The sequence below is a fragment of the Pseudanabaena sp. UWO310 genome (genome assembly GCF_006861605.1).
Lineage (GTDB): Bacteria > Cyanobacteriota > Cyanobacteriia > Pseudanabaenales > Pseudanabaenaceae > Pseudanabaena.
Window position 1 is genome coordinate 57,672 of sequence record NZ_SELU01000004.1, and the last position, 57,671, is coordinate 115,342.

General features: G+C 43.3%; 48 protein-coding genes and 1 tRNA gene (2 of these 49 cut by a window edge). 17 read left to right on the top strand and 32 right to left on the bottom strand.

Going from position 1 to position 57,671, the window contains the following annotated elements; genetic code table 11:
• The 8 genes from PseudUWO310_RS02545 to PseudUWO310_RS02580 form a co-directional block, all read right to left on the bottom strand.
• Window positions 1-3,520, bottom strand: the 5' portion of a protein-coding gene (locus PseudUWO310_RS02545) for a PAS domain S-box protein (protein ID WP_142598738.1). It extends 584 nt beyond the left edge of the window; the window shows 3,520 of its 4,104 coding nt (coding positions 1-3,520); its start codon is at window positions 3,518-3,520; its stop codon lies off the left edge, out of view.
• 59 nt (window positions 3,521-3,579) lie between these two features.
• Window positions 3,580-4,002, bottom strand: coding sequence for a response regulator (locus tag PseudUWO310_RS02550; protein WP_142598739.1), 423 nt, complete (start codon window positions 4,000-4,002; stop codon window positions 3,580-3,582).
• A complete protein-coding gene (locus PseudUWO310_RS02555; protein ID WP_142598741.1) occupies window positions 3,989-5,134 on the bottom strand; it encodes a hybrid sensor histidine kinase/response regulator in 1,146 nt (381 codons plus the stop codon). The genes PseudUWO310_RS02550 and PseudUWO310_RS02555 overlap by 14 nt, the downstream gene beginning before the upstream one ends.
• A 73-nt stretch (window positions 5,135-5,207) precedes the next feature.
• Window positions 5,208-5,690 carry a response regulator gene (locus PseudUWO310_RS02560; protein WP_142598743.1) on the bottom strand — a complete coding sequence of 161 codons (483 nt, stop codon included), beginning with the start codon at window positions 5,688-5,690 and terminating at the stop codon, window positions 5,208-5,210.
• A gap of 4 nt (window positions 5,691-5,694) precedes the next feature.
• Window positions 5,695-7,788: a PAS domain S-box protein gene (locus tag PseudUWO310_RS02565; protein ID WP_142598745.1), complete on the bottom strand. Its 2,094-nt coding sequence runs from the start codon at window positions 7,786-7,788 to the stop codon at window positions 5,695-5,697.
• Window positions 7,789-7,836: 48 nt separating this feature from the next.
• The gene (locus PseudUWO310_RS02570) at window positions 7,837-9,105 is read right to left on the bottom strand and encodes a hypothetical protein (protein WP_142598747.1); all 1,269 of its coding nucleotides are present in this window, start codon (window positions 9,103-9,105) and stop codon (window positions 7,837-7,839) included.
• A 123-nt stretch (window positions 9,106-9,228) separates the two neighbouring features.
• Complete coding sequence (locus PseudUWO310_RS02575) at window positions 9,229-9,849, bottom strand: hypothetical protein (protein ID WP_142598749.1); 621 nt, start codon at window positions 9,847-9,849, stop codon at window positions 9,229-9,231.
• Window positions 9,850-9,867: 18 nt separating this feature from the next.
• A complete protein-coding gene (locus PseudUWO310_RS02580; RefSeq protein ID WP_142598750.1) occupies window positions 9,868-11,850 on the bottom strand; it encodes an MASE1 domain-containing protein in 1,983 nt (660 codons plus the stop codon).
• Between the two features lie 597 nt (window positions 11,851-12,447).
• Here PseudUWO310_RS02580 and PseudUWO310_RS02585 point away from each other — a divergent pair.
• On the top strand, window positions 12,448-12,828 hold the full coding sequence (locus tag PseudUWO310_RS02585) for a hypothetical protein (RefSeq protein ID WP_142598752.1): 381 nt from the start codon (window positions 12,448-12,450) through the stop codon (window positions 12,826-12,828).
• 336 nt (window positions 12,829-13,164) lie between these two features.
• On the opposite strand, the gene PseudUWO310_RS02590 is transcribed toward PseudUWO310_RS02585, so the two are convergent.
• Window positions 13,165-14,676, bottom strand: coding sequence for an isochorismate synthase MenF (locus tag PseudUWO310_RS02590; protein WP_142598754.1), 1,512 nt, complete (start codon window positions 14,674-14,676; stop codon window positions 13,165-13,167).
• A 237-nt stretch (window positions 14,677-14,913) separates the two neighbouring features.
• On the opposite strand from PseudUWO310_RS02590, the gene PseudUWO310_RS02595 reads away from it, so the two are divergent.
• From PseudUWO310_RS02595 to PseudUWO310_RS02610, 4 genes are all read left to right on the top strand, one after another.
• Window positions 14,914-16,500 (top strand): type I restriction-modification system subunit M, encoded by a 1,587-nt coding sequence (locus PseudUWO310_RS02595; RefSeq protein ID WP_142598756.1) that lies wholly within the window; start codon window positions 14,914-14,916, stop codon window positions 16,498-16,500.
• 9 nt (window positions 16,501-16,509) lie between these two features.
• A complete protein-coding gene (locus tag PseudUWO310_RS02600) occupies window positions 16,510-17,529 on the top strand; it encodes a YhcG family protein (protein ID WP_142598759.1) in 1,020 nt (339 codons plus the stop codon).
• The gene (locus tag PseudUWO310_RS02605; protein ID WP_142598761.1) at window positions 17,530-18,774 is read left to right on the top strand and encodes a restriction endonuclease subunit S; all 1,245 of its coding nucleotides are present in this window, start codon (window positions 17,530-17,532) and stop codon (window positions 18,772-18,774) included.
• A 101-nt stretch (window positions 18,775-18,875) separates the two neighbouring features.
• Window positions 18,876-19,166 carry a hypothetical protein gene (locus PseudUWO310_RS02610; protein WP_142598763.1) on the top strand — a complete coding sequence of 97 codons (291 nt, stop codon included), beginning with the start codon at window positions 18,876-18,878 and terminating at the stop codon, window positions 19,164-19,166.
• Here PseudUWO310_RS02610 and PseudUWO310_RS02615 read toward each other — a convergent pair.
• Window positions 19,129-19,371, bottom strand: a complete 243-nt coding sequence (locus PseudUWO310_RS02615; RefSeq protein ID WP_142598765.1) for a type II toxin-antitoxin system HicB family antitoxin — start codon at window positions 19,369-19,371, stop codon at window positions 19,129-19,131. The genes PseudUWO310_RS02610 and PseudUWO310_RS02615 overlap by 38 nt on opposite strands.
• Before the next feature lie 74 nt (window positions 19,372-19,445).
• Between PseudUWO310_RS02615 and PseudUWO310_RS02620 the strand changes: the two genes are divergently transcribed.
• Window positions 19,446-22,349: a type I restriction endonuclease subunit R gene (locus PseudUWO310_RS02620; RefSeq protein ID WP_142598767.1), complete on the top strand. Its 2,904-nt coding sequence runs from the start codon at window positions 19,446-19,448 to the stop codon at window positions 22,347-22,349.
• Window positions 22,350-22,413: 64 nt separating this feature from the next.
• On the opposite strand, the gene PseudUWO310_RS02625 is transcribed toward PseudUWO310_RS02620, so the two are convergent.
• The gene (locus PseudUWO310_RS02625; RefSeq protein ID WP_142598769.1) at window positions 22,414-22,596 is read right to left on the bottom strand and encodes a hypothetical protein; all 183 of its coding nucleotides are present in this window, start codon (window positions 22,594-22,596) and stop codon (window positions 22,414-22,416) included.
• A tRNA-Ile gene (locus PseudUWO310_RS02630) sits at window positions 22,570-22,641 on the bottom strand. The genes PseudUWO310_RS02625 and PseudUWO310_RS02630 overlap by 27 nt, the downstream gene beginning before the upstream one ends.
• A gap of 185 nt (window positions 22,642-22,826) precedes the next feature.
• On the opposite strand from PseudUWO310_RS02630, the gene PseudUWO310_RS02635 reads away from it, so the two are divergent.
• Window positions 22,827-23,474, top strand: coding sequence for a hypothetical protein (locus PseudUWO310_RS02635; protein WP_190315882.1), 648 nt, complete (start codon window positions 22,827-22,829; stop codon window positions 23,472-23,474).
• A gap of 424 nt (window positions 23,475-23,898) precedes the next feature.
• Here PseudUWO310_RS02635 and PseudUWO310_RS02640 read toward each other — a convergent pair whose 3' ends face one another.
• The 3 genes from PseudUWO310_RS02640 to map all read right to left on the bottom strand — a co-directional run bounded on the left by PseudUWO310_RS02640 (window position 23,899) and on the right by map (window position 26,887).
• Window positions 23,899-25,059: a LysM peptidoglycan-binding domain-containing protein gene (locus PseudUWO310_RS02640; RefSeq protein ID WP_142598773.1), complete on the bottom strand. Its 1,161-nt coding sequence runs from the start codon at window positions 25,057-25,059 to the stop codon at window positions 23,899-23,901.
• A 172-nt stretch (window positions 25,060-25,231) separates the two neighbouring features.
• Window positions 25,232-25,909, bottom strand: coding sequence for an SDR family oxidoreductase (locus tag PseudUWO310_RS02645; protein ID WP_142598775.1), 678 nt, complete (start codon window positions 25,907-25,909; stop codon window positions 25,232-25,234).
• A gap of 132 nt (window positions 25,910-26,041) precedes the next feature.
• Entirely contained in the window at window positions 26,042-26,887 is an 846-nt protein-coding gene (gene map, locus PseudUWO310_RS02650; RefSeq protein ID WP_142598777.1) for a type I methionyl aminopeptidase, read from the bottom strand.
• 113 nt (window positions 26,888-27,000) lie between these two features.
• Between map and PseudUWO310_RS02655 the strand changes: the two genes are divergently transcribed.
• The gene (locus tag PseudUWO310_RS02655) at window positions 27,001-28,437 is read left to right on the top strand and encodes a type IV pilus twitching motility protein PilT (RefSeq protein ID WP_009625159.1); all 1,437 of its coding nucleotides are present in this window, start codon (window positions 27,001-27,003) and stop codon (window positions 28,435-28,437) included.
• A gap of 356 nt (window positions 28,438-28,793) precedes the next feature.
• On the opposite strand, the gene PseudUWO310_RS02660 is transcribed toward PseudUWO310_RS02655, so the two are convergent.
• From PseudUWO310_RS02660 to PseudUWO310_RS22700, 4 genes are all read right to left on the bottom strand, one after another.
• Window positions 28,794-29,216 (bottom strand): hypothetical protein, encoded by a 423-nt coding sequence (locus PseudUWO310_RS02660; protein ID WP_142598779.1) that lies wholly within the window; start codon window positions 29,214-29,216, stop codon window positions 28,794-28,796.
• 240 nt (window positions 29,217-29,456) lie between these two features.
• Window positions 29,457-29,906, bottom strand: coding sequence for a hypothetical protein (locus PseudUWO310_RS02665; protein WP_142598781.1), 450 nt, complete (start codon window positions 29,904-29,906; stop codon window positions 29,457-29,459).
• 513 nt (window positions 29,907-30,419) lie between these two features.
• Window positions 30,420-31,370: an NAD-dependent epimerase/dehydratase family protein gene (locus tag PseudUWO310_RS02670; protein WP_190315883.1), complete on the bottom strand. Its 951-nt coding sequence runs from the start codon at window positions 31,368-31,370 to the stop codon at window positions 30,420-30,422.
• Window positions 31,371-31,627: 257 nt separating this feature from the next.
• Window positions 31,628-32,206 carry a hypothetical protein gene (locus tag PseudUWO310_RS22700; RefSeq protein ID WP_190315884.1) on the bottom strand — a complete coding sequence of 193 codons (579 nt, stop codon included), beginning with the start codon at window positions 32,204-32,206 and terminating at the stop codon, window positions 31,628-31,630.
• Window positions 32,207-32,791: 585 nt separating this feature from the next.
• Here PseudUWO310_RS22700 and PseudUWO310_RS02680 point away from each other — a divergent pair.
• Window positions 32,792-33,670: an Npun_R2479 family HD domain-containing metalloprotein gene (locus PseudUWO310_RS02680; protein ID WP_142598783.1), complete on the top strand. Its 879-nt coding sequence runs from the start codon at window positions 32,792-32,794 to the stop codon at window positions 33,668-33,670.
• A gap of 233 nt (window positions 33,671-33,903) precedes the next feature.
• Here the strand turns inward: PseudUWO310_RS02680 and PseudUWO310_RS02685 are convergent, their stop codons facing one another.
• On the bottom strand, window positions 33,904-34,449 hold the full coding sequence (locus PseudUWO310_RS02685) for a Dps family protein (protein ID WP_142598785.1): 546 nt from the start codon (window positions 34,447-34,449) through the stop codon (window positions 33,904-33,906).
• A 227-nt stretch (window positions 34,450-34,676) separates the two neighbouring features.
• Here PseudUWO310_RS02685 and PseudUWO310_RS02690 point away from each other — a divergent pair, with 227 nt between their 5' ends.
• The 3 genes from PseudUWO310_RS02690 to thrC all read left to right on the top strand — a co-directional run bounded on the left by PseudUWO310_RS02690 (window position 34,677) and on the right by thrC (window position 37,208).
• The gene (locus PseudUWO310_RS02690) at window positions 34,677-34,931 is read left to right on the top strand and encodes an Asr1405/Asl0597 family protein (RefSeq protein WP_142598787.1); all 255 of its coding nucleotides are present in this window, start codon (window positions 34,677-34,679) and stop codon (window positions 34,929-34,931) included.
• Window positions 34,932-34,976: 45 nt separating this feature from the next.
• The gene (locus PseudUWO310_RS02695; RefSeq protein WP_142598789.1) at window positions 34,977-35,579 is read left to right on the top strand and encodes a (2Fe-2S) ferredoxin domain-containing protein; all 603 of its coding nucleotides are present in this window, start codon (window positions 34,977-34,979) and stop codon (window positions 35,577-35,579) included.
• Window positions 35,580-36,107: 528 nt separating this feature from the next.
• Window positions 36,108-37,208, top strand: a complete 1,101-nt coding sequence (gene thrC / locus PseudUWO310_RS02700) for a threonine synthase (RefSeq protein ID WP_009627944.1) — start codon at window positions 36,108-36,110, stop codon at window positions 37,206-37,208.
• A 169-nt stretch (window positions 37,209-37,377) separates the two neighbouring features.
• Here thrC and PseudUWO310_RS02705 read toward each other — a convergent pair whose 3' ends face one another.
• The 3 genes from PseudUWO310_RS02705 to hisD form a co-directional block, all read right to left on the bottom strand.
• The gene (locus tag PseudUWO310_RS02705) at window positions 37,378-37,923 is read right to left on the bottom strand and encodes a phage tail protein (protein WP_142598791.1); all 546 of its coding nucleotides are present in this window, start codon (window positions 37,921-37,923) and stop codon (window positions 37,378-37,380) included.
• Between the two features lie 150 nt (window positions 37,924-38,073).
• Window positions 38,074-38,616 (bottom strand): phage tail protein, encoded by a 543-nt coding sequence (locus tag PseudUWO310_RS02710; protein ID WP_142598793.1) that lies wholly within the window; start codon window positions 38,614-38,616, stop codon window positions 38,074-38,076.
• A gap of 1,336 nt (window positions 38,617-39,952) precedes the next feature.
• Entirely contained in the window at window positions 39,953-41,251 is a 1,299-nt protein-coding gene (gene hisD / locus PseudUWO310_RS02715; RefSeq protein WP_142598795.1) for a histidinol dehydrogenase, read from the bottom strand.
• A gap of 496 nt (window positions 41,252-41,747) precedes the next feature.
• Here hisD and cobD point away from each other — a divergent pair, with 496 nt between their 5' ends.
• Window positions 41,748-42,830, top strand: coding sequence for a threonine-phosphate decarboxylase CobD (gene cobD / locus PseudUWO310_RS02720; RefSeq protein ID WP_142598797.1), 1,083 nt, complete (start codon window positions 41,748-41,750; stop codon window positions 42,828-42,830).
• A 210-nt stretch (window positions 42,831-43,040) separates the two neighbouring features.
• On the opposite strand, the gene PseudUWO310_RS02725 is transcribed toward cobD, so the two are convergent.
• The 5 genes from PseudUWO310_RS02725 to PseudUWO310_RS02745 form a co-directional block, all read right to left on the bottom strand.
• Window positions 43,041-43,955, bottom strand: a complete 915-nt coding sequence (locus PseudUWO310_RS02725; protein ID WP_142598799.1) for a DUF6585 family protein — start codon at window positions 43,953-43,955, stop codon at window positions 43,041-43,043.
• A 208-nt stretch (window positions 43,956-44,163) separates the two neighbouring features.
• Window positions 44,164-45,579 carry a precorrin-3B C(17)-methyltransferase gene (gene cobJ / locus PseudUWO310_RS02730; protein ID WP_142598801.1) on the bottom strand — a complete coding sequence of 472 codons (1,416 nt, stop codon included), beginning with the start codon at window positions 45,577-45,579 and terminating at the stop codon, window positions 44,164-44,166.
• Between the two features lie 174 nt (window positions 45,580-45,753).
• The gene (gene cobI / locus PseudUWO310_RS02735; RefSeq protein WP_142598803.1) at window positions 45,754-46,479 is read right to left on the bottom strand and encodes a precorrin-2 C(20)-methyltransferase; all 726 of its coding nucleotides are present in this window, start codon (window positions 46,477-46,479) and stop codon (window positions 45,754-45,756) included.
• Entirely contained in the window at window positions 46,476-47,105 is a 630-nt protein-coding gene (locus tag PseudUWO310_RS02740) for a precorrin-8X methylmutase (RefSeq protein ID WP_009627952.1), read from the bottom strand. Before PseudUWO310_RS02740 ends, cobI begins: the two co-directional genes overlap by 4 nt.
• Before the next feature lie 538 nt (window positions 47,106-47,643).
• Window positions 47,644-48,375 (bottom strand): SIMPL domain-containing protein, encoded by a 732-nt coding sequence (locus tag PseudUWO310_RS02745; protein WP_142598805.1) that lies wholly within the window; start codon window positions 48,373-48,375, stop codon window positions 47,644-47,646.
• 1,254 nt (window positions 48,376-49,629) lie between these two features.
• On the opposite strand from PseudUWO310_RS02745, the gene PseudUWO310_RS02750 reads away from it, so the two are divergent.
• Complete coding sequence (locus PseudUWO310_RS02750; protein ID WP_142598807.1) at window positions 49,630-51,615, top strand: FAD-dependent oxidoreductase; 1,986 nt, start codon at window positions 49,630-49,632, stop codon at window positions 51,613-51,615.
• A gap of 167 nt (window positions 51,616-51,782) precedes the next feature.
• Here PseudUWO310_RS02750 and PseudUWO310_RS02755 read toward each other — a convergent pair whose 3' ends face one another.
• Window positions 51,783-52,097, bottom strand: a complete 315-nt coding sequence (locus tag PseudUWO310_RS02755; RefSeq protein WP_009626727.1) for a DUF3082 domain-containing protein — start codon at window positions 52,095-52,097, stop codon at window positions 51,783-51,785.
• A 493-nt stretch (window positions 52,098-52,590) separates the two neighbouring features.
• Between PseudUWO310_RS02755 and cbiD the strand changes: the two genes are divergently transcribed.
• Window positions 52,591-53,637 (top strand): cobalt-precorrin-5B (C(1))-methyltransferase CbiD, encoded by a 1,047-nt coding sequence (gene cbiD / locus PseudUWO310_RS02760; protein WP_142598809.1) that lies wholly within the window; start codon window positions 52,591-52,593, stop codon window positions 53,635-53,637.
• A gap of 152 nt (window positions 53,638-53,789) precedes the next feature.
• Complete coding sequence (gene cobM / locus PseudUWO310_RS02765; RefSeq protein WP_142598812.1) at window positions 53,790-54,551, top strand: precorrin-4 C(11)-methyltransferase; 762 nt, start codon at window positions 53,790-53,792, stop codon at window positions 54,549-54,551.
• A gap of 24 nt (window positions 54,552-54,575) precedes the next feature.
• Here the strand turns inward: cobM and PseudUWO310_RS02770 are convergent, their stop codons facing one another.
• From PseudUWO310_RS02770 to trxA, 3 genes are all read right to left on the bottom strand, one after another.
• Entirely contained in the window at window positions 54,576-55,421 is an 846-nt protein-coding gene (locus tag PseudUWO310_RS02770; protein WP_142598814.1) for a hypothetical protein, read from the bottom strand.
• A gap of 163 nt (window positions 55,422-55,584) precedes the next feature.
• On the bottom strand, window positions 55,585-56,133 hold the full coding sequence (gene pyrR, locus PseudUWO310_RS02775) for a bifunctional pyr operon transcriptional regulator/uracil phosphoribosyltransferase PyrR (RefSeq protein ID WP_009629240.1): 549 nt from the start codon (window positions 56,131-56,133) through the stop codon (window positions 55,585-55,587).
• A 221-nt stretch (window positions 56,134-56,354) separates the two neighbouring features.
• Entirely contained in the window at window positions 56,355-56,690 is a 336-nt protein-coding gene (trxA, locus tag PseudUWO310_RS02780; protein WP_142598816.1) for a thioredoxin, read from the bottom strand.
• 571 nt (window positions 56,691-57,261) lie between these two features.
• Between trxA and PseudUWO310_RS02785 the strand changes: the two genes are divergently transcribed.
• Window positions 57,262-57,671, top strand: partial view of an AmpG family muropeptide MFS transporter gene (locus PseudUWO310_RS02785; protein ID WP_142598818.1) — the 5' portion only. The gene runs 952 nt beyond the window's last position; the window shows 410 of its 1,362 coding nt (coding positions 1-410); it begins with the start codon at window positions 57,262-57,264; its stop codon lies beyond the right edge, outside the window.

Sequence of the window (57,671 nt, forward strand, 5' to 3'; positions counted from 1 at the left end):
CTACCACCCGTTTGACTAGGGCGAGCCCCAAACCCGTGCCCTGATATTGCCGATTGAGGGCGCTATCGATTTGAATGAATGGTTGAAATAGTTTTTTAATGTTTTCGGACGAGATGCCTATACCCGTATCAATTACAGATATTTGGAGGAAGCTTTGGGGAGATTCTTGAGGAGCGTTAATCTTGTCCTTCCTTGTGACCTCAAGGGTGAGACTGCCTCCGTCGGGAGTGAACTTGACCGCATTGTTGAGCAGATTGATTAAGACTTGGCGAATACGTCGTTCATCTACGAGGAGGTCAGGCAGATGCGGAGGCATTTGGATCTCTACCTGAATGGATTTTCTTAATGCTTGTTGTTTAATAAAGGCAAGGCTCGCGTGAAATAGGTTAGCGACATTGCAGGGGGCGATATCTAAGGTAACCTGTCCCGATTCAATTTTAGAAACATCAAGAATGTCATTAATTAACTCTAATAGATGGATCCCACTGCGTTCGATTAGTTGAACGGCCCTAGTTTGCTCGCTATTGATCTTGCCGAAAATTTCATCCTGAAGAGATTCGGACATACCCAAAATCGCGTTAAGTGGGGTTCTTAGCTCATGGCTCATATTGGCAAGGAATTCATCCTTGAGTTTCGTGGCGTGGGATAGCTCTTCATTGGTTCTGACTAGAAGCTCTTCTGCTTGTTTGCGATCGCTAATATCGTAATTAATACCAATCATTCGCTGAACTTGCCCTTGCTCATCTCGCTGGGCAAGGGCATAGGCTTGGATATGTCTAATGCTGCCGTCTTTGCGCAGCAATCGAAACTCCATATCAAAATCTCGTTCGCCTCTGACAGCCTGTTGGATTCGAGCGATACTGGCTTCTAAATCATCGGGATGAAGGCTATCGGCCCAGTCTTTAAAAGAACCAGAAAAGTCTGAGGTGCTGACACCATAAAGCTCGTGCATCCGTGCATCCCAGATTAAGCGATCGCTGGATAGATCCCATTCCCAGATCCCAATCTGAGCTGATTTAATGGCTAGCTCCAAGCGATACGACATGCTTTGGAGTTCCGATTCGGCGAGTTTGAGGCAGCTAATATCTTGGATGCTAGACCAGACAAGGATCTCTCCTTTTTGATAAATGAGCAATCCATTTAAAATTACGGGAACTAAATGCCCATCTCGATGAATATATTCCTTCTCATAGGGACCATAGCGCCCTTCTTGATAGATTTTTTGCAATTGTTCCGCTTCGAGATCGGCATATTTCGGTGGGGTGATATCCCAGTAGGAGAGTTGCAGAATCTCCTCGACACTATATCCTAAGATGGCAGCAAAAGCTTTGTTAACATAGATGAGCTTGCCATCTGTGTTACAGCTAGCGAGTCCAATGGGAAACTCCTCGATCAGTTGGCGGTTAAAGGCTTCGCTTTCTGCGAGGGCTTGCTCAGCAAGTTTGCGATCGGTAATATCTTGATAAATGCCTAAAACCCCAATCACTTCATTCTGCAAATTCCGTAAAGGCACTTTATTGGTCTCAACCCAAGCAACTTCTCCATCTGCCTTATATTGGGTCTCAATGATATTGAGTTTGGGTATGCCTGAGTCGATGACTTGGCGATCGTCATCGATAAATTTCTTGGCTTCGGTCTGACTCCAAGGCAGATCGAACTCGGTCTTACCGATAATTTCGCTAGATGATGCGAGTCCCGCACTATTGGCAAAGTTTTGGTTGCAGCCTAAGTAAACAGACTGACAATCTTTCCAAAATACAAATAGAGGGAAAGTATTGAGTACGGTTTGGAGAAATATTTGGGATTCATGTAATGCTTTATCCGCTTTTTTGCGCTCGGTTACATCCCTAAAAATACCCCTTGTGGCGATCGCTTCCCCATTCTCCCACTGACAATTTACATTTCCCTCGACGTTGATGACTCTACCATCCTTCGCCAAGAATCTAGTTTCAAGCCCGAAACACTGATTCCCATCAAAAAGGTTATTCATGGCTGTTTGACAATGGCACAAATCATCGGGATGAATGATCTGAAAAATGGATAGATTCTCTAATTCGCGATCGTCATAGCCTAAGGTTCTTTTCCAAGCCTGATTTACTAACAGGATTTTACCGTCAGGGGCTACACTCTGGATCAGATCGGTGGCATTGTCAAAGAAATCCCTTAGTTGTGATTCACGTTCTAATAGTTCTTGAGTGCGAATTGCGACTCTAGCTTCGAGGGTTTGATTGAGTTTTAAGATGTCAGCTTCAGATTTTTTGCGATCGCTAATATCAGTAATCGTGCCAATATATCCTGTAACCCGACCTTCCCCATCAAACTCAGCATTTGATTGTCCAAATACCCATTTAATGCTGCTATCCGATCGCAGAAATCGATATTCAAGGTGAAAAGGACGATTTTCTTGAGTAGAGCGATACCACTCATCGGCAACCTTGTCTCGATCTTCGGGATGCAAGGCCTGAGCCCAGCCTTCTCCCATCGCCGCGCTGGCAGTAATTCCCGCGATTTGACACCAGCATTCATTGACGTATGTGCATTTGCCTAAGGGATCGGCATGGAAAATCCCCACGGGGGCGGCGGCAGCAAGGGTGGCATAACGTTGTTCGCTTGCTTTGAGGAGGGCTTCGGCCTGTTTGCGTTCTTGGATCTCTAATTCTAAGGATTGGTTGGCGGCCTGTAATTTAGCAGTACGTTCATGCACACGACGTTCTAAATTTTCGTGAGTAAGCAGTAAAGATAACTCCACTTGCTTTATTAGCGTAATATCATGCATCAAACCCACGCGAATCCGTCTTGTCCCATCTTCAATAAAAGACTGAGATAGCAACATAGAAGCTTCGCTACCATCTCGCTTCGTGATGGAGATTTCCGCATCTGAAAACCACTCGTATTCTACAGGGAGCAGGGGATGGGAATTGACGGGAAGAATCTGCTCTATGAGTTGGGGCTGCCCTAGGGATTCAATTGATTGTCCGATGAGATTCTCTTGACCTAAGTTGCAGAGCGATCGGAGCGCTTCATTGACAAATAATAATTTTCCTTCTTCGTCGATAATATAAGCGCTATCCTTGACCTGTTCCATCGCATGACTGAGTAGCCTGAGTTGCTGTTCCGATTTCTGGCGGGCAAGGGTTTTGCTAACAGTTACTGGTAATACTTTTAGATAGTTACGTTCGGGATCTTTGATCAAGTAATCAGAAGCCCCCTCGTTCATTAAGGTGGCGGCAATTTCCTCATCACCACTGCCCGTCGAAATAATAAATGGGCAATTTAGCTCTCTTAAAAGTGGGAATAACTCATTGGAAAAGCCATCCCCCAAGTTATAATCTAAAATCGCAACTTCAAAGGACTGTTGATTGAGAAGTTTAAGGGCTTCGGATAGCGAACTTGCAATGGTATAGTCGTAGGATAATCCTGATTTTTTGACATAGCGCGTAAAGGCAAGTTGATCGATCGGATCGTTCTCCACCAGTAAAATCTTAGTTTGGTCTGAATTATGTGGGGATGGGGGAATCATGGTAGGGACTTTTTAGCATCAGGTAATTGATGGAGAAGACGGCTTGATCGGTGATGAGGCTAGGGTATGAAAGACGATACTTCGTTTAAACACCAATATTGATAGATTATTTGTAGTTTTTCGACAAAATTAATATATTTGAAAGGTTTGACAAAATAGCCTGCCACACTCAATTGAAAACCTGTAAGGCGATCTTCCTCTTCTTGAGATGTTGTTAAAATGACGACAGGAATTTTGCACCATTCGGGGTTGCTTTTGACGATCTTCAGAAACTCCAGTCCGTTCATGCGCGGCATATGTAGATCTGAGATAATGAGGGCGGGGGTGGGATTGCTGGGCTGGGACAAAAATTCTAGGGCTTCTTCACCGTTATAGCAGATAGAAAGGGGATTCTTGGCATTGATATCTCTAAACCCCCTCTGTAAAGTCATTATATCTAGCGGGTCGTCTTCTATTAGCAAAATTGGATCACAGATTTTCATGCTTGTCTGCCTTAGATAGGGACGGTTCATCGTTTCTACATATTGGTAGCGTAAAGTAAAATGTGCTTCCTTGCATAATTTTTGAGGTTACCCAAATATGACCGCCGTAGATTTCGACAATTTTTTTAGCGATCGCTAAACCGACTCCCGTACTCTCAGGTTGGTCGCTGGGATTTAAGGCTTGGAAAATCTGAAAAATCCTATTAAAGTATTTCGCCTCAATTCCTATACCTGTATCGCTAACATAAAATTCCCAAAAACCCCTTGTCTCATAATACCCAATATGAATTTCTCCCTCACTCTTGCCCATATATTTAATGGCATTGCCAATTAAATTCTGAAATAATTGCTGTATTCTGGTGGTGTCAGCGAGTATTTGTGGTAATTGGCGATCGATTTGGATTTTAATTCCCGCAGGAGGTGTAATGAATTCAATTACGCCTAGGACAACTTGATGGAGATCAATCGAGATTTTTTCTTCCCGCAGGCGACCGATGCGGGAATATTGCAAGACACCATCAATCAACTCGCCCATGCGACGGACTCTTCCCCCGATTAATCCCAATACTTTCTTGCCTTCCTCATCAAGGCGATCGGCATAATCTTCAATAATCCAGTCAGATAAGGAAGCGATGCCCCGTAAAGGTGCTTTGAGATCATGCGATACGATATGGGCGAAGTCTTTGAGCTCTTGATTAACCGATGCCAGCTCTTGCATCAGTTGTTGCTGCTGTAACTCGTGGCGCTTGCGTTCGATCGCATGGAGGATCGATCTTTCCAGCAGTAGGGGATTGAGGAATTTACCCTTAATTAAATAGTCAGAAGCACCTGCGCTCATGGCTTGGCGATCGACCTGACTATCACCAACACCCGTCAGGAGGATGATCGGTTTATTGCATCCCCGACTAATCGCTTCCTGCATTAGTTCTAACCCATTCTCTTTGCCGAGTCGATAGTCTAATAGATAGGCTGCATGGCGATTCTCGGCAATTTTCGCTAATCCGTCTCGATAGTTGCTGCTCCAGTCGAGTTTAAACTCCAATTGTTCGGATTCGCTTAAAAAATCGCGAGTTAAAAGATAATCATCCTCATCGTCATCAATTAAAAGGATAGGACAAATTTCTGAAGCCATAGTTTTATCTCCAGTTTTATCTCCAGTCTTATCTTCAGTTTTATCTTCAGTCTTACCATGGGCGACTGGAACCCTATGGGCTCTTGGTTGGCAAATCGATGCTAGAGGCTCTATCGGGTAATTCGACAATCTCAAACCAGTAAGTCCCTAAGGTTCTCATGATCTTGACCATTGACTCAAAGACCACAGGTTTGGCAATGAATGAACTCACTCCTAAATCATAGGTTTGCAGAATATCTTCTTCAGCCTTCGATGTTGTCAAGACGACGATGGGAATTTGGCGCAGATTAGGATTGGACTTGATTTCTTTTAATGCTTCTCGCCCATCCTTGCGCGGCATATTCAAATCTAGCAAGATTAAATTTGGTCGAGGGGCACTTTGGGGATCGCAATATTTACCTTGGTGCAGTAGATAGTCCATCAATTCTTCGCCATCTCCTACAAAATAGAGATCGTTAGCTAAGCGATTTTCTTCTAAAGCCTCCTGCATCAACAGGCGATCGTCTTCGTCATCTTCTGCTACTAAGATTATGATGGGGGTTCCTTTGTTGGGCATAATCTTAACGAGCTCCGACGGCTTGGTGGATAGGTATGGTAAAAATGAAAACTGAACCGTGATCGAGCTGACTTTGAGCTGTAATCGTACCGCCATGACGTTCTACAATTTTACGACAGATCGCTAACCCAATACCAGTTCCTTCATAATCTTTTCGTCCGTAAAGGCGTTGAAAAATTTGGAAAATCCTTTCTACGTATTTCTCCTCAAAGCCAATCCCATTATCGATAATCCTCACTTCACACCAGTCTTGATTGTCGCTGTGATAAATTCGCGATCGCACTTGAATGAACGGCTGGACGCTATCTTTGTGGAATTTAAGGGCATTGCTTAATAGGTTTTGTAAAATCTGGCGCATTTGCAGGGCATCGGCATCGACAACAGGTAATGGATCGCATTCAACCATGGCTCCTGTTTTTTCAAGGCGTATTTCGAGGTCGGATAGGACTTCTTGCAAAATGACACTTAAATTTACGGGTTCAAAGGGCTTGGCCTGAGTTGTCACGCGAGAAAAGATGAGGAGATCATCAATGAGTATTTGGGCGCGACTTGCGGCATTCAGCATTCTCGCTAGATAGTCTTGACCTTTATCGCTTAGGGATTCTTCACAGGTAGACTTGAGGCGATCGCCAAAGGCTTGGACTTTTCGTAACGGCTCCTGTAGGTCGTGGGAGGCAACATGGGCAAAATCCTGCAATTCTCGGTTGCTGGTTTCCAATCTTTCGGTCAAGTTATGTAATTCGGTAAGAGTCTTGAGGCGTTCCTTAACTTCTATTCTTAGTTCATTTTCCGTCTCTTTGAGGGGAGTAATATCCGTCCGAATGGCAAGATACTGATAGGGTTTCCCATGATCGTTGAGAAAGGGAACAATTGTGGTGTCAACCCAGTAAAATGAGCCATTTTTAGCACGATTTTTGATTTCTGCTCGCCAAATGCGCCCTTGCGAAATCTCTTGCCACATCTCTCTAAAGAACTCGCGGGGATGATATCCAGAGTTGAGCATGTGGTGATTCTGACCGATGAGTTCGTGGCGATCGTATTGAGAGATTTCACAGAACTTATCGTTAACAAATGTAATCGTCCCTTGAACATCGGTAATTGCCACGATCGCCGTGCGATCCAAGGCATCGGTAATGTCTTTTGCCTGCTTTGCGGCTTTTTTGCGTTCGGTAATATCCTGAGCGACGATCAGAAATCCTGTAATTTCGTCGTGATCGCTCTGCATGGCGACAATCGATATTAAAACAGGAAAGCGATCGCCATTTTTGCGAATATAAGTCCATTCCTGTTCTATAACTTGCCCCAATCTTGCCTTGGCGACTAATACATCAAATTCTGAACCTATGGGCTGATTTAACTCCGTTGATAGTTGTTGGGATAGTTGTGGCGATCGCTGGTTAATTTCATGGCGATCGTGGAAAATCGTCGCTTTCTCCCCAAGGATTTCCGTTGCTGCATATCCCAACATTGCCTCGGCTCCTGCATTGAAGGATTGAATTGTGCCCTGCAAGTCGGTGGCGATAACGGCAAAATTAATACTATTAAAGATCGCTTGTTGAAACATCAAGGCTTTGGATAGTTGCGCTTCTGAGGTCTTGCGAATGGCATTACTATGCCTCAATTCCAATTGACTAATAATAAGACGGCTCAGAGCGGTTAACCGTTCGATCTGTAGAGGGGTGAGGTGGCGGGGTTCGAGATCGATGACACATAATGTGCCCAGTGTAAAATTATCGGGGGTTTTTAGTGGTATGCCAGTATAAAAACGAATCTGGGGAGCGTTGACGACTAAGGGATTGTCTGCGAAGCGGCTATCTTGGGTAGCATCGGGAACCGTGAGAATTGCATTATCGGCAACGACATGACCGCAAAAGGATAGATCTCTGGAGGTTTCCGAGGTCTCTATCCCAATTTTTGCCTTGAACCACTGCCGATCACGATCGATTAAGGAGATTAAGGCGATCGGCGTACCGCAAATATCGGCAGCAATTTGGGTCAAATCGTCATACTCTTGTTCTGGTAAGGTATCGAGGATTTGATAGCGGTCAAGGGCAACTTGGCGCTCTTTTTCGTTGGCGGGGATTGTAGGTATCTGCATAACAAGACAATACCTAATAATTTAACGAATTTAGCGAATTTAGCGAATTTAGCGAGGTCTAACCAGAAAAGAGGGCAAATCGACTTTGGAGGTTGGACGAGGCGATCGCAATGGGGCGGTTTCGGGAAATGCGTCGAGCGATCGCGTACCTCGGTAGGTGGGTTCGGATTCGGCAATGGGGTGTTGGGTTAACTGTTTGGCTGGTTTCTCAGCTAGTAAACGATCTAACGCACCGCTGAGTTGTAGGGCGTGATGCTGGTGGCGAACGGACTGCTCTTTCCAATGCTGAATTGCGGCTTCATACTCCGATGTTTTTGATGCTTGTTGCAGGACTTGGTTTTGGAGGTCTTCGATCTGCTGTTCTAATTCTTGGACTCTAGTGAGATCGCTGACATATTCATTTTCCAGTCCCCGCAAGGATTGTTGCAATTGGGCGCGATTGGAAAGATGTTGAATTAGTTCTTCCTCAAATTGATCGCGCTGAGACTTTACCTCCGATAACTTAATCTGAGCAATTTCAATGGTTTTGGTGGATTCTCTCAGGAGCGATTGGCTAGTTTCTAGCTCTTTAGTGAGGGTTTGCTGGGAGATATCGAGGGCGGTGTTCTGACATTGGAGTTGATGAATTAACTCGTTTTTGTCGCTAATTTCCTTTAGGTGTTGCTGCGTAATTTTCTGAGTCTCGATTTCGATGGCTAGGGCTAAACGATGTTGAAATTCTTCCTCAAGTTGCAAAACATGAACGGCTAAGCGATCGCTGAGATCGCGATCATCGGATATTGGGGCAGAGGCTGGGAGCTGAGAAATTTGATTTTGCAGTTGGGTAATTTGGTTCGTGAGCGTGGCGATTTGGCGATCGCGATCGTTGGTAACGCTAATAATTTCCTGTTCTAGCTGATCGACATACTCACATTCAAACTGATGTTGTGCTTTTAGAGTCTCTAGCTCTGTATGGAGGCGATCGCGCTCAGTTGTTAACTCAGTCATTAACTCAGTTATTAACAATGCTTTTTCGGCTTTTTCGGTAGATGCAGCATTAGTCTGGGAATTATTAGTCTGGGAATTATTAGTCTGGGAATTATTAGTCTGGGCATTCTGATGATCGGTCGTTTCTGCTGACCAATCGTCTGCAAACGCATCAATACTATCTAGACTATCTAGATCGAGATCTTCAAAATTATTTAGCAACATATTGGCAACTTTGGCGATCGCTTTTTCTTTAGGCTTTACGTCTTTTAAGAGCGCGTCAAGTTCGTCATCATCATTAACGGGTACTGCCTGAACCGAAACTTCTCGTAGAGCTGCTTCACGTTTCATATCACTCACGGATAACCTCACCCACAATACCGAGGTATTTTTACAAGTCAAACATTAACAGACTTTGCCAAGTTTGCAAGTTTTTTTCTGAGCAATTCCGCGTAATTATTATGGCTTGCGGGATTATGGCTTGCGGGGAAGATTGCGAACAAAAGTTTGGATTTCTTTATAGGGACTTTGGGCGACTATTTCCTTATCAGTCTTCTTGAGGACAGTTTTGTCAGGTAATTTTTTATTCTCAAATTGCTTACTCACAATGACCGCGGGAATAGTATTGTCAATTACATCTACATCACAGCGCACAGTAAAGGCGGGTATTTTGGCATTGGTTCTTTCATTGACATAGTCGCCGTCCCGAAAATTAAAACAGTTGATCTGGACAACCGTCTTTACTTCCGCAACTGAGTTGGCATAGAGTTCACCTAATGCGGCTCGATCTTCTGGCAGAAATTCACTCTTGTTGTCGGCTCGTTTATAGACAAAAATCACTTTCCCTTTAATATAAGGCTGCTCTACTTCTTTTACGGGTGGCGCAAGAGCGGCAAATTTGTCACTTTGGGATTCCAACTCGTCTAAGGCTTTTTTCTTTGCTTGCTCCGCTTGAGCATTTTTCTCTGCCAGCTCTTTGTCAAGCTTTGCCTTAGCGATTTCTTCAGGTGATTGGCAACCTGAAACGATAGTTACACAAAATAGGGAGATTACTAATAACCATTGGTATGGGGCATTTGGGAGAGACATTTTCATAGGTTTCTCTAGAAATAATTAAAATCTTGGGTTTTTGACGGGGATTTGGATGAGGAATTTGCTGCCCTGAGACTGATTGGAGTCAAACCAAATTTTGCCACCATGCCTTTCCGTCACAATCTGATAGCTAATCGCCAACCCCAAACCAGTTCCTTTGCCTACGGTTTTGGTGGTAAAAAATGGATCGAATATCTTAGAGCGAATTTCTTCGGGAATGCCGATGCCATTGTCGGAAATAGCGATCGCGATTTGGTTATTATCAATTTGACGCGAATGAATCCAGATGGTGTTTGGTTTGTTAGAAATTTCTGGAAATGAATAGCCTTGATTGCTGGCTTCTAGGGCATCGATCGCATTGGTCAAAAGATTCATAAATACTTGATTGAGAGAGCCTGCATCACATTCAATTAGAGGTAACGTACCGTAATCCTTGAGCACCTGAATGGCAGGACGCTTTTCTGTGGCGTTCAGCCGATGTTGCAAAATCACTAAAGCGCTGTCAATGCCTTGATGAATATCTACTGCTTTTAATTCTGCCTCATCCAAGCGCGAAAAACTCCGTAAGGATAACACGATCGCCCGAATGCGATCGGTTCCAATTTTCATGGACTGAAGCATTTTACTCAGATCCTCCTGTAAAAAGTCTAACTCCAGATCGGCTAGTTCGGTATCGAGGGAAGCGGGTGGATGCGGATAGTATTTTTGGTAAATTTTTAAAGCAGCTAATAAACCTTGAATATACTCGGAAACATGGGATAGATTCCCATGAATAAAACTAACTGGATTATTAATTTCATGGGCAATTCCAGCGACCATCTGCCCCAAAGCCGACATTTTCTCACTCTGAAACATTTGTAGTTGGGTTTGCTTTAGGGTCTGTAGCGTTTGGTTTAGCGTTGAATTCTTTTTGTGCAACTCTTCTGTTCTCTCCTGTACGCGAAATTCCAGATTTTCATTGCTGCGAGCCAATTCTGCAAAGGCTAAGCGCAATTTCATTTCAGCATTTGTGCGCTCGGAGATAGTTGCGGTCAGTATGAGAATGGTGAAGGTAATTACGCCAATAAAGGATTGCAGTTGCATTAAAGACTGATTGATATCTAGTGTTGCAAAGGCTCCCTTGCCGTTAACGGTGGCAACCACAGCGATCGCAGCAACCACAAAGGTTAAAAGGGTTGCCCCAAACTGTCCCAGTCGAAAGGTAGCCCATAATAAAATGGGGATTAATAGATACTCCAAATGATAGCCATCGCCAAAGGCAATTTTGCCAATGAGAACGACCAAAATTAGTAGAATTAAAGGCTCTACGATCGCCTTGAATCTTAAAAACCATAGTCTCTTTGCCGAGGGCGGCATAATTGGTGAGTCGATATCGCGATCGGGCTCAATAAATAACCACGGCAAGTTGGGATAGTGATTGGTTTGGAGCCACCTTCCACAACTAAGTAGAATCGGAGTCACGATAAAAATTCCTGAAATGTTAGAAATCCACCAAGTTAACCAAACCGAGCTATAGCTCGTCCAAGCTAGCTTATTACTTAATACTAGGCAAAGTACGCCAACTGTGGCGTTGATGATCGGAGCAATCGCGCCAGTTAAAAATAGAAACTTGAATACATCGGTAATCCTTTCTAAGGGATAGCGATATTTTGTCGATCTTCGCAGTAGAAAAGCTCCTAGTAGAGTGCCCAAAGTTGTACCGATCGCAATTCCGATTACGGGGATGCTGGAAGTGATGATCGATAGAATATTGGTGGCATCGCGGAATGCCCAAAAGTTAGCAAGAAATGAACCTAAAAAAACACCATACCCAATCCAGTTGCCAAATAGGAGAACTGCACCCACGGCAAGGCCATCGGGAGGCCAGACTGGTGTCACAGACTGGGGCGTAGAGGCAAGGTTCCGCGCAATTTCCGCCGTGCCATAATAGGCGATCGCTAAAATGAGGATGGCGACTAGTTGTTTTTGGGTATAGGTAAATAGAGGAATTTTTTGCTGAACCATGGTTTTTTACTGACTGTTGACATCAATATTGTTTTATTGTTTTCTAAATTGTTTTTAAACTTAGATAGCTCCCCCTAAATACCCCATATATCTGATATCAACTAGATGCAAAAAGCCATTTAATGCTCTAAATTAATCCTCTAAATCGGTCGAAACGGGAAGCTTAAAGCAATATGGACATAAAATATCGTAAAATACGCTGGATGTCAGTAAAATGACATGCTTGTAATTTAAATTTAACTTAAATAATACATTACTTAATATATATCCTATATATAATTCTTTTGTGTTTTATATTAGCGACTTTTATGGGTTATTCTCTGGCTTTTTGGTTAAGGTTGTTTGAGGGGCAAGGCAGTTTTCCTTGCATGATTTAATTGTCAATATAAAATCTATCCGTTTTTCTATCTGTTTTTCTATCTGTTTGTTAGAGCAAGGATAGTTTCTCAGTTTGATATCTTAATACCAATTTCCCAAATGGCAACGCCATTTGGGAAATCTCAAAACCTTACTGGGTTTGTTTTCTAATTCACTGAAGTGAGCCAACACTTCAGTGAATTGGTATTATGTAATTGAGGTGTGATGGAGGTAAAAGCAATGGCAAATATATCTGGAGCTTGGTTGGGAACTTATTGGCAATGGGGTTTACCAACAAGATTTGAGGTTGAGTTTATCCAAAGTGGGAACTCTTTGACGGGCAATATTTTAGATGATGGCAGTTTAGGTGAAGCGATCGTCAATGGTGAGGTGATTGGTCGTAGCGTTAGTTTTACCAAAAAATATTATTCCCATAACTACATAATCAACTATTTCGGAACAATTAATCAAGAAGAGAATTTGATTTCAGGTGAATGGAAAATCGATGCATTTATTGGAGATTCAGGTGCTTGGGAATTAAAACGCAATTATTCTGATTTAAATAAAGAACTTAGCGATAATCTTCAATCCCAAATCCCTTTTTTAACTTATGTTAGCTAAGAGTCCATAAGCTATAGCTACAGTCACTTGACTGAGGACAAATCAAACCCCAAGAATTGACTGGCGGCGCGAAGCGCCGCCAGTCAATTCTTGGGGTTTATACCAATTCACGAAAGTGTGACAACACTTTCGCGAATTAAACGCCAAACCCAAATTTTCGATCAAAAGAACCACAATAAACTTTTTGAAAGTGTTGCAAAGCAACACTTTCAAAAAGTTTATTGGTTTGGATTTGAGCGCAAAGCGCTGTAAGAGACTTGCTATTAATTAAAGTACCTGTGGCTTCGACTCCGCTCAGCTAAGGTTGGCTAAGCGGAGTCGAAGCTAAAATGTAATTTACATTGCTCCTAATGCCTTTAATAAGGCGGCAAACTTGATTGTAGTTTCACTTTGCTCGTTCTCCACCTGCGAATTTGCGACAATTCCTGCACCAGCAAAAATCCTCGCCCGATCGCCTTGAATATATCCCGATCGAATTCCCACGCCAAAGGTACCTTCTCCATTGCCATTTAGCCAACCGATTGGAGCTGCATACCAACCGCGATCGCAGGCTTCCCATTGCTGCATAAAGCAAACTGCGCGATCTCTTGGCTCGCCACCGACAGCCGCTGTTGGGTGCAACTGTTGCAAAATATCGAGGGCAATTAGCCAGTCCGAATCATTGATTTGGGCAGTAATCGGCGTGTGTAAATGCTGTACATTCGAGAGCTTGAGCAAGCCCGTATTAACTTGGGGATCGATCGCTGCGCCCATGCTTTGTAAGCGATCGCAGATCGAACGAATCACAAATTGGTGTTCGCGCATATCCTTTTCACTATTGAGGAGATTCTCGCCCAACCTTCGATCTTCAGATACCGTCTTGCCCCGCTCGATCGAACCCGCTAAAGCATCGCTCCGCAACCAAAAGCGATCGCCGTAGGACTTAAATTGCAATACCACTTCAGGGGTTGCGCCCAAAAATGTTTTGCCCAATCCATAATCCAACAAAAAGGAAATGCATTCGGGATATTCACAGCGCAAGACATGCAGCACTTGAAAAGGATCGAAATTCCGATCAGCCAACACATCCAACGCCCTAGCCAAGACGACCTTTTCAAAATGCCCTTGATGAATCAAAGTTAAAGCTCGTTCGACAATCTCCGTCCAGATCTGTTGCCCCTGTACCTCAACGATTTTGCTCACCTCATGAACTGTCGGTGCTTCGTAATGGGAACTTTCCTGTAAATGCGATCGCATATTTTCTATCCGTTCGAGGACTTCATCGGCGCGATCCCAAGGCTGAATGTAATGATTTAGCGTTAGGGTACAGGTGCGCTCCTTATGCCGCACCATCCAACGAGGAATAAAAAAAAGTAGGGTGGGAAACTCTGTCTCTGGCAAAGAGTCCTGTGGGTAATTATGGGTCTGTGCTAAATCCAACCAATTTTCCGAATTACTACCCTTGTGATAAAACGAAAAGGCTCCCACTACATGGATGGAAATTTCCGATTGGACTAATCCCAGATTGGGATCTTTGGCAAGGATCGCATTGGCTAAATGGGTTTTGATAAATTTTTTGGCGCAATCAAAGCGATCGCTTCTATCATTATTGGGAACGGATATTTCTGCAACTGAACCCGCCGCCGCTAAGATCAAATTGGCGTGAGGTTGTTCCCAATAGAACTTTGGCTGCTGCACCTCAGCCTTACTTGCCAACAACAATAGCGGGTTCGCGCACTCCCAGATCTGGGAGTAACTAAATAAAATCGGCGATCCCTCGATCTGCGCTTTAGCGATCGCTTTAACAATCCAATCGTGCAGAGATTTAGAATCAATGCTGCTATAGGTGACACTCTGACGAACTTGCATGGTTATATTTTATAGCAGTCGTCAGCACAGTTAAGACCTAAATAAAACACGAAAATTTATTTGCTAAATTTTCTCCATTCCTAAAGATGAGTGGCGGCGCAAAGCGCCGCCACTCATCTTTGGCTCTATAAGCGTACGCTCCCTGTTTGCGTTACGACATTGAGCTGTTTTAGCACAAAATCTCACTTGGATTCTTGACGGTGGTAACATGATGCTTGCTAAAAGTTAGTAGGATCTATGTCAGAAGAGCAACGTCGTCAGCTACAGCAGCAACTTTGGAAGATAGCCGATGAATTGCGCGGCAAAATGAATGCCGATGAATTTCGGGATTATATGCTGGGGTTTATTTTTTATAAATATCTCTCTGAGAAAATTGAACGCTTTGCTGATGAGGTATTAGAGGCGGATGGTGTTAAGTTTGCGTCACTCAGGGAAGATGATGAGGAAGGGGCGTTAATTATTGAGGAAGTCCGTAAAGCGACGGTTGAGGCTTTAGGTTATTTTTTAAAGCCTTCAGAACTTTTTAAGGCGATCGCACTTAAGGGCAATAACCAACTAGACACCAATAATGAGGGGGAGAGTCATAACTTTATTTTGGCGGATCTGACTAAGATTCTCAAAAATATTGAACAGAGTACGCTGGGGACTGAGAGCGCTGATGATTTTAGTAACTTGTTTGAAGATTTAGACTTGACTTCATCGAAGCTAGGGGCAACCGAGAAAGCTAAAAATGATTTAGTAGCTAAGATTTTGTCACATCTCCATAAAATTGACTTCAGGCTCGATGATACTAATGCTGATGTGTTAGGTGATGCCTACGAGTATTTGATTGGTGAATTTGCCAGTGGTGCAGGCAAAAAGGCGGGAGAGTTTTATACACCGCAACCTGTTTCGACATTGTTAGCGAAGTTAGTTACTAGTGAGAAGCCCAATCTAAAAACGGTCTATGACCCGACCTGTGGCAGTGGTTCGCTATTGTTGCGGGTGAAGCGTGAGGCGGCTCAGGTTGACAAGATTTATGGGCAGGAGATGAACCGCACGACTTATAACTTGGCACGGATGAATATGATTTTGCATGATGTGCATTATGCAGATTTTGATATCAAGCTAGAGGATACGCTAGAGCATCCGCAACATCGAGATTTACGTTTTGATGCGATCGTGGCGAATCCGCCATTTTCGGCAAAGTGGAGTGCGAGTCAGCTATTCATGAGTGACGATCGCTTTAGTGTTTATGGCAAGCTTGCGCCGAGCAGTAAGGCGGATCTGGCTTTTGTGCAGCACATGATCTCTCAGTTGGCAGATGATGGCACGATGGCGGTGGTGTTGCCGCATGGGGTGTTATTTCGGGGTGCGGCTGAGGGGCACATTCGTCAATATTTGATCGAGCAGATGAATTGTCTGGATGCGGTGATTGGTTTACCTGCGAATATTTTTTACGGTACGAGTATTCCGACTTGTGTATTGGTGTTTAAGAAATGCCGTCGTAGCCCTGACGATATTTTGTTTATTGATGCGAGTCAGCATTTCGATAAGGTGAAGACTCAAAATGTGTTGCGTCCTGTGCATATTGAGAAGATTGTCGAGACTTATAAGGCAAGGGTTAATGAGGATAAATTTAGCTATGTGGCGAGTATTGAGCAGATTCGGGGCAATGATTTTAATTTGAATATTCCCCGTTATGTGGATACGTTTGAGGCGGAGGAGTCGATCGATCTTGATGCGATCGCTTTGCAACTGAGGGCGATCGACCAGCAAAGCAAGGTGACGGATGCTAAGATTGCGTCATTCTGTGATGAGTTAGGGATTGAGCCGCCATTTTGATGATCGAGCATGACTGATAGTATCCCTTCTCAACTTTTAGACGATATTCGGCAAATAGTGACGGCTTCGCGCTTGGCTGTTGCTCAGACTGTGAATAGTGCGATGGTGCTGACCTATTGGCAGGTGGGGCGCTTGATTGTGGAGTATGAGCAGCAGGGGCAAGTTAGGGCGGGGTATGGCAAAAAGCAGTTAGAGCAGTTATCGCAGGTGTTGCAAGCTGAGTTTGGTAAGGGCTTTGATGTTAGCAATTTACGCAATATGCGACAGTTTTATTTAACTTTTCCAATTTGCGAGACACTGTCTCCTAAATTGAGTTGGAGTCATTATTGCAAGGTGATGCGGGTGGATAACCCCAAGGCAAGAGATTGGTATATTGCGGAATCTGTGGCAAATAATTGGAGTGTGAGGGCTTTGGATCGACAGATTGGGACTTTGTACTATGAGCGTTTATTGTCGAGTGCGGATCAGGAGCCTGTGATTGGTGAGGCGATCGCGAAGACTGATGAGTTAAAGCCTGATATTAAGGACTATTTGCGCGATCCTTATATTTTGGATTTTTTAAATTTGCCTGTGACGGCTTTGGTGGAGAGTGCGATCGAGCAGGGTTTGATCGATAATTTGCAGCATTTTTTGTTGGAGCTTGGGCGCGGTTTTGCGTTTGTGGCGCGTCAGCAAAGGATTAGTGTGGAGGATCAAGATTTTTATTTGGATTTGGTGTTTTACAATTTCAAGCTGAAGTGTTTTTTGTTAATCGATCTGAAGTTGGGGCGGTTGAGTCATCAGGATGTGGGACAGATGGATACTTATGTGCGGATTTATGATCAGCACTATAAGGGTGAGGATGATAATCCGACGATTGGGCTAATTTTGTGTAGTGAGAAGTCGGCGGCGGTGGCGAAGTATTCTGTTCTGGCGGATCGCAAACAGTTGTTTGCATCGAAGTATTTGCCTTTGTTGCCGTCTGAGGAGGAGTTAAGGGTTGAGTTGTTGCGTGAGCGTGCTTTGTTGCAGTTTGAGGAAGGGGAATAGATGAGTGTGCCTAAGTTGAGATTTAAGGATGAAAACGGGCAAGATTTCCCAGATTTGGAAGTGAAGAAGTTAGAAGAAATAGCAAATGTTGAACGGGGGAAGTTTTCAGTTCGTCCAAGAAATGATCCAAAATATTTTGGTGGAAATATTCCATTTGTTCAAACTGGAGATATTGTTTCTTCTGATTTATATCTAACAAAATTTAGTCAAACATTAAACGAAGATGGATTAAAAGTTAGTAGGTTATTTCCTAAAGACACAATTTTAGTAACAATTGCAGCAAATATTGGAGATACAACAATAACTAGTTTTGAAGTTGCTTGTACCGACAGTGTTGTTGCTATACAAGCACTTCAAAATTGTGCTGTTCCTGTTTGGCTTAAATATGCGATTGATACTAAAAAAGAAGAACTAGACTCAAAAGCAACACAAAACGCTCAAAGAAATATAAATCTTCAAGTTTTAAGACCATTAATATTTAACACTCCAACAGTTCAAGAACAAAGTAAAATCGCTAACTTTCTCATCGCTGTAGATGAAAAAATCTCACAACTCATGCAAAAATGTGAATTGTTAGCACGTTATAAAAAAGGTGTGATGCAGCAGGTTTTTAGCCAAGAATTGCGCTTTAAAGATGATGGCGATGGTGATTTCCCAGATTGGCAAAAGGATAGTTTGTTAAATGTAAGTGAATCTGGTTTTACGAATGGAGTATTTAATGATCCAAGCAAAGTAGGAAGTGGTTACAAATTAATCAATGTCTTAGATATGTATATTGATTCAACTATTGACGATACTAAATTAAATCTAGTTGAACTAAGTGAAGATGAATTTAACAGAAATAAAGTTAAATATGGCGACACATTTTTTACACGATCTTCTCTAGTGAAAGAGGGGATAGCACATTCAAATGTATATTTAGGAAGATCTGAAGATGTTACTTTTGATGGACATTTAATAAGAATGAGTCCAAAAAAAGACTTAATTAATCCAATGTTTTTTTATTATTTATTGAAAAACCCACAAATTAGACGACAGTTTGTAACAAGAGGAAAAACTACAACCATGACTACTATTGGACAAGCTGATATTGCAACTGTAATATTAAATTTTCCTTCAATTAAAGAACAAACTAAAATCGCTGATTTCTTAACTTCTATTGACGAAAAAATTACCGAAGCTCAGATCTATCTCGACATAGTAAAACAATACAAACAAGGCTTATTACAACAGATGTTTGTTTAAAGCGGAGAGGGTTCAGTATTTGCGATTAAAAACAGTTGAGAAATTAGAAATAGTCGCGCAAATGCTAAACCCCTACAGATGTTTATTAATGGTGAAAAACTTTGCAACAACCAAAACAGCCCCTTTTTGACCAACTGCGTTTAAGCGATGGTTACAGCGATGAAGAAATTGCCTTAATATTTGAGCGTGACAAAGACACAGGTAGAGATATCGATATGACCAACAAAGATGACGACCTAAGAATAGATAAAGAGCAATGTTTAAAAACCTTGCAAAAAATAAAACAGAGTGGCTTATCAGGCTTTAGCGAGATTGAGAATATACAAGCTTATATTGAAGAACTAAAACAAGAAATCAGCGATCGCCAACAGGAACATTCACCTGAAGAATAATATTAGCGGGACTATCAAGCTCATGAATATATGACGGCTCAGGAATAGGATCGCCATATTCGCGCATCACCTCCAAATGTCCAGCGATCGCCTCTTTAATATTTTTTTCGACCTCTGCGATCGTCTCTCCCGTAGTCACACATCCCAATAGATCAGGGACATAAGCAGAAAAATTATGATCCGCCTTTTCGACAATGACAATCATTCCAACAACCTACTTATGCCCATCTAAATATCATAGCCTTTAACATTAGAACAGATACTTAGAAAATATCAACCATGACCACCCAACCCGAAGCCGAACTAGAAGCCGCCTTAATCGATCAACTCCAAAGCCTGAAATATACAAGAGTCAAAATTAAAGATCATGCCGCCATGCTTGCCAACCTCAAGCAACAGCTAGAAATTCATAACGGCATCACCCTCAGCAAAAACGAATTTGACCTCATCCTCAACCACCTCAACACAGGCACAGTCATCGAACGCGCCAAAATACTCCGCGACAAATATGCCCTCAAACGTGAAGCTACAGACGGTAAACCCGCCGAAACAATTTATATCAGCTTTCTCAACTGCGATGAATGGTGCAGAAATGAGTTTCAAGTCACTAACCAGATCAGCATCGAAGGCAAACGTAAAAATCGCTATGACGTAACCATCCTCATTAACGGCTTGCCACTGGTACAGATCGAACTCAAAAAACGCGGCTCCGAGCTAAAAGTTGCCTTCCATCAAATTAACCGCTACCAACATGAATCCTATGACGCAGGAGCAGGGCTATTTCAATATGTGCAGCTATTCATCATCAGCAACGGCGTAAATACAAAATACTTCGCAAATAACAAATATCAAGCCTTCCAACAAACCTTTTACTGGACAGACAAAGAAAATAATCGCATCTCTGACCTCAGCGAATTTGCCGACACCTTTCTCCGCACCTGTCACCTAGCCAAAATGATCACCCACTACATCGTGATCACCGCTAGCAACATCCTCAAAGTCCTCCGTCCCTATCAAGTCTACGCAACCGAAGCCCTAGTCGAACAGGTCAAAACCAGCACCAAAAACGCCTACATCTGGCACACCACAGGCTCAGGCAAAACTCTCACCTCCTTTAAGGCAAGCCAGATCATCATGCGATCGCCCCAAGTCCACAAAGTTGTATTTGTCGTCGATCGCAAAGACCTCGATTACCAAACCGCTAAGGAATTTAACGAATTTTCTAAAGGCAGTGTAGACAGCACCACTAACACCCATAACCTTGTCAACCAACTAAATGACGACAGCACTAAGCTCATCGTCACCACCATTCAGAAGCTCAACAATGCGATCGTTAAAGGACGCTATCTCGACAAAATCCAACATCTCCAAGATCAAAAATTTGTGTTTATCTTCGATGAATGTCACCGTAGCCAGTTTGGAGAAACCCACCAAAATATCAAAAAGTTTTTTACCAACTGCCAAATGTTCGGCTTCACAGGCACACCGATCCTCGCAGACAATGCCTTTGGCACAAAAGAACATCAACAAACCACCGCATCCCTATTTGGTGAATGCTTGCATAAATATGTCATCGTGGACGCGATCAAGGATGAGAACGTGCTGCGCTTTGCCGTCGAGTATGTGGGCAAAACCAATCAAACCAGTAACTCAACTCCCAACCAAAAAAGTAAGACAAAAAGAAAGAAAAAAGGCGCTAACGATCTCGATATTGCTGTAGAAGAAACCGATACCAAAGAAATGCTCGAAAGTCCACGCAGACTTGAAAAAGTTGTGGACTACATTCTGGAACATCACGCTCAAAAGACCAAAGCCCCAGACTTCACCGCCATGTTTTGCGTCAGCAATATCGAAACCCTGATCAAATATTACGAACTATTCCAAAATCAACAAGCTCAAGCAACTAAACCACTAAAAATTGCCACCATCTTCAGCTATGCCGCCAACGAAGAAAACCCAAATGCTAACGGCATGATCGATGAGGAGCCGATAGAGATTCCAAGCGAAGCAAAAATCAACCAAAACAATCGCGACAAACTCGATCAATTCATCACTGACTACAACAAGCTCTTCAACACCAAACATAGTGCCAACGACAGCCAAGCTTTTTATAACTACGCTCAAGACATTTCTAAGCGCGTCAGACAAGGCGAAATTGACATTTTGCTCGTGGTGAATATGTTCTTAACAGGCTTTGACAGCCCCAGACTAAATACGCTCTATGTCGATAAAAATCTCAAGTTTCACGGACTAGTCCAAGCCTTCTCCCGCACCAATCGCATTCTCAATGATAAAAAATCGCAGGGCAATATCGTTTGTTTCCGTAACCTCAAAAAAGCCACTGACGACGCGATCGCACTATTCTCTGACAAAGATGCAAAAGCAACAGTGCTAGTCCAACCCTATGAGGACTATGTAACTCAATTTAATGAAGCTGCGATCGCGCTATTAAAAATAACTCCCACCATCAAAAGCGTAGACACCTTACCAGATGAAACCGCCCAACTAGAATTTGTCACCCAATTTCGAGAACTACTCCGCCTCAAAAACGTCCTGACTACCTTTGCCGACTTTGAAGAAACTGACCTCACCCTTGAAGCCCAAAAGTTTGAGGACTACAAAAGTAAATATCTCGATGTCTATGACAGCGTAAAGAAAGAACGCAACACCGAAAAACCATCCATCCTCGATGAAGTGGACTTTGAACTGAGCTTAATCCATCGTGATGAGATTAATGTCGCCTACATTCTCAACCTCTTGAGAAGCATGAGCAAAACCGATCCCGCCGCCGCCCAAAAACGTCAAAAAGAAATCCTCGATCTCATGGCAGGTGAAGTCCAACTACGCAGCAAACGCGCCCTAATCGAAACATTCATCGAAAATAATCTGCAACAACTTCAACCCCATGAAAATCCAGAACAAGCCTTTGAGGACTACTGGCTAACCAAAAAATCTGAAGCCCTAGCCGAACTCTGCACCACTGAAAATATTGCACCTGAAGAGCTATCCAAGCTCATTAATAACTATGCCTTCGCCAACCGTCTACCAAGAGAGCAAGAGATTATCAGCGCTCTCAACTTTAAACCCAAAATCTTAGAACGCAAAGCAACCATCGATCGCATATCCGAGAAGATTAAGTCTTTGATTGACACATTTATCGAGGGTATGGGTGGAACTGTCTAAATCAGGTTCTTGATTGCCACTAGCTAAAATTTGAGAAAATCTTACATAGTCTACAGACTCCTCACTAGTAGAGTGATTCAGCCTTCATCAAGGCTAAATTACCCGTCATCAAGTCTACATTGTTCAGCAAGGTTTTCTTGATTGGGGTAGGGATGGTTACACGATCGTTAATGTAAACACTTACAAGGTGTGATTTAGTTGTATAGGCTGGTGTGCCTGATCCAAGGTGTCGGAATCGAACCGACATATCAACGATTATGAGTCGTTTGCTTTACCAGTCAGCCAACCTTGGGTATATTGTGATTATAGCCGTAAGTATTATATGCTATCAAGGAAGCACCTTGCAGGTTGCCTGATAGCAATTATTAGCTAAAAAAGTTTGTGATGGCAACACCCCAACCCGAAAAACGCTTACGCAAGAAAAAAAAGTCACCTAAGAAATTTAGACTAAGTTATAGTCTACTACTGCTATTTGCCATGATAGTCGTAGGTACAGTGGCGGGACTAGTGTCATACAAATTTGGTAAGCAGGCCTTAGAGGGAGTCAATCCTTCACCTGCGGGTATAAAACTGCCGAAGGTGAGTCCCGTATCTAAGCCAAGTGATTCAACAAAATCCTCTCCTCAAAGTTCAAGCGATGCTAAAACTTCATTCTTGCTTGATGAGGAAGAGGCGATCGCGACGGTGAAAGCCCAAGTAAAGCAAGAGATCGGTGATTTAAGAAGACCCGCTTATGTCGCTAAGGTGAATGTTAGCGATCGCAAACGCCTATATACAAAAGTAGATCGTGTTTATAATTCAATGCGCGATCCTTTAATGGTTTCCGCTGATGCTGACGAGCGGATAGCTTTAAGAATTGCGGCGTTGCGACAAAAAGTGTATATCAGTAGTCGTGCTTACGAGTCTAATTTTGATCGCCCTCTAGCAAATAACGCGAGTAGTTTGTCACTAGTATCCACACCAGTAGAGCTAAGTCCTATTCGGAGCCGATGGGAAGACCGAGATTCACGCTTACTTGACTCAAAGTATCCTAAGGCTGTGGGAGGGCAAATATTGCCCCAGACAGCAGGACAATTGTCTATTCCTGAGCGCAGATTACCTAGTCAATTTGAGCTAAGACCTTGATATTTTTGAGAGTTTTTGAGAGTTTTTGAGATTTTAAGTTATCGCTAAATTTGCCACTAAGTAGCACTTAAAACCTAGATGAGCGTACCGCCCGCGTAGCGGGCGGTACGCTCTCTGGTTTTGGGCTTTAATTATGCCTAGCTACTTATAGCTGCCGCCAACTGTATCAGGACATAATATCAATTCACGAAAGTGTGACAACACTTTTGTGAATTAGACACCAAATCCAGTAAGGTTTTGAGATTCCCAAAATGGCAATGCCATTTTGGGAATTGGTATAAAACCCCAAAGAGAGTTGCCGCGCGGAGCGCGGCAACTCTCTTTGGGGTTTTGATTTTGTCCTAACAAAACTGGCGGCAGCAATTGTATTAGTATGCAAAATCTCAGAAAAGAATGGTAAGGCACTGCATCAAGCGGCAAAAAGCTAAGCGGAGGATCTTGCTTGGCGGTTTGAGCGGAAGGAAAACCTTTGGGGGGACAAATTACCCGTAGTAATCTCTTTTCTGATTAGTTCAGCCCTTTCACGAGATTTGGTCATGGCATTTGCCCCACCAAAGGTTTCGCGTAGGGTTAAATAATTCTGAATGATGAGCGCCTCGTTATCGGCTGAGCCTTGAGCCACTTGAGCAGGTGTTAGCCCCGATCGCGAAATTGCATCGGCAACGCAGGGAATGACATGACTGGGGCGATTGACATGATGATCGAGGAGAAGGGCAACACCAAACTCTGAGCTTAAAAGTTGGGATAGCGAAAATCCCTGTAAGGTTTGGGTAGGCGTAAAATAAAAGCGATCGAGTCTGGAAATAGCGTGGACTACCTGCACTGATTGCACGAGAGCATCCATACCCGCGATCGCAAATCGTAAAGCCCAAATTGGTTGTCGCATCAAATTTTTGTCGGATTCAGTTACCAACCGCGTCCCATTGAGCGAGAGCCAACCTGTATTACCGTCTAAAGAGCTAGTATCAACGCCAAACTGCCCAAAGTAATATTGAAATTCGGAAGGATAGCGCCTTTTTAAATTGCTCAAAAAAGCAGGTAGTTCTCCCTGTTGCCCAGCCGCTCCCAATGTCCATTGAAATATGCCAAAGCTCAAATATTGATTGTCCCAAGTATTAATCGCATCAAGACTGCCCTCATTAGCGGCAGTGACTAACATGACATTAATTTCCGATGGACTCATCTGCACTTGTTGGAGTAAGCCAGAGCCGTAGGTAATGAAGTCACGCAGTTTAAAGATTCCTAAGCGGTAAAGCCCCAAATCTTTTGTTTTAGCAAAAACTTCTTGTTGCCCCGTATTTAGCAATTTGGCAATTACATCACTGCCAACGGTCGTAAAGGAAATGGCAATTTTATTGGGTGGATAAACCGCCTGTAGGGTATTCCTGACCATGGCAACTTCAGGGCTTTGGGTAATTGGAGGGCTTGAGGCGTTGGGGATCATCAATCGCTGCCCTATTTGCAAACTTGCAGGATTGGTAATGTTATTGATCCGAGCAATCTCGCGCCAATCACCATTGACACCTAAAAAGCGTTTGGCGATCGCCGATAGAGTATCCCCAGCTTTAACAATATATTCCTGCATAACCTCATCACAGATTGGAATTACAGATTGAAATTACAGATTGGAATTATAGCTATATTCACTTAAGTCAGGACATCAAACCCAATAGAGAGTGGCGGCGCTTCGCGCCGCCACTCTCTATTGGGTTTGATTTTTGTCCTAACATTACTGACTATGGCTATACAGATTGAAATTACAGATCGAATATTTCAAACTGTACTGGCTTAAAGAGCATATGGCGATCGATCGCTGATAAAACTTTATTATTTGCCCTGTCAGAATTCAAGCAATCACAAACTAGGCGGGCGACATCGGTACGATGAATAATACCTGAAATTGTCGGATCTTCCGTAAGTACCGCATTCCCCGTGGCTGCTTCTGATTTCAGCCCCCCAGGACGAATAATCGTATAGGTTAATCCACTGTTAACTAGATGTTGCTCGGCTTTTTCTTTTTCCTTGAGAATTGCCCCTAAAGCCTGCAAAACCTGTGGCGCGATCGCCACCACACTATTGCCACTGCCGATCGATGAAACCAAAATAAACTTTTTGACTCCGCGCTTGACCGCAAGGTCGATCAAATTTTTATTGCCTTCACAGTCGGCTCGTTCGCCGCGATCGCTGGGCAAGCCACCCATAGTCGTAATGACCGCATCGATCGCGCCACAATTCGACATCGCCGCTTCGAGGGTCGGATTGTCTAAGGCATCGCCCAACATGACCTTTGCTCCCAAAGCCTCCAACTCCACGGCATAGGTTGGGTTGCGGAGCAGGGTCACTAAGCGTACCAGTGGGGGCTCATTTTCCAACAGTAGTTTGGCAATTTCTCGACCAACACCACGGCTAGAGCCAGCTAGAAAGATAGTTTGCATAGATTCCCATAGTTTTCGATCAAAAAGCTTTGCGATGCAAAGCTTTTTGATGGTTTTTAACCTCGATTGGACGCGATCAGAAGCGATTGACGCGATTGATACGATTAGATTTTAGATTTTAGACTTTAGACTTCAGACTTTAGTGCGATCGGTGAAAATTTCATAACCAGTCTCGGTTACTAAAACCGTATGTTCAAACTGGGCCGAAAGTTGGTTATCAACCGTCACCGCCGTCCACTTATCTGCCAAAATCCGCACTCGCTTAGAGCCAGCATTCAGAATTGGTTCGATCGCCAAAGTCATTCCAGGACGAAACCGCACATTAGGCAACTGGTGGGTGCGGAAATTGAACACCGAAGGTTCTTCATGGAGATTTCGACCTACACCATGCCCCGTAAAATCTTCAACGATCGCAAACCCATTAGCCTTCACATGATCTTCAATTGCTCCCGCTAAATCGAGCATACAATTGCCAGGCTTCACCTGCTCGATCCCCTTATACAGAGCCTCTTCCGCAACTCTCATCAACTTAGCAGCCTTCTCGCTGACATTCCCAACTGCTAGGGTAATACAAGAGTCACCGTGAAAGCCATTCTTAAAAGCACCAGTATCAATTTTGACAAGATCGCCCAGCTTAATTACTTTTTTCGCACTGGGTATGCCGTGGACGACCTCATTATTAATGCTGGAACAAATGCTAGCAGGAAAGCCGCTATATCCTTTAAAGCTAGGAACTGCACCCATTTCGCGAATGCGCTTCTCAGCATGGGCATCAAGATCCATCGTGGTCATGCCAGGGGCAATAATTTCCGAAATTTCCTTGAGGACTGTCGCCACAATCCGAGATGATTCGCGCATATAGTCCAACTCACGTTGAGACTTAATTTCAATGCCTTTAGTTTGCTTGGGGGTAGATTGCTTAGAAGCTTTGGGATTATCTGCACTCGGTTTAGCTCGAAGTGCACTGAGAATATTCATTAATTATTTGAGGATAGTATTTACAAGGGCTAATATATTTTTAGCCTATTAAGTAACAGGATTGGTTATTTCTAGGTCAAATAGCAGAAACTGACTAAGAACGAGGTTCAACTATGACGCAATCTGGGATGCCTCCCGTACCGCCCCCTTCTTCTGGCGGCGGTGTGCCACAGCCACGTACTAACCCTGCCGCCCCCGCCCAGCAGCGTGTCGCTCCTCCAAACAACCCTCAAGCACCTCCCAATCCTCAGGCACAGGCTGCACAACAAGCTCGCGCAGCGCTAACTCCTGCGCAACTACAGCAGGCTCAAGCCGCTCAACAGGCTCGGGCCGCGGCCGCAGCCCGTCAAGCCCAGATGGCGATTCCGACAGATACGCAAGTGACGAGTGTGCCACCTCCTCCTAACCCACGTCCACCAATTCGTCCGGGTCCACCGCCAAATTTGCCAGGACTAGGTGTTCCGTCGATTTTGCAGCGCAGTTCAGGACAGCCGACCCTAGCGCAAATTGTCAAAGATGCCCACGAGCAAGGATGTTCGGATATTCATGCTGGAGTTAACGAACCAGTGCGATTTCGGAGTCGGGGGTTAATGGTGACTCAGGAGCAATATCCTGTTCCCGACAAACAGACATTTGACACTTGGCTGACGGAAATTATGGATGATAAGCAAATCCAGCAATTTCGAGACACTTTAGAGTTTGACGGTGCAACCCAGTACGAATTTGCTCGCTGTCGGATCAATATTTTTGATTCGTTGCGGGGACCAGCGATGGTATTGCGATTAATTCCCTTAAAGATTTTGTCAATCGATCAGCTTGGCTTACCAGAAGTATTCCGTGAACTTTGCTATACGCACAAAGGTTTAATCCTTGTAACGGGACCAACGGGGTCGGGTAAATCTACTACTTTGGCGGCGATGGTGGACTTCATCAACACCGAAATGCAGAAGCATTTAATTTCTATTGAAGATCCGATTGAATTTGTACATCAAAGTAAAAAAGCACTGATCAAGCAGAGGGAAGTAGGTATTCATACTCTCAAGTTTGATAATGCACTAAAGGCAGCTTTACGTGAAGATCCCGACATCATTCTGATTGGGGAAATGCGCGATAAAGAAACTGTAAATACAGCCCTTAAAGCTGCTCAAACAGGTCACTTAGTATTTGGAACCCTGCACACGAATAGTGCTGTAAAAACCATCGAACGGATTCTGAATCTCTACGAACCAGAGCAACAGAGCCCAATGCGAATTCAGGTTGCCGAGTCATTGGTGGGAGTTATTGCCCAGTCATTGGTTCGCACTACGGATGGGAAAAGGGCGGCGGTTCATGAAATCATGATCAATACCGATGCCGTGCGCGACTATATCAAGCGTGGTGAGGTGGATGAGATTGAGGCGATCATTCCTAAATGTACCTACGAGGGAATGGTGAATATGAATCAATCCCTTTATAAACTGTATGAAGATGGTCGGATTACGGAGGAAACTGCCGTTGAGAATTCTCCAAAACCCAACGAAATGGCACAAATGCTGCGTGGTCGCATGTAGATTTGGTGCTTTTTGTTAACTTCAAAATATAGCGATTCCCAATCCTTGGAAATTTTCTATAGCTGTCGCCAATTGTACTAGGACATAAAGCCCAAGAATTGACTGGCGGCGCTTCGCGCCGCCAGTCAATTCTTGGGCTTTGATTTGTCCTAAGTCAAGTGACTGTAGCTATAAATCAACAAAAAAGCGTACCCAAAGGGTGCGCTTTTTTATGGAATGTTTGGGTATGTTCTGGACTTCTCAATTCCCTTTTTTCTTGGTTAAGTAGTTCAGCATAATTAAAAACCAAAACCAGAGAACGTACCGCCCGCTACGCGGGCGGTACGTTCTTCTAGGTTTTAAGTTTATATGCTTAGTTACTTTTGGTTGTTAAGCAAAACATTTGTAATATGTCCTTTAAACAAATCTATTCCTAAGGCAGATTTAATCAGATATAGAATGAGAATTGTAACGGTACTAATGAGTAAACTCATGGCAATAATCAATAAGATTGCCGCGACTACATTAGCGAATTTGGTAATACCATTGACTTCATAGGATCTTTGTTGTTTGCGTCGATCTTTGCCAATCATTAACACAACAAAATAGCGGGTAAATATTACATCGATCGCAAAGCGTAGATCGATCAACTTGGGTGATGGTTGGGGGATTGCCGTATTAATTACTGATTTTAGATTAGCTTTTTCTTCTTCATCTAATTTTTCAAGGATTGGCAAAGGAATCTGATGCATATAATAATCGGCATCCCTTGAAATGTAATTTCTATGCATCTGACTCATAATATTTGTTTACTAATAGTTATTTAACTTGCTAGGTGTAATTAATACCAAAACTAAAAATGGCGTAGCCATTTTTAGTTTTTCAAACCATTAGTAGGTTTGATTTTTAATTCGCGAAAGTGTAACAACACTTTTGTGAATTGTTGTAAAACTCCAAAAGCTGTAGCGCACGCTGCACGTGCGCTACAGCTTTTGGAGTTTTATATTTAATTGTACCCAGCTACTTATAATTATGGTTAGTTATAATGATGAAATTCGTTGGTAAATATGCCAGCCGATACTCATTGCTGACCAAACAAGAATGATTAAGCCATAAATAGACTTTTGTTTGTCTAGTCCAATTCTATACATTCTGGGCTGAGCAAATGCTAATAAGAAAATCATGCTGGTGATATGTATCCAACATGATAGTAATAATAAAGCGACGGTTTGAGGGTTGATCTCTCCTAAAATAAGTGGTCTTGCCCATACAAATACTCCACCCCACAGCCATAGAGAGATCCATGCGATCGCCAAACTGATTGAAGAACTTCCCGTTTGCGCTAATCTTAAAGTAATTAGATAAGTTCCAATTAGAATAAGTAGATTAACATTATAGGCGGCTAGTATATATCCTACAACTGTATATCCTAGGAATAGAATTATGAGATAAATAATCGAACCATAGGAAATATTACGTGGATTGATCATGCCGATAAATAATGTTGGGAATGGGGGGATGCTTTTTTGAAATCATAATTTATCTCAGATCTAAACTATATAATATTCTGCTTGTCAAGTCGGTTAATTTGTAATACCAAATCACAAAATGGCGTAGCCATTTTGTGATTTTAAAACCCTTACTGGGTTTGGTTTTCAATTCCCAAAAGTGTAGCCACACTTTTGGGAATTGGTATAAATTGTATAATTAAAAAATAAAGAAAAAGCCTTGGTGTGACTACGGGTGCGCTAAGGCTTTTGGAATTTTATTGTTGCTTTGGACTAGCTACATAGTTCTTTTGAAATTAGTAGATTAGGGGTTTGTATTTTTGCAAAATATAACAAAATATAATAATAGAAGCTCTTAATTCATTGACTTGAAAAATCATGAAAGTGAGAAAAAGAATTTAATGATCTTCTTCTCTTGCGGTTGATTGATATCTAAACCAAACCCAGTAAGGTTTTGAGATTCCCAAAATGGCGTTGCCATTTTGGGAATAGGTGTTATTTGGCGCTATCTAAAATTTGTGCATCCGTTGCAAAATCAATATCCGCTTGATGGCGGTTAGAGGGAAGATAGTCTAGTTCAAAGGAAGTTGTTAAACCAGATACGAGATCGTATTTTGGTTGCCATTGTAGGTCTTGATTGGCTTTGGCGATCGCCGCAAAGAAATGTTGCAAGCGAAAGGGAAAAGCTTTCTTTTTGCCAAAGTCAAAATCCTTAGGATTGTAATATACAAAATTGAGTTGACTGGGATTTTTACCAGCCGCGATCGCACATTGTTTGGCGAGTCCGACAAAAGTAACGTAACGGTTATCGGAAATATTATAAATTTCGCCGATCGCTTGTTGATTACCTAATACCGCTACCATTGCCCTCGCGAGATCCTCAACATGACCGAGTTGAGTAATAAATTGCCCGTTACCAGGAATGGGAATAGGGCGATCGCGGACAATGCGATCGAAAAACCAAGCTTCCACATCATTGTAATTTTGAGGACCATAAATATAGGTCGGGCGAATCGAAGTGTAGGGAAATCCATTTTCGGAGTGCAACTGTTGCAGATAGGATTCCGTGTCAAGTTTGCCCTTATGACGGCTTTTGGGATCGGTGGCATCGGTTTCGCGATAGGGCAAAATATCACTATCGAGATATACACCTGCCGAACTCATATAGACAAAATGCTGGAGGCGATCGCGAAAAATTTCGACAAGGGGCTGAGTGTCACTGAGTTCGCGACCATTATTATCAAAAATGGCATCGAAGGATTCGCCCCTAAGTTTGTCTTGTAATTGCTGTGGATCGGTGCGATCGCCAATAATCGTGCGTAGTCCTGCAACGGGTGAGGGCTTTTTCCCGCGATTAAATAAAGTTACTTCATGACCTTGGGATACGAGTAACTTCACCAGTGAAATACCGATGAATCTAGTACCACCCATGACTAATATTTTCATTTTAATTTGATTTTTTAACTTGATTTTTGATTGTATTGCTATCGCCAAGTGTATCAGGAGATAAAACCAAAAAGAGAAGCAGTGACGCAAAGCGCCACTGCTCCTTCATAATTATACTAATTCACTGAAATGAGCCAACACTTCAGTTAGTCCTGATTGGTATTACTTAAATCTATAACCAATAGCGATCGAACAAGGTAGGGAAGAATCTTTAAGTCTTCTCTTAGTAAGTCTGCTCTTAGATTTAGGAGAACCGATTAATTACCTAGAAATTCTTTGAGAGCCCCCAAATGTTTAGGACAAGATGCTTGGACACTAGCCCCAATTAGGAAACCTGTATAATTTTTCAACTTTTCAAGTTTATCGGCGGGAATAGAATTTTTATCGCCCGCACTGTCAAATGATTTCTCAAGTTCCTCGAATAGCTGCTTGAAAGTATATTTGCCACTATCCATTGCTTTGCAGGTTTCTTTCTCAACTATAGTGACGTACTGGATCCCCTTAGTTGCTTCGTACATTTCGGCATACTCAGGGCTAGCCTTGGCAGCAGCATCAATTTTTTGAGTTGTTTCTGAAACTGCGGAGCTAGCGCTAGGAGAAGCGGAAGGACTGGCGCTAGGAGAAGCGGAAGGACTAGCACTAGCAGAAGCTGAAGGACTGGCGCTAGGAGAAGCCGAAGGGCTAGCGCTAGGAGAAGCCGAAGAAGCTGAAGGCGTAGAACTGGGAGAAGCTGAAGCTGACGGTGATGAAGTTGTTGCGCTGGGTTGCTGGCAAGATGCCAATGCCAATGCTACGGAAATTGGCAGTAGTAAACCCTTAGCAAATTTTTTAAGCATATTTTGAATTTTGAGGTTAAGTTCATCGACTTAATGATAGTACGCTGACAATATTTTATATATAGTGATTTTTGCTGCAACTTAATCTGTCAAATGATCTGTCAAATGTAAGTAGTTCGGCATAATTAAAAAACAAAACCAGAGAGCATACTGCCCGCTGCGCGGGCAGTATGCTCTTCTAGGTTTTAAGTTTACTTATGCCTAGCTACTTAGTCTTAATTTATCTACAAATACGATCTAAGAAACTGGACATGATTACAATCTATAGCTGTGCCCAATTGTGCTAAGACATAAAGCCCAAGAATTGACTGGCAACATTCCTCGCTGCTCATCAATTCTTGGTTTTTGATTTGTTTATAAGTCAAGTGACTGTAGCTGTAAAAACCAAAAATCTAGAAATGATTTAGGATTGCTATAGATAAGTCCTACTTGTAAAGAAAAGTGGGATATTGGAATATTATGATTCGTTCAGAAATGCTAGGTATAATTCCTAAGCTTTCGCAAAATTTTATTCATGAGACAGATACGAGTATTAGACTTATCATTTAGATTGGCTTTTAGCTTTACATAGGTATATGAAGATTTATGTTTAATGCAACTGAACTGCTGATTGGTAATTTTGTTGAACAGTTAAAGCTAGGATATCACCGTACCTATGGCGGCTATATGCATGACTACGAGGATATTATTGGCTGGGCTGGCAATATGGCTCTTGAAAACATAGCCAATAGTGACGCTCTGTATCATAACGTCGAACATACGATCCTCGTAACTCTGGTTGGGCAGGAAATTTTACGGGGTAAACATATTCGCGAAGGTCGTGTTTCTCCTGAAGATTGGTTGCACTATATTATTTCTCTTGTCTGCCATGATATTGGTTATGTCAAAGGTGTCTGCCTTCAGGATTCTCATGGCAAGTATGCAACGGGAATTGGTGATTCTATGGTGGAACTTCCGCCTGGAGCTTCAGACGCTGGACTCACTCCCTATCATGTCGATCGCGCTAAGCTATTTGTCAACCAACGCTTTGCTAATCATTCCTTGATTAAGGCGGAGAAAATCTGCCGTAATATCGAGCTGACTAGGTTTCCCGTACCTAAAACTGGTGACCATCAAGATACAACGCATTTTGCGGGATTAGTGCGATCGGCTGATCTCATCGGTCAACTCAGCGATCCCCGCTATCTCAAGAAGATTGGTGCTTTGTTTTACGAGTTTGAAGAAACAGGGGTTAATGCGGCTCTTGGATATGCTCATCCAGGCGATTTACGCCGTAACTATCCTAAATTTTATTGGACAAGCGTTTATCCATTCGTCAAGGATGCTCTGTACTATCTATCGCTGACACAGCAAGGACAGGAGATTGTGGCGCATCTGTACTCAAATGTATTTGTGGTGGAACATGAAAAGCTAGATTATCCACAAGCAAATCTTAATTTGCCTGCAACGATTATTACGCCTTAATCCGTAATATCACAGTTCAAAATGGCTACACCATTTTGAACTGTGAAAATCCTTACTGGGTTTAGTTTTTATAGCTACAGTCACTTGACTTAGGACAAATCAAACCCCAAGAATTGAGTGGCGGCGCAAAGCGCCGCCACTCAATTCTTGGGGTTTATGTCCTAATACACTTGGCGACAGCTATAATTCACAAAAGTATTGTCACACTTTCGTGAATTGGTATAGTGACTTACCTATTTGCCAACAAATGCTACGGTTAGGCTATCGGAGGCAAGGAAGTGATCGAGGTGATAGGCGCGTTCTTCTGTTTTTAGCAGAATTGTTTCGTAGAGGTAACGAGTTGCCCGATCGCCTAAACTTTCCGCTTGGGCTGCTTGACGACGTAATAGTTGAATGATTGCCTGTTCCGCCGCGAGATCATGTTCCACCATAGAGCGGCAATCATAGGCTCCATCTTCTTCGGATGCAATGCAGGACAATTCAGCTAATTTGGCGAAACTAGCTACAGGAATTCCACCCAGCCCATTCAATCTTTCTCCGAGATCGTGGACGTGAGCGATCGCTGCTTTGAGCCCATCTTCAAAAAACTCATGTAATGAGTAAAACTCAGAGCCATCCACAACAAAATGATGCTTTTGGTACTGTAAGTACAGTGCCTGAAAGCTTGCTAAAGCAGAGTTTAATCCTTCACAGACAGGTGTAGTCACACTTTTGTCCAGTAGTACTGGATTATCAGCAATTTCCCCAAATGCTCGTACTAGCCCTTGAATCGTAGACATATTTTTGCTTCCCTTTGACTAATCAAATATCAAGTAGTTGATGACGCGAAACTCAAATTATTTTAAGGCTTTTTCAGGTAAAGACAAACACCCCTGTGCCCGTGCTGACGAGTTTTTGAAGCATTTTGGGATTTAGATGAGAATTAATTGCATTTATGTAGTAGTATCAAATCTAATAGTTATTGCAAGAATATATCAATAACTATCTGATTTAAGGCAACTCAACCATGAATCCAATCAACTACTCCTTAGCAGTGAATCAAGAGATTTCCATAGATGGTTCTGATAGATGGGATCTTTACTATCGTCTACAAGAGTTAGACATACCCTGTCAATGCTCATCCCATAGACCTTTGACGGTTCAGATTTCCAATCCCAATCATCTATTGCAGGTTTGGTGTGTCATTAGACGGATGAACGCATCGCGGGACGAGATGATTCAACTTTTAAAGAATAATTGGCAAGTAAGGTTTCATAATTAAACCTATCTAGTTACTCAATTTAGTCAAAAATATAATCAAAAATCTATGTCAAAACTTTTGACGCAAATAGCAGATTTTCAGGTTATGGCTCAATTTTTGGGGGTCATCCTCAAAGATGGCTATCGGGTTAAATATTTGAGAGTGGCGATCGCTTCTCAGGAATATTGGGTTAAGCTGCCCAAAGAACTAAGCCAGAACTTCGATCCCCATTTAAGTGTTGGCTCTTGGCTAGAAATAATTGGTACACAAAAGATTGATCGCAAAAAAGGAATTCTAAAACTAGAGGCTTCGTCATATAGTAGAGCTGGCGCTCCGAATGCCCTTGTAAATCAAGCTGTAAATGTCTCTCCAAACGCTTCTCCCAATGACTCGCCCAAGGTTGTTAAGTCAAAGGTTAATAAAGCTTGTATTTTAATTTGTCAGAAATCCGACTGCTGGCAACGTGGCGGTAAAGAGGTTTACCAACAGCTAGAACAGGAATTGCGCGATCGCGGCTTAGAGAATCACGTACAGATTCAAAAGACAGGATGCCAAAAACAATGCAAACAAGCACCTAATTTAGTTGTAATGCCAAACAAAGAACGGCATAGCTTTGTTAAGCCCTCTCAGGTGAATGGTTTGCTCAATCGATACCTCGATCATAATTAATGTCAGCTTGGGGTTAAGCTAGCAAATTTTCAAAGCCCAAAAGTAAAAGCCTTGCGTAGCAAGGCTTTTACTTTTGGGCATTGAAAAAGGGTTTGCGTAGCAAACCCTTTCTCAATGCCTGTTTCAAATTATCTCGAACTCACGTTAGTTATATCTGTCGCCAAGTGTATTAGGACATAAACCCCAAGAATTGACTGGCGGCGCTTCACGCCGCCAGTCAATTCTTGGGGACTGTAGCTATAGTTGTACTAGGCGCAAATCATAATACCAATTCACGCAAGTGTGATCACACTTGCGTGAATTGAAAACCAAACCCAGTAAGGGTTTTCAATTCTCAAAATGGCATAGCCATTTTGAGCTTTAGTATAAAACTTCTATTAACGCTTCAACTATTTGCAGTAATATATAAGCTTATACTTGTTTGCCATTGCAAATCAAACCCAGTCTGGATTTTGAGATCTGGGTTTTGGTATTTGTTATAGAGCTAAACTAGATTCGATCGTTTATAAGCATTTTATAGAAGAAAGCGTGATTGATACTCGTCTCGATCTTTACCCTGCCTCTACGGTTCCTAATGGTTGGCCAGGACTTATATGTCGCTATGCGGATTATTTGCCAGTTACAGACCAAACCCCAATTGTCACTTTGCATGAAGGCAATACTCCCCTAATTCCCGCGATCGCCCTTAGCGAAAAATTAGGACGCAATATCAAAGTCCTGCTCAAGTATGACGGGCTCAACCCCACTGGCAGCTTTAAAGATCGTGGCATGACGATGGCGATTTCTAAAGCTAAGGAATCTGGCTCGGAGGCGGTAATTTGTGCGAGTACGGGGAATACTTCGGCAGCAGCGGCAGCCTATGCTAAACGTGGCGGATTGAAGGCTTTTGTCTTAATTCCCGATGGCAAGATTGCCCTTGGTAAGTTGAGCCAAGCCCTAATCTATGGCGCAGAAGTAATTGCGATCGATGGTAATTTTGACCAAGCCCTCGAAATTGTGCGGGAAATGTCGGAAAAATTTCCGATTACGTTGGTTAACTCTGTCAATCCCTATCGCCTTGAAGGTCAAAAGACGGCAGCCTTTGAACTAGTAGAAGCGATCGGTGATGCCCCTGATTGGTTATGTATTCCGATGGGCAATGCTGGTAATATTACCGCCTACTGGATGGGATTTTCCCAATATTATGCATCGGGCAAATCCGCCAAATTACCTCGAATGATGGGATTTCAGGCTGCGGGATCTGCTCCCTTAGTAACAGGACAAGTCTTTGATAAACCCGAAACGATCGCTACAGCAATCAGAATCGGCAATCCTGCTAACTGGGCAAAGGCTCTCAAAGTGCGGGAAGAAAGCGGCGGTGCTTTTCATAGCGTCACCGATGTCGAAATTCTTGCGGCTTACAAGTTCTTAGCTGGGGAAGAGGGCGTTTTTTGCGAGCCTGCTAGCGCCGCTTCAGTCGCGGGATTGCTAAAAATTAGCGATCAAATTCCTTCAGGAGCAACGATTGTGTGCGTACTGACTGGCAATGGTATTAAGGATCCCGATACGGCGATCGCCTGTGCCGAATCCAAATTGCATAAGGGCGTTGCCCCCGATATTACTAGCGTAGCGAAGGTCATGGGCTTTTAAATGGACTAGGACTTAAATCCCCATAAGAGAATGTCAGCGCGAAGCGCCGACATTCTCTTATGGGGCATCACTTGGTGATAGCTATAAGTAGCTAGGCATAATTAAAAACCAAAGCCAGAGAGCATACCGCCCGCGCGGCGGGCGGTATGCTCTTCTGGGTTTTTACTTATTAATATGGACGCATAGGATAAAGTCCTTGGAGGGCGATACAATACCGTAAAGCTAAATAGGGTTGTAAGGTTGAAACTGATGCTGTTTGCAAGTTTGCACTATTGACGACAGCAACGGCTGACGGATTTGCTGATGCAGCAGCCTTAGCACTACTAGAATCTAAACTTAATCTAATATTTTCTTGACCGCCAAGCTGTCCAAGTTCATAACGATTAAGCCCCTTTCCTTGACCGTAGCCGATGGGAATGCGGCTCCGTAGATCGGGCAGATTAAATGTAGTACTTCCGTTACCGCCATAGTTTGTACCCAACAGCGAGAAAAGAGCTGTGTTTTGGCTAATGGGAATCGTTTGACCATTGGCTTCAGCCCAATTATTTGGGCAGAAATCATAGGCTACGAGCATAATCTCTCCAAGTTCTGGCTCGGAAGATGCATTGGCAGGAGCGGTATATCCGCTCAAAGACAAACCAACTACCATGGCAAAGCAGACAAGAATCGAGATTAACAGCCTGATAGTTTGATGCAATCGATCGCCTAGTTTCATAATTCTATGTCTTTGTATTTCACTTTATATTTCATGTTTTTAGGTTCCAATCAAAAGGAGATAAGAGAATCAGGCTCATAGCCCGATCGCAAAGATCATAAATCTATGAAACCCTAAGCCTCAAATCCTCATGAGGGAATGACATCAGAGCTAGCCACGGCTAGGAAATATGCCATTAAGAGCTATGCAATAACGCAATGCTAAGTAGGGCTGGACGGGTGAAACTGCGGCTGGTTGCAGTTTCGCATTATTAACAACGGCAACTGCTGATGCATCAGTAGAAGCGGCAACTTTAGCATTAGCCACAGCTACACCTAAGGCAACATTTTCCTGCCCACCAGTCTGACCGAGTTGGTAACGAGAAAGTCCATTGCCCTGACCATAGCCAACAGCTACGCGACTGCGTAAATCGGGTAGATTAAAAGTGTTGTAGCCATCGCCACCATAGGTGGTACCAATTAATGCAAACAGGGGAGTGTATTGATTGATCGGCAATGTCCGTCCATCCGCTTCAGCCCAGTCTTGAGGACAGAAGGTGTTAGCGGTAGTCATAATTTCCCCAATAAACGGATCGTATCCAGCATTTGCAGGAGCATTGTATCCCCCCAATAAAATTCCCACCGCCATAACAAAGGATGCTAGAACCGATAGTGATACTTTGATAGCCTTGTGCACTTGATGACCTAATTTCATATTTCTATGTTTTGTGGTAATTCATAGGTTAATTGACTCAAAAAGAATATTGCCGCTTACTTTGTTAGCAAATCAATACAAACTAACAAAGTAGTTATGATCACGCTGCAATGCGATCAATAAATTAATACCAAATAGATATTTATTTGGATCTATTACTGATATTTGCTTGCTTATATAATCTTTTTGAAGTCCTCACGATACTAACATTTCAAAGTAAACAAGGATAGATAGGATATGTAAACTTTTTTATATAGCGATCGCTAAGTATTTGCCAAGTATTTGCTAAGTATAATGAGATACCGAGAAGTTCCTATGAAATGCAAATATAGTATTTGCTGGCTTAGGCTCAAATCAAGTTATGGTGATTAATACATTAACTCTTTAGGCTATGACTAAATCGTGAAATGATCGTGAAATCATTATTTTCTAATTTGTCGTATCTAGTCAAACTACTTTTTTATCGCGAAACAATCGGGGTTTTCAATATGTATTTTTCAATATGTATATATCTGTCCTAAATCATTTATGAGAAAAATAGGGCTTCGACTTCGCTCAGCCAGCGGAGGGATATAATGGCTAGGCGAAATCGAAGCCTCTTACAAGTCATTTAGGATTGCTAAAGCTGTTACAGTCGCGTTATTTCAAAAAGTATTAAAAAGTATCAAAAAGTAATTGAAAAATTAAATTAACGTGAGTTCGATAATGCCATTTGCGCGGCTCTTTGCGCCACGCAAATGGCGGAAAATGGTAAAAAAAGAGAAGCGATTTTTATCATTTTCCGCCTTCGTTGAACTGATGTTAAATTAAGTCCTAAGTAGCTAGGCATAATTAAAAACCAAAACCAGAGAGCGTACCGCCCGCATAGCGGGCGGTACACTCTTCTAGGTTTTAAGTTGACTTATGCCTAGCTACTTATCCCAATTCACAAAAGTGTGACAACACTTTTGTGAATTAAAAACTAAGGGACTTGCGAGAAAATAAGATACCAATCCAGATTTACCAGAATCGGTGGCGCGGCTCCGCCGCGCCACCGATTCTGGTTTTATATTTGGTACTTCATTAAATCGCAAGTCCCTAAACTCATTAAGGTTTTGAGATTCCCAAAATGGCAACGCCATTTTGGGAATTGGTATTATAGCTAGAGTCACTTGAATGAGGACAAATCAAACCCCAAGAATTGATTGGCGGCGCTTCGCGCCGCCAGTCAATTCTTGGGGTTTATCTCCTAGTACAATTGGCGACAGCTATAAATATAAAAAAACAAAACTGGGGTGCATACTGCACCCCAGTTTTGTTTTTTTACTTATCTAATTAAAGAACTACTAAAGAACTACTAAATATCTTGCAATCTCAATCTTACGGAATCACCGTGGGAGGGTAAGCCTTCGGCTTCGGTTAACAAAGCGATCGCCCCAGAAACTTCCTTTAAGGCTTCAGGACTGTACTGAATCAAGCTTGAATGCTTTAAAAATGTTTCAACCCCCAGTGCCGAGGAATAACGCGCCCCCCCACAGGTAGGCAAAGTGTGATTTGGTCCTGCGAGGTAGTCACCGACTGCCTCAGGTGTAGAATGCCCGATAAAAATTGCCCCTGCATGACGAATTTGATCGATCAAGTGCCAAGGTTCTTCGACTTCTAATTCCAGATGTTCTGGGGCAAATTGATTGGATAGCTCGGCGGCGGTATTGAGGTTATCGACGACGACAATTAAGCCATAGTGAGCGATCGCCTTTTCTGTCATTAAGCGTCGTGGATGGTTTTCTAACATCCGATTTACTTCTTCAGAAACGCGATTAGCAAGGCGCGAATCATTGGTGAGCAAGATCGATGCTGCCATTTGATCATGTTCAGCTTGAGCCAGCATATCTGCCGCTACGTAGGTAGGATTGGCGCTAGCATCGGCAATAATTAAAACTTCAGAAGGTCCTGCGATCGAGTCGATGCCGACACGTCCAAATACTTGTTTTTTGGCAAGGGTGACATAGATATTTCCCGGTCCTGTGATGACATCAACCTTGGGAATGGTTTCCGTACCATAGGCTAAAGCTGCGATCGCTTGCGCTCCCCCCACACGATAAATTTCTTCCACCCCAGCGACCTGAGCCGCCACTAAGATCGCGGGATTAATGGTGCGCTCCTGACCCGGAGGCGTAACCATGACAATCTTTTTTACCCCCGCAACTTTTGCGGGTACGGCATTCATTAAAACAGTACTTGGGTAGGCTGCTTTACCTCCAGGTATGTAAATACCCGCAGCATCAACGGGTGTATAGCGCTTACCTAACACTATGTCCTTATCGCCAAAATGCACCCAGCTTTTTGGCACACGCATTTTATGAAATTCTTCGATACGCTGATGAGCCATTTCGATCGCCTTGAGTAGACCTCCTTTGACCTGCTGATAAGCAGCATCAAGTTCCGATCCACTGACGCGCAGTTCCGCCGCTGTGAAGTCTTGACCATCAAATTCAGAGGTGTAGTGCAGTAGGGCGGTATCACCTTTGCGTCTAACTGTTTGAATAATTTCGGTGACTGTGGCTTCTTTGTGGATCATCTGATCGTCATAGATGCGATCGCAAATCCGTTTGATTTCGGATTCTGCTTCAGTTCTCTGGGTGACAATTCGTAGCATAGATTGTGACGTAAGAAGCGATGATTAATCCTAGCTTAACCTGTATTCCCGTAAGTTGTGTGACCTAAAAATCTAAAATTGCCATAAGCGCATGTTTAAGTAGCTAAGCATAAGTAAACTTAAAACCTAGAGAAGAGCATACCGTCGGCTACGCGGGCGGTATGCTCTTCTAGGTTTTGCTTTGCTTGGTCTAAATTCGGAACTATAGAAAAATCTCTAATACCGATTTCCAAAAGTGTGGCTACACTTTTAGAAATTGAAAACCAAACCCAGTAAGGGTTTTAAAATCACAACATGGTGTAGCCATTTTGTGATTTGGTATAAGTAGCTGGGCATAATTAAAAACCAGAATCAAAATCTGTAGCACGTTGCGCGTGCTACAGATTTTGTTCTTTTATGTTTTGCGCCTAGCTACTTAGAAATCTTGCCAAAGCCAGCATTAAGAGTAGCCAACAGCAGTCAAGGCTCCTGAGATAGAATCTAAAATAAAAAAACTATGCAATCGTCTGAGCGTTTACATCCAATCCATGGGGGGAATCGACAATGGGCGGCAGAGATGGCTAACATATCCCCAGCCCAGATCTTAGATTTTTCGGCAAGTATTAATCCTCTGGGTGTCCCTAAATCAGCGATCGCAGCGATTCAGTCCCAATTCACCGATTTGAGTCATTATCCCGATCCAGAATATACATTACTCAGACATTCCTTAGGCGAGTTTCATCAATTGTCCTCGGAATGGATTTTGGCTGGTAACGGAGTTGCCGAGCTATTAACTTGGGTGGGGCGCGATCTTTCGCAATTAGTTGCCACGGTGCTCTTTACGCCTGCTTTTACCGATTACTATCGCGCTCTAAAAACCTTCGATTGCCAAGTGGAAAAATATCCATTTCTAATTAGTAATCAAGAGGTAAGTTTTAAGACGGATCTGCCCGAAATTAGTAATTCTCATACCAAGGGGATCCTGATCAACAATCCCCATAATCCCACAGGCTATTTATTTTCTAGAGATAGTATTTTGCCCTATCTCGAAAGATTTGCCTTGGTGGTAATCGATGAAGCTTTTATGGATTTTCTCCCACCAGAACAGCAACAAAGCTTAATTGATTTAGTTCCATCTCATCCTAACTTAGTGATTTTGCGATCGCTTACAAAATTCTATAGTTTGCCTGCCTTGAGGCTTGGCTATGCGATCGCCCATCCCGACCGTTTACGGCGATGGCAGGCATGGCGCGATCCTTGGTGTGTCAATAGTTTTGCTGCCGCCGCAGGAATCGCTGTCCTCAGCGATCGGGAATTTCAGCAACAGACATGGGCTTGGTTAAAAAGTGCCAAATCGCAGCTATTCAAAGGCTTATCGCAAATATCAGGGCTAATACCCTTGCCAAATGCAGCCAATTACCTGTTGGTGCAAACAGAACTTGCAGGTTCATTTTTGCAAAAGGAATTATTGCAAAGGGATAAAATCCTCATTCGCGATTGTCTGAGTTTCCCCGAACTAGGCGATCGCTATTTTAGAGTTGCGGTAAGGTTAGAAAGCGAAAATCAAAAATTGATCGAGTCCCTAAGCGATCTATTCTAGCGATCTAAGCGATCTAATAAGTATAGCTGCCGCCAGTTTTGTTAGGACAAAATCAAAACCCCAGAGAGAGTTGCCGTGCTCCGCGCGGCAACTCTCTTTGGAGTTTTATGTCCTGATACAGTTGGCGGCAGCTATGGTTCGGCATAATTAAAACCCAAAGCCAGAGAGCGTAACACCCGCTGTGCGGGTGTTACGCTCTCTGGCTTTGGGTTATTGCCAGCGAATTCCCGTTAAACTCTCAAGAACAATTAGAAATAGCCTTGCATTAGGAATATTGCTATAGGTGAAAGAATATTTGCCTTTGCCAGACCACCACTTAGCATCTTGATGTTTAAATTGAAAAACTCCTCCACCTAAAGTAATATCCTTCATCTCAGTAACGGCAACCCTTTGAGGCTCTTTATTTTTTGTTACAAATTCCATAAAGCCCCTACCAATTCTTACGGCTTTGGGATTTCCTGTCATCGGAAATTCCACATATCCCAAGCTATTTAACTTTTCATTGACAGATTCTAGTAAATAAATGCTCCATACGCGCTCAGCCGTATTGGCAAAATGCCAATTATCTCCATCTTTAGGAACTTTTTTCTCCGCATGATATTGTCCATTCAAACAGTAGTCCTTTCCCGAAATATGCTTCCATCTGTAGGTATATGCCGTTCCTGCGTAAATTCCATTGACATAGTTGCGAATTTGAGTCACATATAAATTTGAGGCATCCTTAAAACAGAGTTGTTGTTTTTTGGGGATGGCGGTACGCGAACCCTTGATGAATAGCTTGACAATTCCCTGCTCGCCAACATAGGAGCATGAGTAGCGAAACTCCGTAATCAGATAAAGAATCAGCCCCACGATCGCACCAGTTGCGATCGCGATAATGTTAACCTCGTCGGTCTTAGACATGTAGCGAATACCGTAAGCAAATAACCCGCCAACGATTAAGGAGAGGGATATGCGTGCAGAAATGGGAATAGGCTGCTTAGAGTGAGTTAGATTGCTTTCAGCGGAGAGAATTGAGCCAATTTCGATTGGTGGAGGAGCAAAGAAATCCATATTAGAAGGAATTTGTCCTCCAGCGTGAGTCACAATTCCTTCATGGGGCATCCAGTTAGATTGATAGATCATTTTGGGTTCTCTAAGCAGATAGACAATACTAAATTAAACCCCAAAATCATGTTGTCGCGCGGAGTGCGACAACATGATTTTGGGGTTTATGTCCTGATACAGTTGGTGGTAGCTATAAAAAACAAAACCCAGAAGAGCATACCGCCCGCTGCGCGGGCGGTATGCTCTTCTGGGTTTTAAGTTTACTTATGCCTAGCTACTTACCAATTTAATTGTATTTGCGAGGTGTATAAACATACTGGCGATCGCTCCATTGTAGGTTCTTAGTTTTACTGGAACCAACAATAATCACTGTTTGCATATCGGCAAGTTCGGGAGCTAGTTCGGAGAGAGAAATAACTCTTACATTTTCGCCTTTACGTCCCATTCTATGACCTAAAATCACAGGCGTATCGGGCGATCGCCATTGTAAGAGCAGATCTCTAGCTGCTGTGAGTTGCCAGCGCCGTTGAGTCGAAATGGGGTTATAAATGGCGATCGCAAAATCGGCTTGGGCGGCAGCAGTTAAGCGCTGGGCGATAATTTCCCAAGGTTTGAGAATGTCGGAAAGAGATATCATGCAGAAGTCATGCCCGATTGGCGCACCGATCGCCGCCGCCGCCGCTTGAGCCGCAGATATTCCTGGCGCGACATAAATAGTAATCTGGTTCCATTGAGGATCAGGCGACTGATCTAAAACTTCAAATACTGCGGCTGCCATGCCGTAAATTCCAGGGTCACCAGAAGAGACGATGACCACTGATTTTCCTTCAGCCGCCAGATCGAGAGCGAGACGGGCGCGATCGAGTTCTACTCGATTATCGGAAGCATGAACGGGCTTCCCTCGCGTAAATTCTTTGATTAGATTGATATAGGTTTTGTAACCGACAAAATCCGTTGCATCCTCTAGAATTGCCTTAACTTCTGGAGACATCCATTTGGCTGCTCCCGGACCAGTGCCGATAATTGATAGCTTTCCTCCAGTTTCCGACCGATCAATTAGGGTAGTTTGATAAACTAGATAGGTGGAGCTTAGCTGAGACTCTATCGATTCTAAGGAGATTTTGCTGGAGATTACTTCTATTCGATGGGTCGCATCATCGGCAAAAGGAAGATGACTTTCGCTGAGCCAAGGCGCTATGCCGATTAGTTTAACTGTTTTCCCAGCTAATAAATCCGCTAAAAATGTCTTAGCCTGTTCATCATTATTCAGCAGTCGATAGCCATCAGGAGGAGATAGGAGGGAGGTTTGAAATCGGAGATCACCAGTAGTTGTAATCGCTGCTTGGATTTGGAGCATATTGGCGATCGCTCTAGCTAAATCGTTCGCGCCATTCAGTCCGCCTAAGAGGGGAACGACAGCACTGCCATCTTCAGCGATCGCGATTACGGGTGGTTCGGCTCGCTTATCGGAAAGTAAAGTAGCGATCGAGCGGATTAAAATCCCTGCGGCACAGATCCCAATAATGGCATGTCCTTGGCAAAATAACTCGCTTACAATTTCGCTAAACTTGCTGTATTGGCGATCAGCAGATTGAGTACGCGATGCTAATCCATAAATAATGGCATGGGGAATCGTATTTTGGATCTGTCGAGCGATCGCGACACTCTTCTCTCCTAAGATAATGATGGCAGGGGGTTTCATTAGATATTCATTCACTTAATCATTATTTGTTCGATGGTTACTCCCTTCCCAGTAAATAATTAGATGTTGCGGCGCTTCGCGCCGCAACATCTAATTATTATAATTATTATTTTTTGATGTCTATTTCTTTGGTGGGAAGGGAGTATTTGTTCGATGGTCATTGGCTGGAACCTTCTATTGAGGCTTGGTTTGACTGGGAATCATGACGATCGCCCAATAGGGAACTTCATCGGCAGTAACTGAAGCGATCGGCTTGATATGCTGATTGGGCATGGTGGCGCGTTCGATATATAGGGCGCGAGAAAAGAGGTCTAATTCTTCTAAAACGGATTTCACCTTGGCAAAATGTCTGCCGAGCTTAATGATAATGGCGGCATCGGCAACGGCTAAGCGATCGCGCAAAATATCTGCTTCTAAGGTTGCAGGCATAATGCTCAACACGTCATTTCGATAGGTTAAGGGTGCGCCTAACATCGCAGCGCTGGCAAAGGTGGAAGATATCCCAGGAATCACCTCGGTATGAAACCGATCGGAGAGGCGATTAAAAATATACATAAAGGAACCGTAAAGCATCGGATCGCCTTCACATAACACCGCGACATCGCGACCCGCCGATAGATGTTCGGCAATCTTCGCCGCCGCCACATCATAATAGGGTTGTGAAGAGCGATCGACGCTAAAGGGTAGTGGCATCGGTACTTCTATTTGCTCTGGACGAATAAAATCTGCAACGATCGCCCTTGCAAGCACTTTGCCACTTTCCATCGTAGGATAGGCAATCACGGGAACAGAAGTTAAAATACGATGAGCCTTGATTGTTAATAGCTCTGGATCGCCAGGACCAATTCCTAAACCATAGAGGTTTCCCGACCTTATTTCGCTCTTGTTCTCAGGGTTCATAACTCATTCTCCATCGCTAATGCATTCACGGCTGCGGCTGCCATCGCACTTCCCCCTCGCCGACCGTGAATGGTCAAAAAGGGTACACCACGACTATTTGCGGCTAATGCGGCTTTTGATTCGATCGCACCCACAAAACCTACAGGGAATCCTAGTATAACGGCTGGTTTGGGCAAACCTTGATCGATCATTTCTAATAGCCGAAATAAAGCAGTGGGCGCATTACCGATCGCCACGATCGATCCTTCCAAATGCGATCGCCATAGTTCCATTGCCGCCGCTGATCGGGTGTTATTAATTTGCTTGGCGAGTTCTGGTACTTCAGGTTCGTTCAAAGTACAAATCACAGAATTATTGACAGGTAGACGCTTGCGGGTGACTCCATTTGCTACCATCTGTGCATCACAAAGAATATTTGCACCGTTCTTTAACGCATTTCTGCTAATTTCTACTACGCCCTCGGAATAGGCAAGGTCGCTCACAATATCGGTCATACCACAGGCATGAATTAACCGCACAGCAACCACTTCAAGTTCGGGTGGTAAGATTGATAAATTTGCCTCAGCGCGAATGATGGCAAAGGATCGGCGATATATTTCACTGCCATCACGAATATAATCAAGCATGGGAATGGTCAAGGGAGATCTCAAGTATAGAGCTGATAAAGCTAAAGGATTTTGTGCTAACAAACATTTGTGCTAAATATTTGTGCTAAATATTTGTGCTAAGTGGCTGGGCATAATTAAAACCCAAAAAGCTGTAGCGCACGCTGCGCGTGTGCTACAGCTTTTTGGGTTTTATATTTAATTGCGCCCAGCTACTTAACAAACAATTGCCAAGTATATTGCCAAGACTAGCAAAGCTAGTCTTGGCAATATACTTGAGGATTTAATTATTTTGCAAAATTGTAGCTAACCTAATTCTAGGCTTGTGCATTTTACTCTAAGTCACTGGGCGCAATTTATAGCTGTCGCCAAGTCTAATAGGACATAACCAAGAATTGATTGGCGGCGCTTCGCGCCGCCAATCAATTCTTGGTTATGTCCTAAGTCAAGTGACTGTAGTCGCCAAATACGCTAATTAGCTAAGCATAAGTAAACTTAAAAATCAGAAGAGCGTACCGCCCACTATGTGGGCGGTACGCTCTCTAGTCTTAGCTTTTAATCAATAAGTGATTTGCAGTGTTACTGAAGCTTCAATCTTTTGATCGCCACCTAAAATTGGGACTGCGCTAGCTGCCTTAGCATAGCTATCTAGACGGGGCTGATTGATTGGGTAGGAAACTCCTGAATCGATAATCTGGATTGATTTGATCGTTTTTTGGGAGAAACCTAAAGTACTTAAAACGGTATTGGACTGAGTTTGGGCATCTTTGAGGGCATCTTGCAAAGCGAGTTGCTTAGCAGCGTATAAATCGGCATCATTGGCAATAAAACTAATCTGTTCGACTTGGTTAGCCCCTGAATTAACTGCGGCATCGAGGACTTCTCCCGCACGTTCTAGGGGCACGACAAAACTAACGCTGGTTTGTCCCGTAAATCCATCTTGACGTTGGCGATTGTTTTCGTAGACATACTTGGGATTGAGTTGTACGCTCAGGGTTTGCAACTTCTCGACGTTGAGCTGCTGCAAGGTCGAGACGATACTATTAGCTTGACGGGCTACTTCAGTTTGAACGGCGATCGCTGTTTTTCCTTCAACATTAACCCCAAGCTGAATTCTTGCCTTAACGGTTTTCACCAAGCGATCGCCGCGTCCTGTCACAGTGAGGATGCGCTCGTTTTTGATCTCAGCATATTTAGCACTGGTTTCCTCTGCTTTTACGGGAGAGGCGATCGTCGCTACCGAGGGAATACAAAAAGCAAGACTGAGAATGAATGTAGTTACGTGACGCATATGATTGACTCCTTACACCTTTGTTTAATGTTATTTTCATTTCTTCGATTTTTAAGATATCACCCAACTTAAATCGGATTTAGCGTGGTTACACTTTCAGATACAGGAAACAACTTGGTTCCCATTTTGAAGAAAAAAAGTCGCTATTTTATAGCGATCGCTATTCCTGTCGAGGCTTACAGTACTTAGTGCAATTTGTCTTCATCCGATTGTCTGCATCTGAATGTTTCAATATCAGTAGTTTCATAGAGCTAGAGCCAAAACCCATTTTCATAGAGCAGTGAAAGCATTATTCAGTACATATAGCTGTCGCCAATTGTATTAGGACATAAACCCCAAGAATTGACTGGTGACGCGAAGCGCCGCCAGTCAATTCTTGGGGTTTGATTTGTCCTGAGTCAAGTGACTGTAGCTATACCACTCAAGAGATGAGAAATATTGCTTCGTGTCATCACTTATCTCTTAGGTTTTGATTCATTTGGCAATAGATAGACTGAGGATTGGGAAAAACTAGCATTTTGATAATGAGAATGAAAAGCATTTTTCCTATTTACTAACTGGTAGTTCTAGATAGGTAAGAATGGGTATTTCAATGTGCCGTCTATCCTTATCCATCGAGAAAATTTCAGCATAAATATACTGTCTTAACATAATGCCTTATACCAAGTTAAGAAATAGCTACGCCATTTCTTAACTTAAAAAACCTTACTAAGTTTAGTTTTTAATTCACAAAAGTGTTGTCACACTTTCGTGAATTGGTATTAACATACTGTTTTAACATCGGTGTTAATTAGCTAGGCGCAATGAAATATAAAAAACAAAACCTATAGCACACACGCAGCGTGCGCTATAGGTTTTGTTTCTGGGTTTTAATTATGCCCAGATACTGATTGGGTTTTGTCTGTTTTTCTTGTCTGTAAAGTTATGGGGCACTAGAGAATAATAAGCTCAAAATATATTCTGTTTTTAAATGCTTTCAAATCTAAATTGGGGAGTATTTGTATAGGGTTAGTCTTGACAAAAATACTTTGCCACTAGCCCTTTCTATGAGTGCTTTAGACCTTGGTATATACTATGTTTTCTCTAAAGAAAAATATATGTAATTGCTGAAAGTTTTAAACTTTATTTGCTCGGGAATTTAATTGCATTTGACTATGTTACATATTAGACTCTTTAAGCTAATCTTAAGAGTATGTGGTGTGAGTGTAGGGACTTGTTGAAAAACAAGCGAATTTTTATGAGTAGCAGTGAGTCATGAGCGAGCAGAAAAAGAAACCAAAAGATTTTAGCGATCGCCTTGGGGAAATAGAAGATCCGAAAACTAAACGCTCCTTCCGTCCCAAATTGCGTTACGTATTGGGAATGCTCTTTATGGGCTTAGTACTGAGTGGGGCAACAGCAAGAACTTGGCAATTTTTTAGTAAACAAAAGTCCATTGAGCCTATTGCCCAAGATGCAAATGCGCCGATCAAACTATACGATCGCAATGGCTTTCCGCTACTCAATCCGCCGCCACCAGTAGATGCTGAAGTATGGGAATGCGATGTAGCTGTCGTGGGTGGCTCCTTGGGTGGCGTAGCCGCAGCCTATCACTCGATGAAAACGGGGGCAACCACTTGCTTAATCGAGCTAACGCCAATGCTGGGCGGTCAGGTAAGCTCACAGGGAGTGAGCGCGATCGATGAGTCCCTACTGATGCGCTATCGCCAGCAATTTCCGCTTAGCTGGACGCATTTTAAAAATATTATTGCCAGTCAGCCTGCATTACCAGAAGCCTATTCCTATCTAAAACCCGGGGCAGTGGTGGCTGATACCAATAGCTGTTGGGTGGGAAATCTCTGTTTTACCCCTTACTCTGGCGAGCTTGCGGCGGAAGAATTTTTGCGTGAGGCAAAGCGATCGGCTCCTAAGAGTCGATGGGAGACGCAGATTGCTTTTAAGGGAGCAAGTTTTAACGAAAAGGGCGATCGCATTACCTCGATCTATGGAGTGCGTCGCATTCCCCGCGATCCTAACTATTTACCGCAAGGGCGACTATCTCGCGAAATTAAAAGCTGGTTTAATTGGAACTCTGACGAAACCTTCGATAAAAAACCGATCCGTTTGCAGGCTCCCGCAGGCAAACAGATGATGGTAATCGACTCCACGGACACCGCTGAGTTGATTGCTTGGGCGAATATCCCGCACCGTCTGGGGGCGGAAGGCTTTAGCACCACAGGCGAAGTCCATGCTGTAGCAGACAATCCCGAATGCACACAAGCATTTACCTTTCCCTTTGTATTAAAAATTGCCGATGATGAGGGGCGATCGCTCAAGGAATTGCGGAAAGTCCAGCCAGGATATTCGCGGGAAGAACATCGCAAGGATTATGACTTAGGCAGGTTCCCCATGTTTGAGGGGAACAGCATGTTTAACTATCGGCGGATTGTGAGCATGAAGCGCGACGATCCCTTTAAGGCGATTCCTGCCAAGGGCGATATGACCGTAGTTAACTGGAATCGTGGTAATGACTGGGGGGTAATGAATCCACCGCTGATCTTGACGGATAAACAAATTCGCGATTCAGGGCAACAACAAAATTGGCTTGGGGGCTTAAATACCACGGCTCTTAAGGATGGCGAAAATCATGCCCTATTATTCGCCGAATGGTTGATGGATAAGTACGCATCCGCCGAATTTCCGCTCCGCCTCATGTCAGGACCCGATAGCCCCATGCCCACCGAGTCGGGGCTGAGTATGTATCCTTACATTCGCGAGGGTCGTCGTATTCTCGGACGTGCTGCTTACGGTCAGCCAGAGTTCTTTATGCGCGAACAAGACCTGCGTAATGATATGGAGGGGGGGCGCAACTTTAATCCGACCTCCATTGGGTTAACGCATTATGCGATCGATATGCATGGTTGCCGTTATCGCAATTGGGAGCCATCGAAAGCCCCCAGCTCTGCTCCTACCAATGAGGATAAAGTCCGCCCAATTATCTTGCCCTTTGAGAGTTTGATTCCTCAACGTATTGATAATTTATTGATGGGTGGTAAAGCGATCGCCGTTAGCCACATTGTTAATGGCGCAACCCGCATCCATGTTGGCGAATGGTCGGCAGGAGCGGCGGCAGGAGCGGCGGCGGCATGGATTGTCTTACAGGACGATGCATCGTTAACCCCACAGGTAATTCTCGATCGCGGCAAAATTAACGATCTGCAAGCTCTCTTAAAATCGCAAGGTATGTTGCTAGAGTGGTAGCTCCTATCACCTTAGTTTCGATATTCTCGATGTCACCCAAGCATAGGATGGCGGCGCTTCGCGCCGCAGTCCTTTGTTCTAAGAAGAGAATCGCCGCGCTAAGCGCGGCGATTCTCTTCTTAGAACAAAACACAAAATGGCGTAGCCATTTTGTGTTTTGGGATTATTTATGCTTGTGGTTTCCGAAAGATAGTAGTAAAAACTTGCTTAATGGTGAGTAATACCAATCCCAAGGCGATCGCGGCAAAAATCATTGTTGCGCCCGAACCGATCGCTAATAGCAGTGTTCGGACGAGAGTAGCCAACCTATTGGCGAGGGTATTTGTCGTCTGTAATGGAGCTGTCGCAAGCTTATGCGCCACCATATTCGTAAATGAGTAAAGCCCCGTGGCAATCGTCGCAGAGATTGCGGCTCCTGTGAGATTTTTAAAAGGGGATGGTGCTGCGTCTTGAGGAGATTGGAGTTTGGCTTCTTCAGGCATATCAGGATTGCAAAATCTGTGATTAGGTTAAGCCCATTAGCAGGACTTACTGCTAATGGGCTTTGGGAGGCATTGCGACTGGCGATCGCAAAAAAATCATTTAAACTGGCAAAAAACTTAATATCTTTGACCGCAAAATGATTTAAGATATCCGCACTCAACACAAAAATGCCAAGCCTGCTGGAAACAGTGGGCTTTTTTCTGCGTACTTTTATCATTGCATAAATATTTGTACGATGCGATCGCAAATTTACATCGATGAACTGCTCAAAGAAATAACAGTGAGCCAGAAGGTAAAATCCAAAGGGTTTGCGCCAGCCTTCCGCAAGCTCAAGCAAAATCCTCGCGCTTGGAGTTAATCGCCTACAATTACAGATGATGCTTTGAAAATCAACAAGTTTTCATTCTTAAATGCAAAATCCAATTCTTTAATTATGTCCAGCTACTTCGTAAGATTTTTCGGTTTTAATTATGGAGACCAAGATCTCTGTCTATGAAATCTGGTTACACCCTTCCTGTATTTGCGATCGCCGCTGCTAAGGCAGCAATATTACTCCTCCGTAAAGAAGAAGCAAGTTTAGTAGGACTTGACTTATTAGAATCTGGGCGCGGAGCAATCGCGATCGCCCAAAGTGCAGTTATTGATGAATGTACGGCGCTTGCCATTACCGTTAGCGATCCTGGCGATAATCTCGACTTAACTTCAGGGACACCTGTCTGGGCATGGGTGCAATTAACAGCTTCGACGGGAGCAGTGGCAGAACAGAGATTAATCCTTGAAGCGGGTGAAGGATTGGGGAAAACTGCGACTGGTCAGCCCGCCATCTATGCGCTAGCGCAAAATCTAGCAATAGCCAATCTATTACCATTACTGCCTGAGCATACTAAGGCAAGAGTGCGCTTTATTTTGCCTGAGGGAAAAGCCTTGGCTAAACGTACATCTAATGCTGCCTTCGGAATTCTTGAAGGTCTGTCGTTATTAGGAACTTCAGCGATCGCAAAGCCCCTTTCCGTTGCAGATAAATTGGAGGAGTTTCGCATCGATTTGCGAACGAAGGCAGCTACTTGCCCTGCGATCGCTTTTTATATCGGGGCAAATGGTTATCAAGTCGCCCAAAATTTGGGCTTTGCACCTTCGCAACTAGTCCAAACGGCAAATTGGATCGGGGCAATGTTGGTGGAAGCGGCACTTTTAGGAGTGACATCCATTACCATCGTTGGTTACCATGGCAAGCTTTTAAAACTAGCGGGCGGTATCTTTAATACTTCTAGTCACTTAGCTGATGCCCGCATTGATATTTTAGTGAGAGCCGCCGTCCATGAAAATTTACCTATAGCCTTAATTCAAGTAATAGAACGCGCACCTACTGCCGAAGCTGTTCATCAATTATTGGTAGAGCAGGGCTACGATCGCCAAATTTTTCAATATATTACTGACCAAATTACACAGCGGGCGATCGCCTATGTCCAGAAATATACCGATCTAAAAATTGCGATCGATACGATTCTGTGCGATCGCTTAGGCAAATTGGTTCTCTAATATTCCTAATATAGCTACAGTCAAACCGAATAGAGAGTGGCGGCGCTTCGCGCCGCCACTCTCTATTCGGTTTGATTTCCTGACTTAAGTGAATATAGCTATATAAAGCCTAATATAAAGATTGTGCCAAACCTTGTCTTTGTCCAAACTTAATGACCAAACCAGTTTACATTGTCGGTGCAGGGCCTGGTGACCCCGATCTGATTACCGTGAAGGGACGCAATCTGTTACTCAACGCTGATGTAGTCCTATATGCCAATTCTCTCATTCCCGATTCAATGCTGCAATTTTGTCGAGCAGATGCCGAAATTATTCCCACGGCTAGTAAATCTCTAGAAGAGATCTTAGCAATTATGCTCGACAGAGTGCGATCGCTTAAATTAGTCGTACGTTTACATGATGGCGATCCTAGCCTGTACGGAGCTATCCAAGAACAAATTGTCGCCTTAACCGAAGCAGAAATTCCCTTTGAAATTGTGCCAGGGGTTAGTGCTTTTCAATTAGCCGCAGCCCGTTTACAAGTAGAACTCACTATTCCTGAATTAGTCCAAACAATCATTCTCACCCGCATTAGCGGACGCACTCAAGTTCCAGATAAAGAAGAATTATCTAGCCTTGCCGCACATCAGGCTTCTCTATGCCTATATCTCAGCACGCACCATGTCGATAATGTGCAAAGGAAATTAATGGAACATTATCCCGCCGATACCACCGTGGCAATTTGCTATCGCCTCGGTTGGGAAGATGAGAAGATTTTGACCGTACCCCTCACAGAGATGGCAATGACGACCCATAGGGAAAATCTGACTAGAACGACTCTCTTCGTAATTAGCCCTGCATTAAATCGGATTGAACAAAGAGTGAAAGAGCGATCGCAATTATATAGTCCGCACTACAATCGACTGTTTCGATAAATGGCGATCGCGAGGAACATGGTATTACAACCTAGGTGGAGTCGGATCGACCAACGGTTTTGGGGTATTCATGTTGTGCAGGGTTATGGGATCTGACGAATTAAATCCCACTAGTCGGTATTTTTTGGTATAAGTAGGGGCGAGTTCTGGAGCTTCTACCCATTCATTAGTAGCCACAAATTCCTGTGAGGATCTACCACTCAAGCCAGTGCCTACGGGAGAACCACTAGCTTCCGATCTGCTTGCAACCTGATCTTTAGATGCAGCCTCTGGAGCCGCAGCAGCAGGGGGTCTAGCTTTAGATATATTATTCTCTTGAGCAATCTCATTGCGGCGACGAATTGGCTTAAAGGTTACTTCGATTAAACCGAGATCGGGGTTATTGATGCCACCACTGCGATCCAATCCTGGATTGCCCTCTTCCAGAACGATGAATTGTTTGGCGATCGCTTGAGGTCTTTCTAACGTCACAGAGCGATCGCAGATCAAACCATCAATAATTGAAACACCATCAATTTTGACACTCACCGCACTGGTATAGCTCGGAGACTGAATTTCAATTTTATAGGTCTCTCGAATTGCCACATTAATATAGCCCCTCCCATCGGCGCGGCGGATATTTCCATTTTGATTAATCGCAATCCCTAAGCCTGAGGTTTGAGGTGGATTGTATTTTGCAGGCAAGGAGGATACATTGGGATTTGACGAGGGATTTAACGAGCCATCAATAGGATTATTTTTAGTTTTCTCATCGCCCCCATGATTGGAGGCAGATGTCTGGTTGCTCCAGTAAGGATAACCAAATACTGCAATACCAGCAGTAAGTGCAACTACCATTGCCGCAATGCGTAGATTTGACAGGGTAATCATGATCGTCTTGGGATTTCAGTTACTGCAAATCTAACCTAATTACCGTAACAATCCTTTGTGGTTACATTTTTAGTAACAGGGTTAGGACATAAAACCCCAAAGATGGGTGGCGGCGCAAAGCGCCGCCACCCATCTTTGGGGTTTTAGCCATTAATTATTGGGCTTAACTAATAGGCTTAAAAAGCTCGACCCCGTCACGACCATCCCCTGCCGCACTCAAAAAAACTTTAACCTGCTCGTCTTTGGAAGTCGGCAGAGTCCTCCCCACATAATCGGGATGAATTGGTAACTCACGATGTCCGCGATCAATCAGAGCCGTTAATCGAACCACCTTAGGGCGACCGTAATCATGGATTGCACTGAGGGCGGCTCCAATTGTCCGACCGCTGTAAATTACATCATCCACCAAAACTACAGTCTTACCATTCAAGTCAAAAGGAATTTCGGTCTTACTTGGCGTTCTTAAACCAATGCGATCAAGATCGTCCCGATAAAATGTAATGTCTAGCGCCCCCGAAGGAACGAGAACGCCTTCTAATGTGTGAATCTGTTTGGCGATCGCCACACTGAGCGGCACGCCCCGCGTGTAAACTCCAAGCAAAACGACATTAGACAAATCTCCACTAGCCTCGACAATTTGCGAAGCCAAGCGGTTGATCGTACGACGCAATTCGTCAGCAGATAAAATTTCGACAATCTTAGATTGCAACACTATCCAGACTAGCCTATAAGTATTTTATCTCGATAAAAAGTCCTATAGATCATATAGATGAAAATATAACCTTCTATCTTCAGTTAAAACCCAGAAAATATCTCAAAATCCAAAAACAAAAAATCCAAATGTAGAGGAAATTAGAGACTTCCCCTGTACTTTGGAATTTTATTTGGAATTTTATAACATCTAGCAATGCTTATATCGGTTCCGAAGAAACCCTAGGCATCAGAACTTAAGCACTTTTCAATACTTGCAGACAATGTGGTAAGGGGGACAGCACCGACAACTACATCTACACGCTGACCATCTTTGAATAGCATGAGGGTGGGAATACTGCGAATACCATATTGTCCAGCAACATTAGGGTTCTCATCGGTATTAAGTTTGAGAACTTTAAGTCTACCTTCATATTTTACCGCGACTTCCTCGACAACGGGCGCAACCATTCGGCATGGACCACACCAAGGAGCCCAAAAATCTACTAGAACAGGGATTTCACTCTTAATTACTTCCTGCTCAAAGTTAGCATCCGTGACGGCGATCGCTGATGACATGCTTTGCTAACTCCCTAAATACTAAAAACTTTTACTTTTAAAAATTGTGTGTAGGTAGTATAACAGCTAGTATCCCCCTTTTGATAAAAATCAAATTTTATAGCTAGAACATAAACCCCCAAAGATGAATGGCGACGCTTTGCGCCGCCATTCATCTTTGGGGGTTTATATTCTAAGCAAACCTTACGTTGCTATAAGTAATTGTGCAAATAATTGTGCAAAATAAATTACCCAAACCTGTAAGGTTGCGCCCCGCAGGGGCGCAACCTTATAGGTTTGCATGTGTAATTAATTACGTCTAGGTACTTATAGCTACAGTCACTTGACTTAGAACAAATCAAACCCCAAGAATTGACTGGCGGCGCTTCGCGCCGCCAGTCAATTCTTGGGGTTTATGTCCTAGTACAATTGGCGACAGCTATATAAACGAAAAAGAATTACCCAAAAACACTTATAGTCAAAAAATAAGAAACCGCCTTTGCTGCTCATAAGCTCAGGCGGAATGTGGTGTGAGGAGTGAACGGAAACTTGCGTCTCCGCTTACATATATATTGTAGTCTAATTCGCTAATATGAATACGATCGCCCAACTTTTTCGGGTTTTTCAGAGTCGCAAAATGGCGGCGCTTTTATCTTTGGGATTTGCGTCGGGTTTACCCTACGCCCTAACCGATGACGCTTTCCGTGCATGGTTGACCAGTGTTAAGTTTGACCTTAGTACGATTGGTTGGCTAGGTCTAGTTTCACTGCCCTATTCCCTCAAGTTTTTATGGTCGCCATTTATTGACCGCTTCGTTCCACCATTTTTAGGCAGGCGGCGAGGGTGGATTCTGCTAACGCAGGGTTGCTTAGTATTGGCAATTTTAGTGATTGCTTTACAAATGTTTGCAATTGGCAATATTTCGCCTACGGAAAGAGTAGGGGCGCTACCCATATTAGCGATCGCCGCCTTAATTCTGGCTTTTCTCAGTGCCACTCAAGA

Excerpts from the sequence above, each read along its gene's own strand:
- PseudUWO310_RS02740 (WP_009627952.1), bottom strand. The coding sequence starts at position 47,105 with ATGCTTGATTATATTCGTGATGGCAGTGAAATATATCGCCGATCCTTT.
- PseudUWO310_RS02575 (WP_142598749.1), bottom strand. The coding sequence starts at position 9,849 with ATGAAAATGTCTCTCCCAAATGCCCCATACCAATGGTTATTAGTAATC.
- cobM (WP_142598812.1), top strand. The coding sequence starts at position 53,790 with ATGACCAAACCAGTTTACATTGTCGGTGCAGGGCCTGGTGACCCCGAT.
- PseudUWO310_RS02565 (WP_142598745.1), bottom strand. The coding sequence starts at position 7,788 with ATGCAGATACCTACAATCCCCGCCAACGAAAAAGAGCGCCAAGTTGCC.
- cbiD (WP_142598809.1), top strand. The coding sequence starts at position 52,591 with ATGAAATCTGGTTACACCCTTCCTGTATTTGCGATCGCCGCTGCTAAG.
- PseudUWO310_RS02605 (WP_142598761.1), top strand. The coding sequence starts at position 17,530 with ATGAGTGTGCCTAAGTTGAGATTTAAGGATGAAAACGGGCAAGATTTC.
- PseudUWO310_RS02750 (WP_142598807.1), top strand. The coding sequence starts at position 49,630 with ATGAGCGAGCAGAAAAAGAAACCAAAAGATTTTAGCGATCGCCTTGGG.
- PseudUWO310_RS22700 (WP_190315884.1), bottom strand. The coding sequence starts at position 32,206 with ATGCTTAAAAAATTTGCTAAGGGTTTACTACTGCCAATTTCCGTAGCA.
- PseudUWO310_RS02625 (WP_142598769.1), bottom strand. The coding sequence starts at position 22,596 with ATGTCGGTTCGATTCCGACACCTTGGATCAGGCACACCAGCCTATACA.
- PseudUWO310_RS02725 (WP_142598799.1), bottom strand. The coding sequence starts at position 43,955 with ATGATCTATCAATCTAACTGGATGCCCCATGAAGGAATTGTGACTCAC.
- PseudUWO310_RS02590 (WP_142598754.1), bottom strand. The coding sequence starts at position 14,676 with ATGCAAGTTCGTCAGAGTGTCACCTATAGCAGCATTGATTCTAAATCT.
- PseudUWO310_RS02645 (WP_142598775.1), bottom strand. The coding sequence starts at position 25,909 with ATGCAAACTATCTTTCTAGCTGGCTCTAGCCGTGGTGTTGGTCGAGAA.
- PseudUWO310_RS02695 (WP_142598789.1), top strand. The coding sequence starts at position 34,977 with ATGTCAAAACTTTTGACGCAAATAGCAGATTTTCAGGTTATGGCTCAA.
- PseudUWO310_RS02615 (WP_142598765.1), bottom strand. The coding sequence starts at position 19,371 with ATGATTGTCATTGTCGAAAAGGCGGATCATAATTTTTCTGCTTATGTC.
- PseudUWO310_RS02685 (WP_142598785.1), bottom strand. The coding sequence starts at position 34,449 with ATGTCTACGATTCAAGGGCTAGTACGAGCATTTGGGGAAATTGCTGAT.
- PseudUWO310_RS02665 (WP_142598781.1), bottom strand. The coding sequence starts at position 29,906 with ATGATCAATCCACGTAATATTTCCTATGGTTCGATTATTTATCTCATA.
- trxA (WP_142598816.1), bottom strand. The coding sequence starts at position 56,690 with ATGTCATCAGCGATCGCCGTCACGGATGCTAACTTTGAGCAGGAAGTA.
- PseudUWO310_RS02550 (WP_142598739.1), bottom strand. The coding sequence starts at position 4,002 with ATGAAAATCTGTGATCCAATTTTGCTAATAGAAGACGACCCGCTAGAT.
- PseudUWO310_RS02560 (WP_142598743.1), bottom strand. The coding sequence starts at position 5,690 with ATGCCCAACAAAGGAACCCCCATCATAATCTTAGTAGCAGAAGATGAC.
- PseudUWO310_RS02595 (WP_142598756.1), top strand. The coding sequence starts at position 14,914 with ATGTCAGAAGAGCAACGTCGTCAGCTACAGCAGCAACTTTGGAAGATA.
- PseudUWO310_RS02585 (WP_142598752.1), top strand. The coding sequence starts at position 12,448 with ATGGCAAATATATCTGGAGCTTGGTTGGGAACTTATTGGCAATGGGGT.
- PseudUWO310_RS02640 (WP_142598773.1), bottom strand. The coding sequence starts at position 25,059 with ATGCAGGAATATATTGTTAAAGCTGGGGATACTCTATCGGCGATCGCC.
- PseudUWO310_RS02600 (WP_142598759.1), top strand. The coding sequence starts at position 16,510 with ATGACTGATAGTATCCCTTCTCAACTTTTAGACGATATTCGGCAAATA.
- PseudUWO310_RS02655 (WP_009625159.1), top strand. The coding sequence starts at position 27,001 with ATGACGCAATCTGGGATGCCTCCCGTACCGCCCCCTTCTTCTGGCGGC.
- PseudUWO310_RS02580 (WP_142598750.1), bottom strand. The coding sequence starts at position 11,850 with ATGGTTCAGCAAAAAATTCCTCTATTTACCTATACCCAAAAACAACTA.
- map (WP_142598777.1), bottom strand. The coding sequence starts at position 26,887 with ATGAATATTCTCAGTGCACTTCGAGCTAAACCGAGTGCAGATAATCCC.
- PseudUWO310_RS02660 (WP_142598779.1), bottom strand. The coding sequence starts at position 29,216 with ATGAGTCAGATGCATAGAAATTACATTTCAAGGGATGCCGATTATTAT.
- PseudUWO310_RS02690 (WP_142598787.1), top strand. The coding sequence starts at position 34,677 with ATGAATCCAATCAACTACTCCTTAGCAGTGAATCAAGAGATTTCCATA.
- cobJ (WP_142598801.1), bottom strand. The coding sequence starts at position 45,579 with ATGAAACCCCCTGCCATCATTATCTTAGGAGAGAAGAGTGTCGCGATC.
- PseudUWO310_RS02555 (WP_142598741.1), bottom strand. The coding sequence starts at position 5,134 with ATGGCTTCAGAAATTTGTCCTATCCTTTTAATTGATGACGATGAGGAT.
- PseudUWO310_RS02745 (WP_142598805.1), bottom strand. The coding sequence starts at position 48,375 with ATGCGTCACGTAACTACATTCATTCTCAGTCTTGCTTTTTGTATTCCC.
- PseudUWO310_RS02710 (WP_142598793.1), bottom strand. The coding sequence starts at position 38,616 with ATGAAATTAGGTCATCAAGTGCACAAGGCTATCAAAGTATCACTATCG.
- PseudUWO310_RS02670 (WP_190315883.1), bottom strand. The coding sequence starts at position 31,370 with ATGAAAATATTAGTCATGGGTGGTACTAGATTCATCGGTATTTCACTG.
- PseudUWO310_RS02770 (WP_142598814.1), bottom strand. The coding sequence starts at position 55,421 with ATGATTACCCTGTCAAATCTACGCATTGCGGCAATGGTAGTTGCACTT.
- cobD (WP_142598797.1), top strand. The coding sequence starts at position 41,748 with ATGCAATCGTCTGAGCGTTTACATCCAATCCATGGGGGGAATCGACAA.
- PseudUWO310_RS02755 (WP_009626727.1), bottom strand. The coding sequence starts at position 52,097 with ATGCCTGAAGAAGCCAAACTCCAATCTCCTCAAGACGCAGCACCATCC.
- PseudUWO310_RS02705 (WP_142598791.1), bottom strand. The coding sequence starts at position 37,923 with ATGAAACTAGGCGATCGATTGCATCAAACTATCAGGCTGTTAATCTCG.
- hisD (WP_142598795.1), bottom strand. The coding sequence starts at position 41,251 with ATGCTACGAATTGTCACCCAGAGAACTGAAGCAGAATCCGAAATCAAA.
- PseudUWO310_RS02680 (WP_142598783.1), top strand. The coding sequence starts at position 32,792 with ATGTTTAATGCAACTGAACTGCTGATTGGTAATTTTGTTGAACAGTTA.
- PseudUWO310_RS02570 (WP_142598747.1), bottom strand. The coding sequence starts at position 9,105 with ATGAAACGTGAAGCAGCTCTACGAGAAGTTTCGGTTCAGGCAGTACCC.
- PseudUWO310_RS02620 (WP_142598767.1), top strand. The coding sequence starts at position 19,446 with ATGACCACCCAACCCGAAGCCGAACTAGAAGCCGCCTTAATCGATCAA.
- PseudUWO310_RS02635 (WP_190315882.1), top strand. The coding sequence starts at position 22,827 with ATGATAGTCGTAGGTACAGTGGCGGGACTAGTGTCATACAAATTTGGT.
- cobI (WP_142598803.1), bottom strand. The coding sequence starts at position 46,479 with ATGAACCCTGAGAACAAGAGCGAAATAAGGTCGGGAAACCTCTATGGT.